Raw genomic sequence first — 41,780 nt, 5'->3', positions numbered from 1 at the left:
GCCGCAATCTCGAGCACGGCCGTCACGATGCGCTCGCTTGGGCCGCCGGTGCCGACGTGGTCCGTGAAGCGCTTGTCGATCTTGAGCTCGTCCACCGGCGTGCGCAGCAGGTAGGCCAAGCTTGAATACCCGGTGCCGAAGTCGTCCAGCGCCACCAGAGCGCCGCGTTCGCGCACCCGCTGCAGCCAGCTCAGGGTCGAGGGGCTGTCGGCCATCCAGACGGATTCGGTCACCTCGATGGTCAGGTGGGGCAGGGCCGCGCCGTGCTCGTCCAGCCATTCGCGCAAGGCGCTGTCACCAAACTGCGTGGCCGAGACGTTGACCGACAACCGAAAATCATCGCCCCAACGCGCCGCGGCCTCCAACGCGGCGCGGGCCGTTTCGCGCAGCACCCAGGCGCCGATGCGGCGGATCTGGCCGCTGGATTCGGCCACACCGATGAACTCGGCCGGGGACACGAGGCCCCGCTCCGGGTGGCGCCAGCGCAGCAGCACCTCGGCCCCCCGCACCTGGCGCTGCGGCAGGGTGACCATGGGCTGGTAGTGCAGTTCGAACTGGCCCTGGGTCAGCGCCTGCTCCAGGCCTGCCTTGATTTCCGCCAGGCGCCGGGTGCGGCTCTCCATCTGCGGCGAGTAAAACCGCATCCGGTCGCGGCCGCCGTTCTTGGCCGCGTACATGGCCGTGTCGGCCATGCGCAGCAGCTCTTCGGGCGTTTCGCCGTCGGAGGGGTGGGCGGCGATGCCGACACTGCCGCTCAGCCGCAGGGTCTGGTCGCCCACATGGAAAGGCTGGCGCAGCGACTGCAGCACGGTGTCGGCGATTCGCTCGACCACCAGGGGCGACTCCGCCCCGTCGATCAGCATCACGAACTCGTCGCCGCCAAAGCGCGCGATGGTGTCGTTCGGCCGCAGGGTCCGGCGGATGCGCGACGCCGTCTCGACGAGGACGGCGTCGCCCATCTCGTGCCCATGCACATCGTTGACCTCTTTGAAGCCGTCCAGGTCGCAGAACATGACGTAGACCGGATGGCCGTCGCGTTGCGCCCGCAGCAGCGCCTGCTCCAGCCGGTCCCGGTACAGGCGGCGGTTGGGCAGCCCGGTCAGGGCGTCGTAGTTGGCCTGGCGAAAGATGGTCTGCTCGCGCAGCTTGGCTTCTTCGATGTTCTCGAGCAAGACCACCACCAGATCGCCCGATCCCAGCGCGGATCGGGCCAGCGACAGGTGTTGCCGCGTCCAGCGCTGGGCGCCTTCGCGGGTGTGCAGGCGTTGCTCCAGCGGCGGCGGCGAGCGCCCGCTGAGCAGCGAGCGCCATTGCACCTGCATGGCGCCCCGGTCGTCGACGTCCACCCAGTCGATCCAGCGGGTGCCGCGCAGCTCGGCATCGGTGGCGCCCAGCCGCAGGGTCAGCGCGCCGTTGCATTCGATGACCACGCCGCTGCCGTCGCACACGGCGATGCCGACGCTGGGGTTGTCCCAAACGGCCTGCAGCCGCGCGTGGGCGCTGCGCTCGCGTTGCTCGAGCTGGACCATCTCCGTCACATCCAGCAGCGACGCGGCAATCAGTGTGGTTTGGCCGTCGCTGGCGGTGATGCGGCTGGCGCGCTCCTGCAGGTGGCGCCAGCCGCCATCGCGCGTTTGCACGCGGTAGCGCTGCGTCCATTGCGGGACCGTGTCGTCGCGCCATCGGTCGATGACACGGGCGCGTTCGTCGCTGGCGATGGCGTCGATCCACGCCCCGAGCTTGGGCGGCGTCGGGGTGGCGTCGGCCGGGCCGAACCAGTCCTGATAGCGGTGGGAGGCGTAGATCAACCGCTCGTTGCGGGGATCGAACAGCAGGACCGCCTCGTGCAGTGCCTCGGTCAGGGCGCTGAGCCGGGTCTGGAGTTCCAGTCGGGCTTTCTCGGCGCTTTGCAGCTCCGTCAGGTCGGTGACGGAGAGGACGTAGCCGGTGCGTGCGTCGTGGGTTTGCCACGGCACCAACTGCACCAGATAGCGCGCCTGGGCCAGCTCGATCTGGCCCTGCCAGGGGCCGGGCGCCCCCTTGGCCACATGCTCCACCAGTTCCCCCGGCCAGGGAAAGTGCCGGTCGTCGAAGGTCCAGGGCAGGCCAGTTGCGCCTCGCGCAGCACGAGCATGTCCTGCGCCGGCCGGTTGTAGCGCAGCAAGCGCCGCTCGTGGTCCAGCACGGCGAGGGCGGTGCCGGCGCTTTCCTGCACGGCGTGCAGCAGGTCGTTGAGCTGTTGCTGCTCGCGCAGCGAGCGGTCCAGCTCTTCGTTGAGGGTGCGCAGCTCCTCGTTGGAGGCTTCCAGCTCTTCGTTGGAGGCTTCCAGCTCCTCGGAGGTGACGCTCAACGCCTCGTTGACCTGCTGCAACTTGCTCTGGCTGTGCTCCAGCGCCTCGATCAGGCTTTGCAGGCGTTCCTCGTGCAGTCCATGCGGCTCGTCGGGCGCGGGCGGCGGCTGCCCAGACCCGTCCGTGTTCGCGCTGGGCGGACGGCCGAAACTGAAGATCAGATACGTGTCCTGCCCCTGGTCGAGCCGGGCGGCTTCGAGCACGTAGGCGGGCCGCTCCGCGATGGGCGGCAAGGGCACGCGCACGGCGGCCTCTTGCGTGATCAGCAGGCGGTGCTGCGCCAACTGCACATCGCGCCGCCACGCGGCCGGCACCAGGTTGGGCAGGGTCAATTCCGCCGTCGGGCCGGCCGGCCAATGCATCAGGCCTTCCATGGGGCCGACCACGTGCAGGGGGTGGCCCTCGCGGTCGACCAGCACGGTAGGCGCGGCATAGCGGCCGATCAGGTAGCTCAGCAGGCGTTCGCGCAGGTCGTTTTCCAGCCGGTCCACTGGGCGCAACTGCGGCGGCGTCGCGGGGTGCAGGGGGGCGACCATGCCGCGCCTGGGGTGGCGCCGCCCCAGCCCCGGCAGCGGCTGGCGGGCGCTGGCATCGCTGCGCTTGCGCCACAGGTGCTCCTGGACGGAGACAGCCTGGAACCAGGGGTGGACGCGGCTGGACAGGTCTTCGGAGCGCCCCAGCATCAGCAAGCCATCGGGCACCAGGGCGTAGTGCAAACGGCTCAGAACCTCGTCCTTGGCTTGGCCCTTGAAGTAGATCAGCACATTGCGGCAGGCGACCAAGTCCATGCGCATGAACGGCAGATCCTGTAAGACGTCGTGGTGGGCGAACATGCAGCGCCGGCGCAAGTCCTGCTGTACCCGCAGCGTGTGCCCGATGCGGGTGAAGTACCGCTCGCGCCATGCCGGCGGCAGGCCATGGACGCTGTCCTCGTCGAACACCCCGTTGCGCGCCTGTTCCAGGGCCGGGTCGCTGACGTCCGAGCCCAGCACCACCCAGTCCATGCTGCAGCCCAGCTCGGCAAGGACATCGTCGGTCAGCATGGCCAGACCATAGACTTCCTCGCCGGTCGAGCACCCCACCGACCACAGGCGCAGGGTCGTCGCGCCCGCGGAGTAGCGGGCCCGGATGTATTCCCGCCACGCCAGGCGCAGCGAATTGAACGCCGACGGGTTGCGCAGCCATTCGGTCACGCCGATGGTCAGCGATTGCAGCAACGCTTGCACGAGCTGGGGGTCGTTCTGCGCGTCCTGGGCGAGTTGCGCCAGGCTGGACGCGCCATGCTGGCGCATCACGCGCTCGAAAAGGCGGCGCAGCGTGGCTTCCTGGTATTGGCCCAGATCCAGGCCGGAACGGCTGCCCAGGCGCTCGACCAGTGCGTGAAAGGCCGCCCGTTCGCCCGCCATGTCGGCCTTGCCGTGCATGGGCACAGAGCCGTCGATCCAGTCGCCCAGTCGTCGTCCCAGCGCCACGGCGCTGGCGACGTGGTCTGCCAGCCCCCGGTCGATCAGGGCTTGCGGCATGCTGGCAAACGGGGCCTTGCTGGGCTGTTCGGTCCAGACCGCGCCACCGGCCTCGCGCACGACGCGCGCGCCCGCCGCCCCGTCCTGACCCGTGCCGGACAGAACGATGGCCAGCGCATGCCGTCCGAGTGCCCGTGCGGCGGAGCTGAATAGGCGGTCCAGCGAGGGCACGGACGCCGGGCCGGACTTAGCGGCATAGAGCCGCAGCACGCGGCCGTCGATTTCGACGTGGTGTCCGGGCGGGGTGACATATAGCCGGCCGCCGCGCAAGGGCATGCCGTCTGCGATGGGCTGCACGGGGATGCGCGTGACTGCCTGCAGCAGCCGTACCAGGGCCGACGGTTCGTTGCCGGCGAGGTGCTGGGCCACGATGGCCGCCATGCGCGGGTCGTGCGGCATCGCGGCCACCAGCTCGCGCAGCGGCTCCAATCCTCCGGCGGAAGCGCCGATCAGGGCGACGAGGCGCGGCGACGCTGCATTCAATTGGTGACCCCTTCGACCGGACCATTGTAGGAGGAATGCGTACACTGCGCCCATGAAAATCTTGGGGATCGAATCGTCGTGTGACGAAACCGGTGTCGCCCTGGTCGAGGCGGCGCCGCAGGGCGTGCCGCGCCTGTTGGGGGCCGCGCTGCACAGCCAGGTGGCCATGCACCGGGACTACGGCGGGGTCGTGCCGGAGCTGGCCAGTCGCGACCACATTCGCCGCGTGCTGCCGCTGACCGAGGCCGCGTTGGCCCAGACCGCGGTGGCGCTGCACGCCATCGATGCCGTCGCCTACACCCGTGGCCCGGGCCTGGCTGGTGCGCTGCTGGTGGGGGCGGGTGTGGCTTGCGCCTTGGCGGCCGCGTTGGGCGTGCCCGCGGTCGGTGTGCACCATTTGGAAGGGCATCTGCTGTCGCCCTTTCTGAGTGCCGATCCACCGGCCTTTCCCTTCGTCGCCTTGCTCGTGTCGGGCGGGCACACGCAGCTGATGCGCGTGGACGGCGTGGGGCGCTACCACCTGCTGGGCGAGACCATCGACGACGCCGCCGGGGAGGCGTTCGACAAATCGGCCAAGGTGCTGGGGCTGGGCTACCCGGGCGGCCCGGCCTTGTCGCGCCTCGCCGAGCAGGGCGACCCCGCCTCCTTTGCGCTGCCCCGGCCGCTGCTGCACAGCGGCGATCTGGATTTTTCGTTCGCCGGGCTCAAGACGGCGGTGCTGACCCAGGCGCGCAAGCTGGGCCCGGCGCTCGAGGCGCGCAAGGCGGACCTGGCTGCGGCGACCGAGGCGGCCATCGTGGATGTGCTGGTGCACAAGGCGCGTGCGGCGCTGAAGGCCACGGGCTTGAACCGTCTGGTCGTTGCCGGCGGGGTGGGCGCCAACCGCCGTCTGCGCGCCCAACTGGGCGAAGCGGCCACGCGCCACGGCTGGCGGCTGCATTACCCCGAGGTTGCCTTGTGCACCGACAACGGGGCCATGATCGCGCTGGCCGCCGCGATGCGCTGGCAAGTGGGTGCGTGGTCGGCCGCGGATCGGGCGTGGGCTTTCGACGTCCTGCCTCGCTGGCCGCTGGAGGCCGTGGCCCTCGCCCCCGACGCGGTTGCCGAGTAGCCGCCCCGGGGGCAGCTCGCTCGCGGCAGGCGCCGTCCGACGGGCGGCGCGACCCGACGATGACCGCTGTCGGCAATGCTTCGTAATTATGAATTACGACCGGGTTTTCCCGCTAGAATCCGTCCCGCAGCGGAGAGCGATGCGCGGGGGCAAGCCCGCGCCGCGATCCGGCGAATACGGCACAAAGAAAGGAATCGAACGTATGACGCAGGCATGGGACGCGGGACGGCGGCAATGGTTGGTGCGCGCCGGCGCACTGGGGTTGGCGGGGTGGATGGGGGCAGTGTCTGCCCAGTCCGCGGCGGGGCGCGGGGACGGGGCCATCCGGCTGGCGCTGATCGAAACGCTGTCCGGCCCGTTCGGCAACACCGGCGAGGCGGTGTTTCGCAACCTGGTCTGGGCGGCCGAGCGCGTCAACGCCCGGGGCGGCATCGAAGTCGCCCCCGGGGTGCGCCGGCCGCTGCAGATCGTGCGCTACGACAGCAAGGGGCAGCCGCAGGAGGCGCTGTCCGCGCTGCAAGCCGCGCTCGACGATGGCATCACCCTGATTGCCCAGGGCAACTCGTCCGCGGTGGCGGCGGCCTTGATCGAGGCCATCAACCGCCACAACGAGCGCGAGCCGCAGCGGCAGGTGCTGTTCCTCAACTACTCGGCGGTGGACCCCATTCTGACCAACGAGCGCTGCAGCTACTGGCACTTCCGCTTCGACGCGCACGCGGACATGCGCATGGCGGCGCTGATGAGCGTGCTCAAGGCCGACAGCGAGGTGCGCAGCGTCTACCTGATCGGGCAGGACTACAGCTTTGGCCAGGCGGTGCTGCGCGAGGCTCGGCGCCAACTCGCCCTGCAGCGCCCCGATGTGCGCATCGCGGGGGAGGAGCTGCACCCGATGGCGCGCATCAAGGATTTTTTGCCCTATGTCACCAAGATCAAGGCCAGCGGTGCCCAGGCGGTCATCACGGGCAACTGGGGCAATGACCTGACGCTGCTGGTGCGCGCCGCGCGCGAGGTGGGCTTCGAAGGCAAGTTCTACACCTTCTACGGCAATGCGCTGGGGGCACCCGCCGCCATCGGCGACGCGGGCATCGGCAAGGTGATTGCGGTGGCGGACTGGTTCCCCAACGCGCCGGGCGCGGAGTCGCGCCGCTTCTACGAGGCTTTTCGCCAGCGCTTCCCCAACCCCGCGGACGACTATTTGCACATGCGCATGCAGCTCATGGTCGAGGCGCTGGCCCAGGCCATCGAATCCGCTGCTCGCACGGGGGGCGCAGCGGGCGGTGCGGCTACACTGCCGGGGGCGGCGCGCATCGCGCGGGCGCTGGAGCAGGCGGACGTCGCCTTGGCCGGGCAGCGCCTGCGCATGCGGGCGGCCGACCACCAGGCCCAGCAGCCGTTGATGGTCGCCGTCATGGACCGGCAGGGCGCCCCCGGCGTGCCGTTCGACGTCGAGGGGTCGGGGTATGGTTTTCGGGTGCTGCAGCGGCTGGACGCCGCCGCGGCCGAGCAACCCCACACCTGCCGGATGACCCGTCCCTGAAGCCGGGCCGCGCGCGGCCCGAAGGAGTTTGTTCGCCATGCGTTCCGTCGTCGCCGCGCTCGAAGAATCCCGCATCCGGGAAGTGGCCAACGCCGGCTTGGGCCGCCCCGTTGTGCTGCGCTTCTGGTTTGGCGAGAGCGACGAGGTCACGCCCGAGGTCGTGCGCGCCGCGGCCATCGCGTCGTTGCAGGCGGGCGAGACCTTTTATGCCCACAACCTGGGGTTGCCGGAACTGCGCGAAGCGATTGCCGCCTATATGGCGCACACCCATCCGGCCCAGTCGCGTCAGGCCGCCGATTGGTTTGGCCGGATCGCGGTCACGTCCGGCGGCGTCAACGGGCTGATGCTGGCGGCCCAGGCGCTGGTCGATGCGGGTGACGAGGTGGTCGTCGTCGAGCCGGCCTGGCCCAATCTGGTCGCCCAGCCGCGCATTCTGGGGGCGCGGGTGCGCACCGTGTCGCTGGCGCCGGACGCGTACGGCCACTGGCGGCTGGACCTGTCCGCGCTGCTGGGCGCCATCACCCCGGCGACCCGGCTGCTGGTCGTCAACTCGCCCAACAACCCCACGGGCTGGACGCTCGATGCCCGCGAGCAGGCGGCGATTCTGGCCCACTGTCGCGGCACCGGGACATGGATCGTGGCCGACGAGGTGTACGAGCGTTTGTACTACCCCGATGGCGAAGGCGCCGGCGACGCCGCCTGTGCGCCGAGCTTTCTCGATCTGGCCCAACCCGAGGATCGGCTGATCGTCGCGCACAGCTTCTCCAAGAGCTTTTTGATGACGGGCTGGCGCCTGGGCTGGCTGGTGCTGCCGCCCTCGTTGACCCACGCGCTGGGCAAGCTGGTCGAGTACAACACGAGCTGCGCGCCGGTGTTCGTCCAGCGGGGGGCGCTGGCGGCCTTGCAACAGGCGCACGAGCGGGTGCCGCCGCTGGTGGCGCGCTTTCGGCAGGGGCGAGACACCCTGCTGGCGGCGTTGACGGCGCTGCCCGGTGTGCAGGTGGCGCCGCCCCCGGGGGGCATGTATGTGTTTTTCCGCTTGGCCGGGCAGGGGGACGATGATCTGGCCTTGGCCAAGCAACTTGTGCGGGAGGCGGGCCTGGGTCTGGCGCCGGGCAGCGCCTTCGGCGACGCCGGCCGGGGGTGGCTGCGCTGGTGCTTTGCCAGCCGCGACCCGGCGCGCTTGCAGCAGGGCGTCGACCGCCTGCGGGAGTGGTTGCGGCTATAATGCGCGGCTGCCCTGCGTCATGCAGGGTGCATCACGCCCGCTGCGGCAACGCGTCGTTCCATGGTTGGATTGGCGCTCACCTGCGGCAGGACGCATGTTCATCCGAGGTATCCATGATTGCTTCCGACGTCAAAGCCAAAGTCATCGCCGACAACGCCCGCGGCCCCAACGACACGGGCAGCCCCGAGGTCCAGGTCGCGCTGCTGACGGCCCGCATCAACGAGCTGACCCCCCACTTCAAGACCCACGCCAAGGACCACCACGGCCGCCGCGGCCTGCTCAAGCTGGTGAGCCGCCGCCGCAAGCTGCTCGACTACCTGAAGGCCAAGGACGCCGACCGCTACGTCGCGCTGATCCAGAAGCTGGGCCTGCGCAAGTAATCGGCGATCGACCACGCCACCGGGTGTATGCCCGCCATGCACGCCAAGCGCCCGGGGCCGGCCGTCGGTCCAGGGCGCTTTTTGTCGCATCATGACCATTTTTTCCGCCTGACGGCCGATCCGGCCTGAGGGCATTGCGGCCTCAGCGGCCCAGAGCGAAGCTGTGTCATTCCACTGCCGTCCCGTCTTCGGGGGCCGCCATGGAATGGCATCGTGTTCTGACGCTGGCGGCCTTCCACTCCAGGAGTTGCATCCATGAGCCTGTTTCAGAAACACACCAAGACCTTCCAGTGGGGCCGTCACACGGTCACGATGGAAACCGGCGAGATCGCCCGCCAGGCCACCGGCGCGGTGCTGCTCGACATGGACGGCACCGTCGTGCTGGCCACCGTCGTTGCCCGCCCCGAGGCCAAGCCCGGCCAGGACTTCTTCCCGCTGACAGTCGATTACGTCGAAAAGGCGTATGCCGCCGGCAAGATTCCGGGCAGCTTTTTCAAGCGCGAGGGCCGTCCGAGCGAGTACGAGACGCTGACCAGCCGCCTGATCGACCGCCCGATCCGGCCGCTGTTTCCGGACGGCTTTTTCAACGAGGTGCAGATCGTCGTCCACACACTGTCGCTCAACCCGGACGTCGATGCCGACATCCCGGCGATGATCGCCTCCAGCGCCGCGCTGGCCATCAGCGGCATCCCGTTCAACGGCCCGATCGGCGCCGCGCGCGTCGGCTACATCAACGGCGAGTACGTGCTCAACCCCAGCCCGGCGGACAAGGCCAATTCGCGCCTGGATCTGGTCGTGGCGGGCACCGAGTCGGCGGTGCTGATGGTGGAGTCCGAGGCCGACCAACTCACCGAAGAAGTGATGCTGGGCGCGGTCGTCTTCGGCCACGAGCAGGGCAACATCGCGATTGCCGCCATCAACGACCTGGTGCGTGCGGCCGGCAAGCCGGCCTGGAGCTGGCAGCCGCCGGCGCGCGACGAGGCGCTGATCGCCAAGGTCACCGAGCTGGGCGAAGAGCGGCTGCGTGCGGCCTACCAGATCCGCAACAAGCAGGCGCGCACCCAGGCCTGCCGCGAGGCCTACGCCACCGTCAAGGCGGGCCTTGCCGAGCAGGGCATGGCGTTTGACGAGGTCAAGGTCGACGGCCTGCTGTTCGAGATCGAGGCGCGCATCGTGCGCCAGCAGATCCTGAACGGCGAGCCGCGCATTGACGGCCGCGACACGCGCACCGTGCGCCCGATCGAGATCCGCACCGGCGTGTTGCCGCGTACGCATGGCTCGGCGCTGTTCACGCGCGGCGAGACGCAGGCGCTGGTGATCGCCACCCTGGGTACCGAGCGCGACGCGCAGATCATCGACGCGCTGTCGGGCGAGTACCAGGACCGCTTCATGCTGCACTACAACATGCCACCGTTCGCCACCGGCGAGACGGGGCGCGTCGGTGCGCCGAAGCGGCGCGAGATCGGCCACGGCCGCCTGGCTAAGCGGGCGTTGGTGGCCTGCCTGCCGAGCAAGGACGAGTTCCCCTACACCATCCGCGTCGTCTCCGAGGTGACCGAGTCCAACGGCTCCTCCTCGATGGCCACCGTCTGCGGCGGGTGCCTGGCGCTGATGGACGCCGGCGTGCCGATGAAGGCGCACGTGGCCGGCATCGCCATGGGTCTGATCAAGGAGGGCAACAAGTTCGCGGTGCTGACCGACATTCTGGGTGACGAGGACCACCTGGGCGACATGGACTTCAAGGTCGCCGGCACCACGCAGGGCGTCACGGCACTGCAGATGGACATCAAGATCCAGGGCATCACCAAGGAGATCATGCAGGTGGCGCTGGCGCAGGCCAAGGAGGCGCGCCTGCACATCCTGGACAAGATGCAAGGCGCCATCGCCGGCGCGCGCGCGGACATTTCGGCCTACGCGCCGCGCCTGTACACCATGAAGATCAACCCGGAGAAGATCCGCGACGTGATCGGCAAGGGCGGCGCCACCATCCGCGCGCTGACCGAAGAGACCGGCACGACGATCGACATCGCCGAGGACGGCACCATCACCATCGCCTCCACCGACGCCGATCGCGCGGCCGAGGCGCGCCGCCGCATCGAGGAGATCACCGCCGAGGTGGAGGTCGGTCAGATCTACGAAGGCCCGGTGACCAAGATCCTGGACTTCGGCGCCCTGGTCAACATTCTGCCCGGCAAGGACGGGCTGTTGCACATCAGCCAGATCGCGCACCAGCGTGTCGAGAAGGTGTCGGACTTCTTGCAGGAAGGACAGATCGTCAAGGTCAAGGTGCTGGAGACCGACGACAAGGGCCGCATCAAGCTGTCGATGAAGGCCTTGCTGGACCGTGGCGAGTCAGCCGCCCAGCAGCAGCAACAGCAACAGCAACAGCAGTGAGCCGGGTTTGACCGGCAGGAGGTGTCCCGTGGCCCCGCTGATGCACGCGATCGAGATCTCCGCCTACGGCGCGCCGGACGTGCTGCGCCTGGTGCAGCGTCCGCGTCCGGAGGCAGGTGAGGGCGAGGTGCGCATCCGCGTCAGCGCCTCGGGTGTCAACCGGCCCGATGTGCTGCAGCGCCGCGGCCAGTACGCCCCGCCGCCCGGCGCGCCCGATCTGCCGGGGCTGGAGGTGGCGGGTACCATCGACAGCGGTGACGTCGAGGCGATGGAGACCGCGGGTTTGCGCATCGGCGACCGCGTCTGCGCGCTGGTTGCTGGTGGAGGCTACGCCGAGTATTGCGTCGCCCCGATCGGCCAGTGCCTGCCCATTCCGCGCGGCTGGAGCGATGTCGAGGCCGCGGGCATTCCGGAAACCTTCTTCACCGTCTGGAGCAACGTCTTCGACCGCGGCCGCCTGCAGGCCGGGGAGGTCCTGCTGGTGCAGGGGGGCTCCAGCGGCATCGGCGTGACGGCCATCCAGATGGCGCGCGCCATGGGCGCTCGCGTTCTGGTGACGGTCGGCTCGGCCGAAAAGGCCGAGGCGTGTGTGCGCCTGGGCGCCGACCAAGCCATCCTCTACCGCAGCCAGGACTTCGTGGCCGAGGTGGCGCGCCTGACGGGCGGGCGGGGCGTCGATGTGATCCTCGACATGGTCGCGGGCCCCTATGTTGCGCGGGAGATCGACTGCCTGGCCGAGGACGGCCGGCTGGTCATCATCGCGGTGCAGGGCGGCACCGAGGCAGCGTTCGACGCGGGCAAGGTGCTGCGCCGGCGCCTGACCATCACCGGCTCCACCCTGCGCCCGCGGTCGGTCGCGTTCAAGGCCGCCATCGCGCGCGAACTGCGCCAGCACGTCTGGCCGCTCATCGAACGCGGGGCCATCCGTCCGGTGGTGCACCGCGTCTTTCCGGCCGGGCAGGCGGCGCACGCCCATGCCCTCATGGAGAGCAACCAGCACATCGGCAAGATCGTGCTCGACTGGTCGGGTGCCGCGGCTTGACGCCGCGCAGGAGGATTGGAGTGCGTAAACTGATCGCAGGCAACTGGAAAATGCACGGCAACCTGGCCGACAACGATGCGCTGCTGCGCGCGTTGCGCGACGGGTTGGCGGCCGATGCGCGCGCCGATGTGGCCGTGTGCGTGCCGGCACCGTATCTGGCGCAGGCGCAGGCGCTGTGTGCCGGCGGCCCCGTGACCTGGGGGGCACAGGACGTCTCGGTGCACGAGGCCGGCCCTTACACCGGCGAGGTGAGCGCGACGATGCTGCGCGACTTCGGCTGCCGTTGGGTCATCGTTGGCCATTCCGAGCGACGCCAGTACCACGGCGAAACGGACGAGACCGTGGCGCGCAAGGCGCAGCGCGCGCTGGCCTGCGGTATCACCCCCATCGTGTGCGTCGGCGAGACCGAGGCCCAGCGCGCGCAGGGCGACACCGAACTGGTTGTCAAGCGCCAACTCGCCGCGGTCATCCATGCGGTGGGTCATTGCGTCACCGAAATCGTGGTCGCCTACGAGCCGGTGTGGGCCATCGGCACGGGGCGCACCGCCACGCCCGAGCAGGCCCAGGCGGTCCACGCCGTGCTGCGCGCACAACTGCGCGCGGCGGCCTCCAGTGAGCGGCGGGTGCGCATCCTCTACGGCGGCAGCATGAACGCGGGCAACGCCGCCGCGCTGCTGGCCCAGCCCGACATCGACGGGGGACTCATCGGCAGCGCCTCACTCAAGGCCCGTGAGTTCCTCCACATCATCGCGGCAGCGCCCTGAGTGGGGCGCGCCGATCGGATCGCTTGTCGACTTTCAGGAGTGCTCATGAACGTGCTGTTCACGTTGTTGATGGTGGTGCAAGTGCTGTCCGCGCTGGCCATGATCGGGCTGGTGCTGGTGCAGCACGGCAAAGGCGCCGACGCCGGCGCAGCGTTTGGGGGTGGGGCATCGGCCAGCCTGTTCGGTGCGTCGGGTGGCGCCAATTTCCTGTCGCGCAGCACGGCCGTGCTGGCGACGGTCTTCCTCGCCGCGACGTTGGCGCTGGCCTTCATGGGCTACCAGCGCCCCAAGGCCGCCGGCTCCGGCAGCGTGCTCGAAAGCGTTCCGGCGGTCCCGCTGGCACCGACCGCGCCGGCCGCCCCCGCCGCTTCGGGCGCCGCCCCGGCGCAGTCGCCGGCAGTCGGCGCCGCGCAGATTCCGGGACAGTGAGGCCGCGGCCGCGGGCTGCCGCGCCCGCGTGCCCCGGAAAGGGGAACTTTTCCGGGTACAATCCTCGACATCGTCGATGCACGATTCGCAGCTGGGGCGGTGCAGCCAAATCCAGCGTTCGACGATGCCCCATTGCCGACGTGGTGAAATTGGTAGACACGCTATCTTGAGGGGGTAGTGGCGAAAGCTGTGCGAGTTCGAGTCTCGCCGTCGGCACCAGTCCAGATATCGATAAAGCGCCCGCAGGGCGCTTTTTTCCGGAGGCGCCCGTGAGCCTTGAGCAGTACCTTCCCGTATTTCTGTTCATTCTGGTGGGCTTGGGTGTTGGGGTACTCCCGCAGGTATTTGGCTACCTGCTGGGCCCCAATCGTCCGGATCCCGAGAAAAACTCCCCCTACGAATGCGGCTTCGAGGCCTTCGAGGACGCGCGCATGAAGTTCGATGTGCGCTACTACCTCGTGGCCATCCTGTTCATCCTGTTCGATCTGGAAATCGCCTTTTTGATTCCCTGGGCGGTGGCGTTTGCCGACATCGGCGCAACGGGCTTCTGGGCGGGTGTGATGTTCCTGATGATCCTCGTGGTGGGTTTCGTCTACGAGTGGAAGAAGGGTGCGCTCGACTGGGAGTGAGTGGGCGCGAGAGGCGGCACAGCGGGCGAAACGGCAGGCAATACCTGGGAGCGGCAGATGATCGAAGGTGTGTTCAAGGAAGGCTTTTTCACCACCAGCTACGACGCCGTGGTGAATTGGGCCAAAACCGGATCGCTGTGGCCGATGACCTTCGGGCTGGCGTGCTGCGCGGTGGAGATGATGCACGCCGCGACGGCCCGCTACGACATCGCCCGCTTCGGCGCCGAGGTGTTTCGCGCCAGCCCCCGGCAGTCCGACCTGATGATCGTCGCCGGCACGCTGTGCAACAAGATGGCACCTGCGCTGCGCAAGGTGTACGACCAGATGGCCGAGCCGCGCTGGGTGCTGTCCATGGGATCGTGTGCCAACGGCGGCGGCTATTACCACTACAGCTACTCGGTGGTGCGCGGCTGCGACCGCATCGTGCCCGTCGATGTGTATGTGCCCGGCTGCCCGCCGACGGCCGAGGCGCTGCTGTACGGGATCATCCAGTTGCAGCACAAGATCCGCCGCACCAACACCATCGCCCGCGTCTGACGGGGCGACCCCGCGCGGAGCCTGAGGAGGAGTATCGATGACCTCGACGATGCAAGCCGGCGCCTGGGCGGCGCTCGCTTCCCAATCCGTCCGTCCGGCGGACGAGGCGGTGCGCGATGCCGTGGCCGCCGCCCTCGGCGAGCGGGCCCAGAGCGTGACCCTGTCCCGCGGCGAAGTGACCGTGGTGGTGCCGGCGTCGCAGTACCTCGAGGTCATGCAGACCCTGCGCGATGCCCCGGGTTGCCGCTTCGAGCAACTGCTCGACCTGTGCGGCGTGGATTATTCGACCTACCGCGACGGCGCGTGGGAAGGGTCGCGCTTTGCCGTCGTGTCCCACTTGCTGTCGGTCAGCCTGAACCAGCGCGTGCGGGTGCGCACCTTCTGCCCCGACGACGACTTTCCGGTCATTGACTCCGTGACGTCGGTCTGGCCCTCGGCCAACTGGTATGAGCGCGAGGCTTTCGATCTGTTCGGCATCGTGTTCGAGGGCCACGCGGATCTGCGTCGCATCCTCACCGACTATGGCTTTATCGGCCACCCGTTCCGCAAGGACTTCCCCCTGTCCGGCCACGTCGAGATGCGTTATGACCCCGAGCGGCGGCGCGTCATTTACGAGCCGGTCACCATCGAGCCGCGCGAGATCACCCCGCGCATCATCCGCGAAGACGCGTACGGGGGGCTGCACTGACGGGCCGCGCGCCCCGAGGGTAGATCCGTCATGGCTGACATCAAGAACTACACCCTGAACTTCGGTCCGCAGCATCCGGCCGCGCACGGCGTGCTGCGTCTGGTGCTGGAGCTCGACGGCGAGGTCGTGCAGCGTGCCGACCCCCACATCGGTCTGCTACATCGCGCCACCGAGAAGCTTGCCGAGCACAAGACGTTCATCCAGTCGCTGCCTTACATGGATCGGCTGGACTACGTCTCGATGATGTGCAACGAGCACGCCTACTGCCTGGCGATCGAAAAGCTGCTGGGCATCGAGGTGCCGATCCGCGCGCAGTACATCCGCGTGATGTTCTCGGAGATCACCCGGCTGCTCAACCACCTGATGTGGCTGGGCTCGCACGGAAACGACTGCGGCAGCTCCACCATCCTGCTGTATTGCTTTCGCGAGCGCGAGGACCTGTTCGACATGTACGAGGCGGTGTCTGGCGCGCGCATGCATGCGGCCTATTTCCGTCCGGGCGGGGTCTACCGCGACCTGCCGGACACGATGCCGCAGTACAAGGTCAGCAAGATCCGCAACGCGCGGGCGCTGGAGGAGCTCAACCAGAACCGCCAGGGCTCGCTGCTGGACTTCATCGACGACTTCACACAGCGCTTCCCCAAGTATCTCGAGGAGTACCACACGCTCCTGACCGACAACCGCATCTGGAAGCAGCGCACCGTCGGCATCGGCGTGGTCCCGCCCGAAAAGGCGCTGGCCATGGGCATGACCGGCCCCATGTTGCGCGGCTCCGGCATCGCCTGGGACCTGCGCAAAAAGCAGCCCTACGAGGTGTACGACCGGCTCGATTTCGACATCCCGGTCGGCAAGACGGGCGACACCTACGACCGCTACCTCGTGCGCATGGAGGAGATGCGTCAGTCCAACCGCATCATCAAGCAGTGCGTGGACTGGCTGCGCACCAACCCGGGGCCGGTCATCACCGACAACACCAAGGTCGCACCGCCCAAGCGCGAGGCGATGAAGACCAACATGGAAGAGCTGATCCACCACTTCAAGCTCTTCACCGAAGGCTTCCACGTCCCCGAGGGCGAGGCCTACGCGGCGGTCGAGCACCCCAAGGGCGAGTTCGGCATTTACCTGGTCAGCGACGGGGCCAACAAGCCCTACCGCCTGAAGATCCGCGCGCCGGGGTTTGCCCATCTGTCCTGCCTCGACGAAATGGCGCGCGGTCACATGCTGGCCGACGCCGTCGCCATCATCGGCACCCTGGACATCGTTTTTGGAGAGATCGACCGATGAGCACCGAATCCCGCACCGTCGAGCCGATGGTGCTGTCCGAGGCGACACTGGCCCGGTTCGCGCGCGAGGTCGCCAAATACCCGGCTGATCAGCGCCAGTCGGCGGTGATGGCGTGTCTGGCCATCGTGCAACAGGAGCAGGGCTGGGTCAGCCCGGCGGCCGAGCGGGCCGTGGCCAACTACCTGGGCATGGCGCCGATCGCCGTGCACGAGGTCACGACCTTCTACAACATGTACAACCAGCAGCCGGTCGGGCGCTTCAAGCTCAACGTCTGCACCAATCTGCCGTGCCAGTTGCGCGACGGCGCCAAGGCGCTGCAGTATCTGGCCGAGAAGCTGGGCATCCGCCCGGGCGAGACCACCGCCGACGGCACCTTCACCCTGCAGCCCTGTGAGTGTCTGGGGGCCTGTGCCGATGCGCCGGTGATGTTGGTCAATGACCGGCACATGTGCAGCTTCATGACGACCGAGCGGCTCGACCAACTGGTCGATGGCCTGCGCGCCACGGCTGCGGAGGGCCAGGCATGAACGTCCACCAACTCCTGCAGCAGTTTCAGGCGACCGGGGTGCAGACCTGCTTCCACGGCCGCCACATCCAGCCGCAGATCTACGCGGGTTTGGACGGTACCAACTGGCGCCTGAAGGATTACGAGGCGCGCGGCGGCTACCAGGCGCTGCGCCGCATCCTGGGCAAGGACGGTGGCGAGGGCCTCACGCCCGATCAGGTGATCGCTGAGGTCAAGGCCAGCGCCCTGCGCGGGCGGGGTGGCGCGGGCTTCCCTACCGGCCTGAAGTGGAGCTTCATGCCGCGCCAGTTTCCGGGCCAAAAGTACCTCGTATGCAATTCGGACGAGGGCGAACCCGGCACCTGCAAGGACCGCGACATCCTTATGTACAACCCGCACATCGTCATCGAGGGGATGGCGATCGCTGCGTATGCCATGGGCATCTCGGTCGGCTACAACTACATCCACGGCGAGATCTTCCAGGTCTACGAGCGCTTCGAAGCCGCACTGGAAGAGGCCCGTGCCGCCGGCTACCTGGGCGACAACATCCTCGGCAGCGGTTTTGGCTTCCAGCTCCACGCCCACCACGGATTCGGCGCCTACATCTGCGGGGAAGAAACCGCGCTGCTCGAGTCGCTGGAGGGCAAGAAAGGTCAGCCGCGCTTCAAGCCGCCGTTTCCGGCCAGCTTTGGCCTGTACGGCAAGCCGACCACCATTAACAACACCGAGACGTTCGCCGCGGTGCCCTGGATCATTCGCCACGGCGGTCAGGCTTATTTGGAGGTTGGCAAGCCCAACAATGGCGGCACCAAGATTTTTTCGGTCAGCGGGGACGTCGAGCGGCCCGGAAACTACGAAATCCCCCTGGGTACACCGTTTGCCAAGCTGCTGGAGCTGGCGGGCGGCGTACGCGCGGGGCGTCAGCTCAAGGCGGTGATTCCCGGTGGGTCCTCGGCGCCGGTGCTGCCCGCTTCGATCATGATGGACTGCACGATGGACTACGACTCCATCGCCAAAGCGGGCTCCATGCTGGGGTCGGGCGCCGTCATCGTGATGGACGACACGCGCTGCATGGTCAAGTCGCTGCAGCGGCTGAGCTACTTCTACATGCACGAGTCCTGCGGCCAGTGCACGCCCTGCCGTGAGGGTACGGGCTGGCTGTGGCGGGTGGTCGATCGCATCGAGAACGGCCAGGGTCGCCCCAGCGATCTCGACCTGCTCGACAACGTGGCCGAAAACATCATGGGCCGCACGATCTGTGCGCTGGGCGACGCGGCGGCGATGCCGGTGCGCGGGATGATCAAACACTTCCGCCACGAGTTCGTCCACCACGTCGAACACAAGACCTGCATGGTCCCGGCCTACGTCTGAAGTGAGCGCCTCCATGGTTGAAATCGAACTCGACGGCAAGAAGGTGGAGGTCCCGCCCGGCAGCATGGTCATGCATGCGGCCGAAAAAGCGGGCGTCTACGTGCCGCACTTCTGCTACCACAAGAAGCTGTCCATCGCGGCCAACTGCCGCATGTGCCTGGTTGATGTGGAGAAGGCGCCCAAGCCCATGCCGGCCTGCGCCACACCCGTGACCATGGGCATGGTCGTGCGTACGAAGAGCGACAAGGCCATCAAGGCGCAAAAGGCGGTGATGGAGTTTTTGCTTATCAACCACCCGCTGGACTGCCCGATCTGTGACCAGGGCGGCGAGTGCCAGTTACAAGACCTGGCGGTGGGCTACGGCGGCACGCGCTCGCGTTACGAGGAAGAAAAGCGCATCGTCTTCCACAAGAACGTCGGGCCGCTGATCTCGATGGAGGAGATGAGCCGCTGCATCCACTGTACCCGTTGTGTGCGCTTCGGGCAGGAGATCGCCGGGGTCATGGAACTCGGCATGAGCCACCGCGGCGAGCACTCCGAGATCGAGACCTTCCTCGGCCAGACGGTGGACTCCGAGCTGTCCGGCAACATGATCGACCTGTGCCCGGTCGGTGCGCTGACCAGCAAGCCGTTCCGCTACGCCGCACGCACCTGGGAGCTGGCGCGGCGCAAGAGCATCAGCCCGCACGACTCCACCGGCGCCAATCTGGTCGTGCAGGTCAAGGGCGACCGCGTGCTGCGTGTCGTGCCGCTGGAAAACGAAGCCGTCAACGAGTGCTGGATCGCTGACCGCGACCGCTTCAGCTACGAGGCGCTCAACGGGCCGGACCGTGTGACGCAGCCCATGATCAAACAGGGCGGCGAGTGGCGCACGGTGGACTGGTCGACCGCGCTGGAATACGTGGCCAACGGTCTCAAAGGCGTGCGTGAGCGGCACGGCGCAGGCGCAATCGGCCTGCTGGCCAGCCCCCATGCAACCGTCGAAGAACTGGCCCTGGGGCGTGCCCTGATGGCGGGGTTGGGCAGCCCCAATCTGGACCATCGGCTGCGCGCGGCCACGTTCGACCACGCGGCGCCGGCGGGGCAGGCCCGCTGGCTGGGTCTGCCGATTGCCGAACTGTCCACGTTGGAGCGGGTGTTCGTCGTCGGCTCCAATCTGCGCAAGGACCATCCGCTGTTTGCGCAGCGCATTCGGCAGGCGGCCCGCAAGGGGGCCCAGGTGTCCGCGCTGGCGGCGGAGGCCGTCGATTGGGCGATGCCCTTGCACCGCGTGCTGACTGCACCGGCTGCCGACTGGGTCGCAGCCTTGGCCGGCGTCGCCGCCGCGGTGGCCGAGGCCAAGGGCGTCGCCGTCCCCGCGGGGGTGGAAGGTGTCGCCGTCGACGACGCCGCGCGGGCCGTCGCGCAGTCGCTGCTCGGCGGCGAGCGCAAGGCCGTGCTGTTGGGCAATGCCGCGGCACACCATGCCCGCGCGGCATCGCTGCTGGCTCTGGCGCAGTGGATTGCGCAACAGACCGGTGCCCGCTGGGGCTACCTGACCGAGGCGGCCAATACCGTGGGGGCTCAACTCGTCGGCGTGTTGCCGGGCGAGGGTGGGCTGGACGCGCAGCGCATGTTGGGTGGTGCGCTCAAGGCCGCCGTGCTACTGGGCGTGGAGCCGGGCGCCGATACCGCGGGGGACGGTGCCGCGCTGGCCGCGGCCGAGTTGGTCGTGACGCTCAGCCCGTTCAAAACCAACCTTGCCATCAGCGATGTGCTGTTGCCGGTGGCGCCGTTCACCGAAACCTCCGGCTCGTTCGTCAATGCCGAGGGCCGGCTGCAAAGCTTCCAGGCTGTGGTCAAGCCGTTGGGCGAAACCCGGCCCGGTTGGAAGGTGCTGCGTGTGCTGGGCAACCTGCTGGGGCTGTCTGGCTTCGAGCAGACCTCCTCGCAGGAGGTGCTGGCGCAGGCGCTGCCCGGCGTGGCCCACGGCGAGTTTGTGCCGGCCGAGCGGCTGAACAACCGTGTCACGGTCGAGGCCATCGACCGGACGCCGGCCGCGGGCGAGCCCTGTGTGGCCGCCATTTACCAGTTGGATGCGCTGGTGCGGCGCGCGCCCGCGCTGCAGGCGACGGCGGACGGCCGTGCGGCCCGGGTCGCTGCTGAAGGAGTGTGCACATGATCGACGCGATCTACCAAGGAGGGCTACACCTCAGCATGGCGGCGTGGTGGACGCAAGCCGGCTGGCCGGTGATCTGGATCCTGCTCAAGATCGTCGTGCTGCTGGCCCCGCTGATGCTGCTGGTGGCCTACCTGACGTGGTGGGAGCGGCGGCTGCTTGGCTTCATGCAGGTGCGCCTTGGGCCCAACCGCGTCGGGCCGTTTGGCTTGTTGCAACCCATCGCCGACGCCCTCAAGCTGTTGACCAAGGAATTGATCCGCCCCACGGCGGCCAACAACGGTCTGTTCCGCCTGGGGCCGATCATGGCCATCATGCCGGCGCTGGCCGCGTGGGTGGCCATTCCGTTCGGGCCGGACGTGGTGCTGGCCAACGTCAATGCCGGCCTGCTGGTGATTCTGGCCATCACGTCTATCGAGGTCTACGGCGTCATCATCGCCGGTTGGGCGTCCAACTCCAAGTACGCTTTCCTCGGCGCGCTGCGCGCCTCGGCGCAGATGGTGAGCTACGAGATCGCGATCGGCTTTTGCTTCCTCGTCGTGGTGATGACCGCCGGCAGCCTGAATCTGGCGGAGATCGTGGCCTCGCAGTCGCGCGGCGTGGCGGCCGACATGGGGCTCAACTTCCTGTCGTGGAACTGGCTGCCGCTGCTGCCGATTTTCATGGTCTATCTGATCTCGGCGGTGGCCGAGACCAACCGCCACCCGTTCGACGTCGTCGAGGGCGAGGCCGAGATCGTGGCCGGCCACATGGTCGAATACTCGGGCATGGGCTTCGCGATCTTCTTCCTGGCCGAGTACGCCAGCATGTGGTTGGTGTCGATTCTGGCAGTGCTGATGTTCCTGGGTGGTTGGCTGCCGCCCATCGACAGCGCCGTGTTCAACGCCATCCCGGGCTGGGTTTGGCTGGGCCTGAAGACCACCGTCGTGGTGTCCATGTTCATCTGGATCCGGGCCACGTTCCCGCGCTTCCGCTACGACCAGATCATGCGTCTGGGCTGGAAGATCTTCATCCCGGTGACGCTAATCTGGCTGCTGCTGGTGGGCGCCGTGATGCAGACGTCGTGGAATCCCTGGAAGTGAAGGAGGGTCGTTCCATGTCCGCCACCGCCGTCGCTCCGTTCTCGCTCAAAGATTTCTTCAAGAGCTTTTTGCTCGTCGAGCTGCTCAAGGGCATGGCCCTGACCGGCCGCTATGCGCTGCGCCGCAAGGTTACGGTGCAGTTCCCCGAGGAAAAGACCCCGCTGTCGCCGCGCTTTCGTGGGCTGCACGCGCAGCGCCGTTATGAGAACGGCGAAGAGCGCTGCATCGCGTGCAAGCTGTGCGAAGCGGTCTGCCCCGCAATGGCCATCACCATCGAATCGGCCCAGCGCGAGGACGGTACCCGCCGCACGACGCGCTACGACATCGACCTGACCAAGTGCATCTTCTGCGGCTTTTGCGAGGAGGCCTGCCCGGTCGATGCGATCGTCGAGACGCACATCTTCGAATACCACGGCGAGAAGCGCGGCGACCTGTACTTCACGAAGGACATGCTGCTGGCCGTCGGTGATCGCTACGAGAAGGAGATCGCGGCGGCCAAGGCGGCCGACGCGAAGTACCGCTGATCACCGCCACCGCACGAGCACATCATGGACTTCGTCTCCGGTTTCTTCTATTTCTTTTCGGCGGTGCTGTTGTTTGCCGGGTTTCGCGTCATCACGGCGCGCAACCCGGTGCATGCGGTGCTGTATCTGATGTTGGCCTTCTCGCAGGCGGCGGCGCTGTGGCTGCTGCTCAAGGCGGAGTTCCTGGGTATCGCGCTGGTGCTTGTGTACCTCGGCGCGGTGATGGTGCTGTTCCTCTTCGTCGTGATGATGCTCGACATCAACGTCGATACCTTGCGCGTGGGGTTCTGGAAGCACCTGCCGCTGGCGCTGGTCCTGGGGGCACTGGTTAGCGTCGAGCTGATCGCGGTGCTGTGGGCCGGCTTCCCGACCGCCACGGCCAGCCCGTCGGTCACCGGGGCCATGCATGCGGCGGATCACCGCAACACCTACGAACTTGGGCGCCTGCTCTACAGCGAGTATCTGTATCCGATTCAGGCGGCGGCCGTCATCCTGCTGGTAGCGATGATCGCCGCCATCGCCCTGACCCTGCGCGGGCGCAAAGACACCAAGACCGTCGATCCGGGGGTGCAGGTGCGCGTGAAGGCCGCCGACCGCCTGCAGGTGCTCAACGTGCCCGCGACGCGCACGGCCGCGCGCGAGGCCGCCAAGGAGGAGCAAGCATGAACGCACTCGGATCCCTCGGGGTCGGGCACTTTCTGTCGGTGGGCGCGATTCTGTTCGCGCTGTCGGTGGTGGGCATCTTCCTCAATCGCAAGAACCTGATCGTGCTGCTGATGGCCATCGAGCTGATGCTGCTGGCCGTCAACATCAACTTCGTCGCCTTCGCCCATTACTTGGGCGATCTGCACGGGCAGGTCTTCGTGTTCTTCATCCTGACCGTGGCAGCGGCAGAGTCGGCCATTGGCCTGGCGATCCTGGTGCTGCTGTTCCGCAACAAGTCGTCGATCGACGTCGAGACGCTCAACACCCTCAAGGGTTGAGGCGCATCCCGGATACCACGCGACCCTCACCATGACGACACTCTCTGCAAGCATGCTGCTGGCCGTGCCGCTGGCCCCGCTGATCGGGGCGGCCGCCGCCGGCATTCTGGGCACGAAGTTTGGCGGCAACTGGATCGGCCGGCGCTGGTCGCACAGCTTGACCATTCTGGGTGTGCTGGTTTCGTTCATCCTCTCGGCGATTACGCTCAAGCGCGTCGCGCTGGACGGCGCCTACTTCGAGCAGACGATCTACGAGTGGATGGTCATCGGCGGCCTGAAGATGGAGATCGGCTTTCTGGTCGACGGCCTGACCGCGATGATGATGTGCGTGGTGACTTTCGTGTCGCTGATGGTGCACATCTACACCATCGGCTACATGGAGGACGACCCGGGCTACAACCGCTTCTTCGCCTATATCTCGCTGTTCACCTTCTCGATGCTCATGCTGGTCATGAGCAACAACCTGCTGCAGTTGTTCTTCGGCTGGGAGGCCGTGGGCCTGGTGTCGTACCTGCTGATCGGCTTCTGGTTCAACAAGCCGACGGCGATCTTCGCCAACATGAAGGCCTTCCTCGTCAACCGGGTCGGCGACTTCGGCTTCATCCTCGGCATCGGGCTGCTGGCGGCCTACACCGGCACGCTGAACTACAACGAGGTCTTCGACCAGGCCGACAAGCTCGCCACCATCGAGTTCCCGTGGTATGTCTTCGGGCAGGAGGCGATGCTGGTGACGGTGATCGGCATCTGCCTGTTCATCGGCGCGATGGGCAAGAGCGCGCAGTTCCCGCTGCACGTCTGGCTGCCGGACTCGATGGAAGGCCCGACGCCGATCTCGGCGCTGATCCACGCCGCAACGATGGTGACCGCCGGCATCTTCATGGTCGCGCGCATGTCGCCGATCTACGAGCTGTCGGATGCGGCGCTGAACTTCATCCTGGTGATTGGCGCCATCACCGCGCTGTTCATGGGGTTCCTCGGCATCATCCAGAACGACATCAAGCGCGTGGTGGCGTACTCGACGCTGTCGCAGCTCGGCTACATGACGGTGGCGCTGGGCGCCTCGGCCTACTCGGTGGCGGTGTTCCACTTGATGACGCACGCGTTCTTCAAGGCGCTGCTGTTCCTGGCCGCCGGCTCGGTCATCATCGGCATGCACCACAACCAGGACATCCGCTGGATGGGGGGCGTGCGCAAGTACATGCCGATCACCTGGATCACCTTTCTGCTCGGCACGCTGGCGCTGATCGGCACACCTCTGTTTTCGGGGTTTTACTCGAAGGATGCGATCATCGAGGTGGTGCGCTTCAGTCAACTGCCGGCCTCGGGCTTCGCGTATTTCGCGGTGCTGGCCGGGGTGTTCGTGACGGCGTTCTATTCGTTCCGCCTGTATTTCCTGGTGTTCCACGGCGCGGAGCGCTATGACCAGAACCCGGACGCGCACCACGGCCACCATGGCGATTCCGACGACCACGGCGACGGCAAGCCGCACGAGTCGCCGTGGGTGGTCACCGCACCGCTGCTGCTGCTGGCGGTGCCGTCGGTGGTGATCGGCTTCCTGACCATCCAGCCGATGCTGTTTGGCGAGTTCCTGGCCGCCTCGATCGAGGTGCACGCCGACAAGCACCCGGCGATGGCCCGCTTTGCCGAAATCTTCCACGGCCCGCTGGCGATGGCGCTGCACGCCTTCAGCACGCCGCCGTTCTACCTGGCGCTGGCCGGGGCGGTGTCGGCCTGGTACCTCTACATGCTGCGCCCCGATTGGCCCGGTCGCATCGCGCAGGCACTGCGGCCGCTGGTGGTGGTGCTGGAAAACAAGTACTACATGGACTGGATCAACGAGAACGTGATCGCGCGCGCGGCGCGCGGCATCGGGGTCGGATTGTGGAAGGGGGGCGATCGCGGCGTGATCGAGGCCGGGATCGTCAATCTGAGCTGGAAGGTCGTCGGGGCGGTCGCGGGACTGGTGCGCCGTGTGCAGACCGGCTACCTGTACCACTACGCCTTCGTGATGATTCTTGGCGTCCTGGCCTTCATGACCTATTTCGTCTGGCTCGCCAAATAAGGAGAACGACAGCATGGGTTTGTTGAGCCTTGCGATTTGGACGCCGATCTTTTTTGGCGTCGTGCTGCTCGCGATCGGTCGCGATGAGCACGCCAACGCGGTGCGCTGGCTGGCGCTCGTCGGCGCGCTGTTGGGGCTGGCCGTGACCGTGCCGCTCTACACGGGCTTCGAGGTTGGCTCCGCCGCGATGCAGTTCGTCGAGAAGGCGCCGTGGATCGAACGCTTCAACGTTCACTACCACCTGGGGGTGGACGGGATTTCGCTCTGGCTGATCCTGCTGACGGCGTTCATCACCGTCGTCGTCGTGATCGCGGGCTGGGAGGTGATCACCGAGCGCGTTCACCAATACATGGGGGCGTTCCTGATCCTGTCCGGCCTGATGATCGGGGTGTTTGCGTCGCTGGATGCGATGCTGTTCTACATCTTCTTCGAGGCGACACTGATCCCGATGTACATCGTCATCGGCATCTGGGGCGGGCCGAACAAGATTTACGCGGCGTTCAAGTTCTTTCTCTACACGCTGCTGGGCTCGTTGCTGATGCTGGTGGCTTTGGTGTATCTGTACAACGCCTCGGGCGGCAGTTTCGATCTGGCGACTTGGCACAAGTTGCCGCTGGCCGGTGGTGTGCAGACGGCGCTGTTCTTCGCTTTCCTGGCGGCGTTTGCGGTCAAGGTGCCGATGTGGCCGGTGCACACCTGGCTGCCGGACGTGCACGTCGAGGCGCCCACTGGCGGCTCGGCCGTGCTGGCGGCGATCATGCTCAAGCTCGGGGCGTACGGTTTTCTGCGCTTTTCGCTGCCGATCACGCCGGACGCCGCCCACCAGTGGGCGGGTCTGATGATCGCGCTGTCTCTGGTGGCGGTAATTTACGTCGGCTTGGTGGCGATGGTGCAGCAGGATATGAAGAAGCTCGTGGCCTATTCGTCGGTGGCGCACATGGGCTTCGTGACGCTGGGCTTTTTCGTCTTCAACGATCTGGGGCTGTCCGGCGCCATCGTGCAGATGATCGCGCACGGCTTTGTGTCGGCGGCGATGTTCCTGTGCATCGGCGTGCTGTACGACCGGGTGCATTCGCGCGAGATCAAGGACTATGGTGGCGTGCTCAACACCATGCCCGCGTTTGGCGCCTTCGCCCTGCTGTTCGTGATGGCCAACGCCGGCCTGCCGGGCACGGCCGGCTTCGTTGGCGAGTGGATGGTCATCTTGGCGGCGGTCCAGGCCAATTTCTGGGTCGGGCTGTTGGCGGCGACGTCGCTCATTTTCGGGGCCGCGTACTCCTTGTGGATGTTCAAGCGGGTCTACATGGGCGCGCCCGTGCATGAGCACGTCAAGGCCCTCAAGGACATCAACGCGCGCGAGTTTCTGATGCTGGCCCTGCTGGCGATCATGGTGCTGTACTTCGGTATCCACCCCAAGCCCTTCACCGACGCGATGGATCCGGCGGTGCAGCAGCTTCTCCAGCACGTGGCCGTGTCCAAGTTGGGCTGACCGTGCTGGCCAACCATTCGAGAAAGCGTTCGTCACATGATTGATGCTGTCAGCTGGGCTACGGCCACCCCCGAGCTGCTGTTGCTCGGGATGGCGTGTGTGATCGCCCTTTTCGATCTGTTCATCGATACCCCGTTGCGCGATGCGACGTTCCGTCTCACGCAGCTCACGCTGGCCGTGGTCGCGGTGCTGGAGGGCTATCTGGCCCTGAGCGGGCAGACCCTCACGGGCTTTGGCGGGATGATCGTCAGCGACCCCATGGCCGCGTGGCTGAAGTGTTTTGCCACCGTGGCGCTGATGGTGACGCTGGTTTATGCGCGGCCCTACGCGGCGGCGCGCGACATGCTGCGCGGTGGCGAGCTGTTCACGCTGTCCATGTTTGCGCTGCTGGGCATGTTCATCATGATCAGCGGCCACCACTTCCTGGTGATCTATCTGGGCCTGGAGCTGTTGACACTGTCCAGTTATGCGTTGGTGGCGTTGCGGCGCGACGATGTGCGGGCCACCGAAGCGGCGATGAAGTACTTCGTGCTCGGCGCGCTGGCCAGCGGCTTTTTGCTCTACGGGCTGTCGCTGGTGTATGGCGCCACGGGCAGCCTGGGCATTGCCGATGTGGCGCGTGTCGTCGAGGCGGGGGTGGCCCAGCCGCAGGTGCTCATGCTGGGTGTGGTGTTCGTGGTGGCGGGGCTGGCGTTCAAGCTGGGCGTGGTGCCTTTCCACATGTGGGTGCCGGACATCTACCACGGTGCGCCCACGTCCATCACGCTGTTGATCGGCGGCGCGCCGAAGCTGGCCGCGTTTGCGATCCTGGTGCGGCTGCTGGCCGAGGGCCTGCCCGCGGTGGCGGTCGATTGGCAGCAGATGCTGGCCTTCCTGGCCGTGGCGTCGCTGCTGGTGGGTAACCTGGCGGCGGTGGCGCAGCGCAATTTCAAGCGGATGTTGGCGTTTTCCACCATCGCGCAGATGGGCTTCATGCTGCTGGCACTGGTGGGCGGCGTGGTCGGCGAGGACCGCACCGGCATGGGCGGGGCGTTCGGCGCCGCCATGTTCTATGTCGTGACCTACGTGCTGACGACGCTGGCGACCTTTGGCGTGATGCTGCTGCTGGCGCGCGAAGGCTTCGAGTCGGAGGAGATTGCCGACTTCGCCGGCCTCAACCAGCGCAGCCCGTTGTATGCCGGGGTGCTGGCGGCGTGCATGTTCTCGTTGGCGGGGGTGCCACCGCTGGTTGGCTTCTACGCCAAGCTGGCCGTGCTGCAGGCGCTGCTGGCGGCCGGGGGCGGGCTATACGTCGGACTGGCGGTGTTCGCCGTGCTGGCGTCGCTGGTCGGCGCGTTCTACTACCTGCGCGTCGTCAAGGTGATGTATTTCGATGCGCCGGCGCAGACCGCACCGATCCAGGCGCCGCTGCAGGTGCGCGCGGTGTTGTCCGTCAACGGGGCGTTGGTCCTGATTCTGGGCTTGCTGCCCGGGGGACTGATGACGCTGTGTATCCAGGCCGTGCGCGCGGTCTTCTGAGGCGCGTTAGAGTCCGCGCATGAGCCTGGATTTGGCCGTTGGCCTGGTGATCGCCCTGGCGCTCGTGGGTGCCAATTTGCCCTTCGTCAACGAGCGCTGGATGGCCCTGTGGCCCGCCCGTGGCGGCGTCAAGCCGCTCTGGGGGCGGGTGGGCGAGCTGACGGTGCTGTATTTCGTCGTCGGGGCCGCGGCCCTGGGGCTGGAGCAGAACCTCGGGCAGATCTACCCGCAGGGTTGGGAGTTCTACGCCGTGACGGCATCGATGTTCTTGACCTTGGCTTTCCCAGGGTTCGTGTTCCGCTATCTGATGCGCCGCTGAGGGCTCTGGAGGGTCGCCGTGTCCGATGCCGCGCTCGTGCCCGAGCGACATCCCGCGCACCTGGTCGAAGTCTGCCGCGAGACCTCGACCGTGTGGCAGGGTCATTTTCTGTCGCTGTGCCGCGACCGTGTCCTATTGCCCGATGGCCGCGAGGCCGGGCGCGAGTATCTGCGGCATCCGGGCGCGGTGCTGGTCGTGCCGATGTTGGCGGACGGGCGGCTGGTGCTAGAGCGGCAGTACCGCTATCCGGTGCGGCGCGCGATGATCGAGTTCCCCGCCGGCAAGCGGGATGCGGGGGAGCCGTCCTTTGTTTCTGCCGAGCGCGAGTTGCGCGAGGAAACGGGCTACCAAGCCGGTGAGTGGGCGCGCGCGGGCGTGCTGCATCCCGCCATCGGGTATTCGGACGAGGTGATCGAGATCTGGTTTGCGCGCGCGCTGTGCGAGGGCGAGCGCCGGCTCGACGAAGGGGAATTTTTGGACGTGTTGGCGGTCAGCCCCGCGGCGCTGCTGCAAGCGGTGTGGCGCGGCGAAGTCACCGACGGCAAGACAATGGCCGCGCTGTTGTGGTGGCAGAACGTGACAACGGGTGCCTGCCCGCTGGAGTGGCGGTCGGCCGAGTCCTGGCGCGGTGCGCAAGAGGTGGAGCTGGGGCGTCGATGAAGGTGCTCGATCTGGCCTGTGCCCATGGCCACCGCTTCGAGGGCTGGTTTGCCTCGGAAGAGGATTTTCGCGATCAGTCGGCGCGCGGCCTGCTCGAATGCCCGGTGTGTGGCGATCAGGCGATTAAAAAGCAACTGAGTGTGCCGTATGTGCAGACCCGACGCACCGAGTCGCCCGAGGGGCTGCGGCCCACGGTCACGCAAGTCGCGTCAGCGGAAGGATCGGCGCCCCTGTCGCCCGAGCAGCAGGCCCGCGTCTTGCGCGCGCTGCGCGCTTGGGTGCAGGACAGCGAGGACGTGGGCGAGCGTTTCGCCGTCGAGGCGCGGGCCATCCACCGCGGCGAGGCCGAGGCGCGCAGCATCCGCGGTGTCGCGACGCCGGACGAGGCCGCGGCTTTGCTGGAGGAGGGCGTCCCCGTGCTGCCGCTGCCGGATTTGCCGCTGCTCAAGGGGCCGCTGCAGTAGCACGGCCCCGGCAGGGGCCAGCGCGGCGCGTCAGGGGTAGAGCCCGCGCAGATCGCGCGCACGCAGAATGCGCTCGCACGCCACGATGAAGGTGGCGGTGCGCAGGCTTACGCCCTTGTCCTCGGCCACTTGCCACACGGCGTCCAGGGCACCCTTCATGATGCGGATCAGGCGCTCGTTGATCTCGTCCTCGCTCCAGAAGTAGCTGGAGAAGTCCTGCACCCACTCGAAATAGCTGACCGTCACGCCCCCGGCGTTGGCGACCACGTCCGGCACAACAAGCACACGCCGGTCGCGCAGGATGTCGTCGGCATCGGGGGTGGTCGGGCCGTTGGCGCCCTCGATGATGAGGCGGGCCGTGATGCGGTGGGCGTTGGCGGCGGTGATTTGCTGCTCCAGGGCCGCCGGGATCAGGATGTCGCAGGGCACGTCCCAGAACCGGTCGCGCTCCAGGGCCTCGGCCGCTTCGTAGCCGGCGACACTGCCCGTGCGTTTGACATGGGCGAGCAATGCCGGGACGTCCAGGCCCGTTTCGCGGTACACACAGCCGGCATGATCCTGCACGGCGACCACGCGGGCGCCGGCCTCGGCAAACAGCTTGGCTGCGATGCCGCCCACGTTGCCGAAGCCCTGGACCGCGACCCGTGCACCGGCCACATCCAGCCCGATGCGCCGCGCCGACTCCGCCCCGACCGTGAAGACGCCGCGGCCGGTCGCCTCGTGGCGGCCGAGCGAGCCGCCCAGGCTGATCGGCTTGCCCGTGACGACGCCCGTGGCGGTCTCCCCGACGTTCATCGAGTAGGTGTCCATCATCCAGGCCATGACGCGTTCGTTGGTGTTCACGTCCGGCGCAGGGATGTCCTTGGTTGGGCCGATGATGAGGCCGATCTCGCTGGTGTAGCGGCGGGTCAGTCGCTCCAGCTCGCCCATGGACATCTGCTTGGGATCGACGCGCACTCCCCCTTTGGCGCCGCCAAAGGGCACGTTGACGGCGGCGTTCTTGATCGACATCCAAGCCGCGAGCGCCATCACCTCGGAGAGCGTGACGTCCTGGTGAAAGCGCACGCCCCCTTTGCCCGGTCCCCGCGAGGTATTGTGCTGCACCCGATAGCCCTCGAAGTGCGCAATGGAGCCGTCGTCCATTTGGATCGGCACGTCCACGACCAGGATGCGCTTGGGGCGTTTGAGCGTTTCCACCCAGCGCGCGAGGTTGCCCAGGTGCGGGGCAACGCGATCCACCTGTTGCAAAAAAATGCCCCAGGGGCCCAGGTGGTGTGGATCCAGGTAGGACGGCAGGGCGTGCCGGGGGGCGGTGGTGTTGGGATACAAGCTCATGTCATTTGGTGCAAAAGTTGAGCATGGCGCGCAGCATAGGCGTGCCCGCTGGGCTTGTCCAAAGCCGGTTTCCCATGCGGCCATGCAATTCATGCATGAGCGCGCCGCGGCACAATGGGGCCCCCAACGGAGACGACATTGACCCTCCCCGCGTTCGATCCCCGCCAGGTCCCCGTCGTCGCCCGGGACGACGGGCTGCCGCGTGTGCCCGTGGAGCGACTGGGCGCGCAGGACCTGCGTGGCTGGTTCGCCCGGCCGCCGGTGTGGACGCCCGAGATTCGCGCCGAGCCGCGCTGGGTCGATGGGCCGCCCAAGCCCGCGGCGGTGTTGGTGCCCCTGGTCTGGCGTGCGCAGCCGACGGTGCTGCTGACGCAGCGCACCGCGCACCTGCCCACGCACGCCGGACAGGTGGCCTTCCCCGGGGGCAAGCTGGACGCCGGCGATGCGGGCGACCCGGTGCGCTGCGCCTTGCGCGAGGCGGCAGAGGAGGTCGGGATGGCCCCGGAGTGGGTGGAACCGCTCGGCACCCTGCCGGTGTATGCGACCGGCTCGGGCTTCGAGATCACGCCGGTGGTCGGTCTGGTACGCCCGAGCGGGCCTTGGCGCCCGAATCCACAGGAGGTGGCCGAGGCCTTCGAGGTGCCACTGGATTTTCTGATGGACCCTCGCCACCATCGCCACCACGAGGTCGATTGGGGCGGAGTGACGCGGCGCTGGCTGTCCATGTCCTACGACGATCCGCGGGGCCAGCGCTTCATCTGGGGCGCGACCGCGGGCATGCTGCGCAACCTATATCGGTTTCTAATGGCCGCAGCGACCGCTATGATCCGCGCATGACATTTTTCGCGGTCCTGATCGCCCTCGTGCTCGACCAGGCGCGGCGCCCCGGGCCACAGGCGCCGTGGCTGGGCGCCGCCGGGGCCTGGGCGGCGTGGGTGCAGCGCCAATTCGACGCCGGGCATGCAGTGCATGGCTGGCTGGTCTGGACGGTGGCGCTGGGGGTGCCGGTGCTGGTGACCGCCCTCGTCCATGCTCTGCTGGCGCAGGCCAGCGGCTTGCTGGCGTTCGTGTGGACAGTGGCTGTGCTGTATGTCACCATCGGCTTTCGTCAGTTCAGCCACCACTTCACGGCGATTCGCGCGGCGCTGGAGTCGGGCGATGAGGCGCGCGCGCGGGCCCTGTTTGCGCAGTGGCAGGGCGGCGATGTCGTCGAGTGGCCGCGCGAGGAGTTGCTGCGGCGCGTCATCGCTTATGCCATCCTGTCGTCGCACCGACATGTGTTCGGGGTGTTCGTCTGGTTCGTGGTGCTGGCGGCATTTGGCCTGGGGCCGGCGGGGGCGGTGCTGTACCGCTTGGCCGCGTGGCTGGCGCAGGCCTGGGGCGGCACGCGGCGTCCGGATGCCCCGGTGAGCGCGCCGGTGGCCCGGTTAGCCCAGCGGGCGTGGTGCTGGATCGACGCCGGGCCGGCGCGGGTGACCGTCCTGGGGTTTGCCGTCGTGGGCCACTTCGAGGATGCGCTGGAGCGTTGGCGGCAGCAGCGCCGGCCTTGGCAGGAGCCCAGCGACGACCTGCTGCTGTCGGTGGCCGAGGGCGCCATCCAGGTGCGCCTGTCCCGCGGCGTCGTGGGGGAGGAGCCCCTGACCGCCGATTTGCCCGAGCCGCAGCTTGCCCACCTGGCCAGTGTGGTGGGGCTGGTGTGGCGCAGTGTCGTGCTGTGGTTGCTGCTGCTGGCGCTCGCGCTGCTGGCGCGCATCTTCTGAGGCGCCGCGTATCGGGTCCGGGGCCCAGCGTCAGGGCGTGCACGCCGCGGTCAATTCCTCGTACAGGTCGTGGTACAGCCGCCAGCGGTGCGGGGCGATCGGTCCGCGCGGGGCGATGGCCGCCTGAATGGCGCAGCCGGGTTCGCGCCGGTGGGTGCAGTTGTGAAAGCGGCACTGCCCGACGTAGGGGGCCAGGTCGGGCATCCATCGTGCCAGGGCCTCGGGGGCGATGTGGTGCAGCCCAAACTCGTGGAACCCCGGCGAGTCGATGATGGCGCCGCCGTCCCCGTCGTCCAGCCAGTACCAGCTCGTTCGGGTGGTCGTGTGTCGGCCGGTCCCCAGCGCGCGCGAAATGGCCTGCGTGTCGGCCTGCGCATGGGGCACCAGCCGGTTCACCAGGGTGCTCTTGCCCACGCCGGAGGCCCCCATCACGAGGGTCACGCGTCCACGCAGCCGCTCGGTCAACGCGGTCAAGTCCGCGTCGGCACTTGCGTCGTCCCCTTGCAGTTGCAGCGGCAGCACGGCTTCGCCCATGGCTCGGTAGGGGGCTAGACGCGCCCATGCCTCGGTGAAGGCGGGCTGCACATCGCGTTTGTTCAAGGCGATCAGCGCCTCGATCCCGGCCTGCCGGGCCGCGATCAGTGCGCGCGCGAGCTGGGGTTCGGCAAACGTCGGCTCTGCCGCCAGCAGCACCAGCACCTGATCCAGGTTGGCGGCGAACACCTTGGTGCGCAGCGCGTCCTGGCGGAACAGCACGTTGCGACGCGGCAGCACGGTATCGACGACGCCCTCGTCACCGGAGGGCGTCCAGCGCACCCGGTCGCCGACCACGGCCTCTTGGCGTTTCCCGCGCGGGTGGCAGCGCGTGCGGGTGCGGTCGTCCGCTTCGACCAGCAGGTGCCGGCCATAGGTGGCAACGACCAGGCCGTCATGTGCGCCGGGTGGGGCGGCGGCGGCGTCGCGGCGCCGGTTCATGCGCGCTCCCCGGGCAGATCCAGGCGCGCCAGCCGATCCGCCGCCGGGGGGTGGGAATAAAAGAAGCGCACGAACCAGGGGTCCGGCGTCAACGTGCTGGCGTTGTCGCGGTAGAGCGTGAGCAGGGCGCCCGCCAGCGCGCGCGCCCCCGTCTGCTGCACGGCGTAGCGGTCGGCCTGGTATTCGTCGCGCCGGGATAGGGCACTGAACAGCGGTGCCACGAACACCCCAGCCAGGGGTAACACCATCCCGAACAGCAACAGGGCTAGGGCGGCGTTGCTGCCGGTCAGGCTGGGCGTCACCCCCAGACCGAAGTAAAACCACAACTGTTGCGACAGCAAGCCCAGCAGCGCCAGCGCGGCTCCGCTGCCCAGACCCATCCACACCAGGCGCTTGAGCACATGCCGGTGGTGGGCGTGCCCCAGCTCATGCGCGAGCACGGCATCGATCTGGGCCGCTTCCAGGCGTTGCAGCAGGGTGTCGAACAGCACCACGCGCTTGGCGGGGCCAAACCCGGTGAAGTAGGCGTTGGCGTGCGCGCTGCGCCGGCTGCCGTCCATCACATACACTCCCGCGGCGCGAAAGCCGCAGCGGGCCAGCAAGGACTTGACGCGCTCGCGCAGGTGGGTGTCGGCCAGCGGCTCGAAGCGGTTGAACAGGGGCGCGATGGCGCGGGGATAGAGCAGCAGCAGCGTGGCGTTGAACGCCATCCACGCCAGCCAGGCCCACAGCCACCAGGTGCGGCCCGCGGCGTCGTAGAGCCACAAGACCAGCGCGGCCAGCGGCAGGCCCAGGGCCGCCGCCACGGCAGCGCCCTTGAGCCCATCGGCCACCCACAGACCCAGCGTCATCTGGTTGAACCCGTGGGCAGCTTCCAGCCGGAAGGTGCGCCACCACGCCAGCGGCAGTTCCAGCAGTGCGCCGATCGCGAAGAAGGCCGCCACGAGCGCGACCTGTTGCGGCAGCCCATCCCCCAGCCACTGCAGCAGCGCCTGATTGAGCCGGTCCAGCCCGCCGAGCAGGGTCCAGCCGACCAGGATGGCTGCGCTCCAGACCGCCTCGGTCAGCGCCAGCCGTGTCTTGTCGATCGAGTAGGCAGCGGCCTTGGCGTGCTGCTCGGCGCTGACGTGGGGGGCAAACGCCGCGGGCACCCGGTTGCGGTGGCGCGCGACGTGCCGGATTTGGCGGGCGTACAGCCAGCCCCGCAGCAGCAGGCTGGCCACCAGCAGGGCCACGAAAGTCCAGGTCCAGAGCAGGTGCGCGGGCGGGGCAGTGTCCATGCGCGCAGTCTAGCCAATGTCGTGCCCGTGTGTCGGCGACAATAGGGGCCATGACGAGCCCCAACACCCTGCCCGAACCGCTGTCCGCCGAGGCCCTGACCTTGCCCAAGAGCGACCAGAATCTGGTCTGGATCGACTGCGAAATGTCCGGCCTGGACCCCGAGGCCGAGCGTCTGCTGGAGGTGGCGGTGGTGGTCACCGGACCGCACCTGCATCCGCGCATCGAGGGGCCGGTGCTGGTCATCCACCAAAGCGACGCCGTGCTCGACGCCATGGACGCTTGGAACAAAGGCACGCACGGGCGCAGCGGCCTGATTGACAAGGTCAGGGCCAGCCGCGTGACCGAGGCCGAGGCCGAGCAGCAGTTGCTCGATTTCATTAGGCGCTACGTCCCCAAGGGTGCATCGCCCATGTGCGGCAACAGCGTCGGCCAAGACCGCCGTTTTCTGGTCCGCTACATGCCGCGCCTGGAGGCCTATTTCCACTACCGCAACCTGGACGTGAGCACCCTCAAGGAACTGGCGCGGCGCTGGCGGCCGGAGGTCTACGGCGCGTTCAAGAAGCAGCAGCGCCACACGGCTCTGGCCGACGTGCACGAATCCATCGACGAGCTGGCGCATTACCGAGAACACTTCCTGCGCCTGTCGGCCTGATCGGGCGGGCCGGGCGGCCCGGTGTATGCTTGCGGAATTTTGACTATTCCGTGACACGTCATAATGTCCGCCATCCTGTCCCCCGTTACCCGGTCGGGCCGTGAGCAGCTCGAGCAGTCGCTGCGGCTGGCCGCGGCCGTCGCCGGTCTGGTTGCGGCCGGTTTGTACGCCGCCGTCTCGGTCAAAACCGCGGCGGGGCTGTCCACCCAGGCCCTGTGGTTTTTGATCATCGCCGCAGCCATCGGCGCCAATAACGTGGCCAACAACATGGGGCCGCCGGTCGGCTCCGGCGCCATTGGCCTCGGGGGAGCGATCCTCGTGGCGGCCCTGTTCGAGGCGCTGGGCGCCATCGTGGCGGGGGCCGACGTTATCGGCACCATCAAGGGCGGCATCATCGACATGCGCTCCTTCGCCGAACCCCAGCGCTTCACTTGGCTGATGCTGGCCGCCTTGCTGGCGGGGGCGCTGTGGCTGAATCTGGCCACGGTGCTCGGGGCGCCGGTGTCGACCACGCATTCCATCATCGGGGCGGTGGCCGGCGCGGGGATCGCTGCCGGCGGCTGGACGGTCATCAACTGGGGCACCATCGGCGCCATCGTGGCGAGCTGGGTCATCTCCCCCCCCTGTTCGGTGGGGCCGTTGCGGCGGCCGTCCTGTACTTCATCAAGCGCTCGATCACCTACCAGGCCGACATGGCGACTGCGGCCGGTCGCCGCGTGCCGCTGCTGATCGCAGCCATGGCGTGGGCTTTTGCGACCTACATGCTGCTCAAGGGTCTCAACAACGTCATGAAGATCGTGTTCTGGCCGGCGGTGTTGGCCGGTTTCGCCGCCGCGCTGACCTATGCGGTCATCCGCGGGTCCATCGCGCGCCGTGCGGCCGCGCTGCCGGGGACCAAGTCCGCGGTCAACGAGCTGTTGACTTGGCCGCTGGTGTTTGCCGCCGCGTTGCTGAGCTTTGCGCACGGCGCCAACGATGTGGCCAATGCGATCGGGCCGTTGGCGGCCATCTACGAGGCGGTCCTGCATGGGGCCGTGGTGGCCAAGGCGGCGACGCCGCTGTGGATCCTGGTACTGGGAGCGCTGGGTTTGTCGCTCGGGCTGGCGCTGTACGGCGGCAAGCCGATAATGACCGTGGGCAAGGAGATCACCGAGCTGGACCGCATGCGCGCCTACGCCATCGCGATGGCGGCAACGCTGACGGTGATCGTTGCGTCGCAGCTTGGTATGCCCGTGTCCACCACCCATGTCTCGATCGGGGCGGTGTTCGGGGTGGGCTTTCTGCGGGAGTTGCTCAAGGTCAACTACGCCAAGATGGAAGCCGTTGTCCGCGCCGCCCACCAGGGCGAGGACCGCGAGGCGGTCGAGGCGTATCTGAGCCGTTTCGAGGCCGCGCCCGTGGACGAGAAAAAGCGCATGTTGACGGAGATGAAACGCCGTGCCAAGGACCTGGAGCGCCGCGGCGAGCTGGCGCCGGACTGGTTCAGCAAGAAGGAGCGCAAAGCCTTCAAAAAGGCGTACAAGCAGGAGATCGTCAAGCGCTCGGTGGTGCTGCGCATCGTCGCGGCGTGGATCGTCACGGTGCCGGCGACGGCGGTGCTGGCGGCGGTGTTGTTCCGGGTGGTGGAGCTGCTGCTGACGCGCTGACACCGAATCTGTGTCATAATGCGTGCATCCGGCGTCACTCGGCGCCGGTTTTTTGTTGCATCTGCTGCTTGCCGGTCCCGTGGAAGGATTGATTCGTTGGTAGTCGATGTGATGACAACCTGACGGATCCTAACCATGAACCCCTCGACCCCTGCAGCCATCGGCTGCGACGGCGGCTTTGCCGCGCTCGGCCTGGCCGAACCCTTGCTGCGTGCCGTGGCCGACCTCGGCTTTGTTCAGCCCACCCCCGTACAACAGGCGGCCATCCCGCCGGCCCTGGCCCGCGATGCGGACGGTGCCGACCTGATGGTGTCCAGCCAGACCGGCAGCGGCAAGACAGCCGCTTATTTGCTCCCCGTGCTCGACGCCCTGTGCCGACAGGCCGTGGCCGAGCCAGCGCGCGAGTCCGCCCGCCGCGGCCGCGGGCCGGGGCGCGGTCGTTTCGAGCCTGCGGCGCCGCAGGCGCTGGTGCTGTGCCCCACGCGTGAGCTGGCCCAACAGGTGGCACAAGACGCCGTGGACCTGCTGCGCCACACGCGCGGCCTGCGTGTGGCGACCGTGATGGGCGGCATGCCCTACGCGGTGCAACTGCAGCGCCTGGCCGGAGCGGCCGTGGTGGTGGCCACCCCGGGGCGCCTGCTGGATCTGCACCGCGGCGGCCATCTGCGGCTGGATGCGGTGCAGCACGTCGTCCTCGACGAGGCCGACCGCATGCTGGACCTGGGCTTTGCCGAGGACCTGGCCGAGATCCACCGCCTGACCGAAGGTCGCCGCCAGACGCTGATGTTCAGCGCCACCTTCGCGCCGCGCATCCAGGCGCTGGCCGCGCGCATCATGCGCGAGCCGCAGCGCGTCGCGCTGGAGACGGCGCAGGACCGCCACACCCACATCGAGCAGCGCTTGTACTGGTGCGACGGCCCTTCGCACAAGCGCCGCGTGCTGGACCACTGGCTGCGCGACGAGGCGATCGAGCAGGCCATCGTGTTTGCCAGCACACAAATCGAGTGCGATGAGCTGGCGCAAGACCTGCAGCAGGCGGGATTTGCCGCCGTGGCCCTACACGGTGCCCTCAGCCAGGGGCTGCGCAACCGCCGGCTGCAGGCGCTGCGGCAGGGGCAGGTGCAGATCCTGGTGGCCACCGATGTGGCCGCGCGCGGCATCGACGTGCCCACCATCACCCATGTCTTCAACTACGGCTTGCCGATGAAAGCCGAGGACTATGTGCACCGCATCGGACGCACCGGTCGGGCCGGGCGCCGTGGTCTGGCCGTCACGATGGCCGAGCCGCGCGACCGCCGTCGCATCGGTGCCATCGAGGCCTTCAGCCGCCAGCCGATACCAGCCTTGACGATCCCGGGCCTGGAGCCGCAGCGGCCCATGGACACCCCGCGCCACACGCGCCGTCCCGATGGCCACCGCGGCTGGGGTGGGCGCCCCGGTGCGCCGCGCGGGCGGCGGCCGGAATCGGCTCCGCGCCGCGCGCCGCGCTGAGCCGCTGCCGCGCGGTTTTGCGGCCTGTCTGGGGGTCGGCGCCGTCGGGTGTGCGAACGTTGCTGGCATCACCACCCGGCAGAGGATACACCATGGCGAGCCGAAGTCCCGAATGGCTGGACCGCATGTATAACAATCGGGCGCTGGTGCCCGAGCACGCGATGCACTTTGCGCGCTGGGCCGAGGCGTCCGAGGACGCCCGGGAGGCTCACCCCTGCGTGCTGGATGTCCCCTACGGCAGCGGCCCGCAGGAGACGCTGGACATCTTCCCGGCGCGCGCGGCGGGCTCTCCCGTGGTGGTTTTCATCCACGGGGGCTATTGGCGCTCGCTCGACAAATCCGAGCATTCGTTTCTGGCCGTGCCCTTTCGCAACCAGGGCGCATGCGTCGTGGTGCCCAACTACGCCCTGTGCCCCGCGGTGACGATCCCGGACATCGTGATGCAGATGGTGCGGGCCGTGGACTGGGTGCACGCCCATGCGGCCGAGCACAGGGGCGACCCCGCGCGGGTGTATCTGGTGGGCCACTCGGCCGGTGGCCATCTGGCCACGCAGCTGATGCTGTGTGAGTGGCCGCGCGTGCGCCGCGGTCTGCCGGCGGATCTGGTCAAGGGCGCGTTGTCCATCTCCGGGCTGTACGACCTGGAGCCCGTGAGTCGGGTGCCGTTTTTGCAGGCGTCGCTGCGCCTGACCCCCGAGCAGGTTCAGCGGGTCAGCCCGGCCCGGCTGCCCGCGCCCGCCACCGGCACGCTCTACACTGTGGTCGGCGGGGACGAGAGTGCGGAGTTCCTGCGCCAAAACGGCGTGATGCGCAAGGCCTGGGGCGCGCGCCGCGTGCCGGTGGTCGAGCGCATCGCGGGTCGCAACCACTTCAGCGTGCTGGAGGACCTGAGCCTGCCCGGCACCCGGCTGCATGCGCTGGCAATGCAGCTGGTCTTTGGCATTCCCACCGGCGGTTGAGGGGCGGGGCGAGTGGGGGTGCAGCGCGCGCCCGGCCGCTACATCAGCAAGTGCTCACCGGCGTTTTCACCGCCTAGGATCACGTAGTTCACCTTGCGCAGATCGGCCAGGTTGCGCCCGCCGGCGTAGCTGATGGAGCTTTGCAGGTCTTCCTGCATCTCACGCAGGGTGTCGGCGAGTTTGCCCTTGATCGGCTCCAGGATGCGCTTGCCTTCGACGTGCTTGTACTCGCCCTTGTTGAAGTCGCTGGCCGAGCCGTAGTACTCTTTGTAGAGCTTGCCGTCCACCTCCACCGTCTGGCCGGGGGATTCCTCGTGGCCGGCGAAGAGCGAGCCGATCATCACCATCGCGGCGCCAAAACGCACGCTCTTGGCGATGTCGCCATGGTGGCGAATGCCCCCGTCGGCGATGATGGGCTTGGTCGCCACCCGCGCGCACCACTTGAGCGCCGAGAGCTGCCAGCCGCCGGTGCCAAAGCCCGTCTTGAGCCGTGTGATGCACACCTTGCCCGGCCCGATGCCCACCTTGGTGGCGTCCGCGCCCCAGTTTTCCAGGTCGATCACGGCCTCGGGCGTGCCCACGTTGCCGGCAATCACGAAGGTCTGCGGCAGTTTGTGCTTGATGTGCTCGATCATCTTGCGCACGCTGTCCGCGTGGCCATGGGCGATGTCGATGGTGATGTAGTCGGCCCCCACGCCCTCGGCGGCGAGCCGGTCGATCAATGCGTAGTCGCCCGCCTTGACGCCGGAGCTGATGGACACGAACAGGCCCTGCTCGCGCATGCGCTTGGCAAAGGCCGCGCTGTCCAGGTCGAAGCGGTGCATGACGTAAAAATAGCCGTTGGCGGCCAGGTACTCGCTGATGCGCTCGTCCAGCACCGTCTTCATGTTGGCGGGCACCACCGGCAGCTTGAAGCGTCGGCCGCCAAACTCCACCGAGGTGTCGCATTCGCTGCGGCTTTCCACCCGGCATTTGCGCGGCAGCAGCAGGACGTTGTCGTAATCGAAGATTTCCATGGTCAAGGCTCCGGGGTGGCAGTGGGGGCGGGCGGCGCGCTGTGGCAGTGCACGGCCCAATGGCTGCGAGCGCTTGATTTGGAGCCGGCCGGGTCCGAAGCCGCCAGCACGGGGCGGTGGACACAAAAACCGGGCTCCAACGTTTGGGCCCGGTGCTTGATTCTATGCCAGTTGGCTGGGGCACAATAGCCCGCATGGGGCGATGCCGCCCCCCTGGAGCGCGTGCGGATGAATCCCTCCACCCTGATCGGCATGGTCGCCAGCGTCGTCCTGCTGGGCGTCCTGATCCTGTTTGCGGCCGACGATCCCTGGCTGTTTATCGACTGGCCGAGCATCGGCATCGTCCTGGTGGGCACCATGGCCGCCACCTTCCTGAGCTACCCGATGGGCGAGGTGCTGCGGGTTTTCAAGCTCATTGGCACCGTCATGCGCAACGAGCGCCTGTACACCGAGCGCGACATCGAGGAGCTGGTGGACGTCTCGCGCCTGTGGATGCGCGACGACCCGGTGATGGTCGAGAAGGCGCTGCCGCGCATCTCCAATCCTTTCCTGCGCACGGGGGTGCAGCTGGTCATCGACCGCATCCCGGAAGAGGACATCCTGGACCTGCTGCAGTGGCGGATTTCGCGCATGAAAGCCAAGGAGGCGGCCGAGGCGCAGCTCTTTCGCGTCATGGCCAGCTACGCGCCCGCCTTCGGCATGATCGGCACCCTGGTCGGCCTGATCAACCTGATGGACGTGATCGCCAGCGGGGACCTGGTCGTGATCGGCAAACACCTGGCCGTGGCCCTGATGACGACGTTCTACGGCATTTTGCTGGCCAACCTGGTGTTCAAACCCGTGGCCGTCAAGCTGGAGCGCCGCACCGAGCAGCGCATCGTGCTCATGAATATGGTGCTGCAGGGCATTTCGATGATGTGCGCGCGCCGCAGCCCGTCGCTGATGCGCGAGACGCTCAACTCCTTCGTCGCGCACCGCGAGGATGAAATCCGCGACACCGCCTCCGGCCCGATGGCGCCCGGCGGCGGGGCCGGGGCCCCGCGTGCGCCCGGCCGGCCCGAAGGGCGCACGCCGTGAACGAGCGCCAATTGCACGAAGCCCTGGGCCGCGCCCTGGAGGCGGCGCGCAACGGGACGGCGGGGGCGGCGGG

The 41,780-nt window shown here is 67.8% G+C and carries 39 protein-coding genes and 1 tRNA gene; 34 read left to right on the top strand and 6 right to left on the bottom strand.

What is annotated here, in order from left to right:
• Window positions 1–1,976, bottom strand: a 1,976-nt coding sequence (locus tag V7026_RS02825; protein WP_334153737.1) for a putative bifunctional diguanylate cyclase/phosphodiesterase, incomplete at its 3' end; no start/stop codon positions are given.
• Complete coding sequence (locus V7026_RS02820; RefSeq protein ID WP_334153725.1) at window positions 1,919–4,357, bottom strand: CheR family methyltransferase; 2,439 nt, start codon at window positions 4,355–4,357, stop codon at window positions 1,919–1,921. The genes V7026_RS02825 and V7026_RS02820, both read right to left, overlap by 58 nt.
• Window positions 4,358–4,409: 52 nt before the next feature.
• Between V7026_RS02820 and tsaD the strand changes: the two genes are divergently transcribed.
• The 26 genes from tsaD to V7026_RS02690 all read left to right on the top strand — a co-directional run bounded on the left by tsaD (window position 4,410) and on the right by V7026_RS02690 (window position 29,515).
• Window positions 4,410–5,468, top strand: coding sequence for a tRNA (adenosine(37)-N6)-threonylcarbamoyltransferase complex transferase subunit TsaD (gene tsaD, locus V7026_RS02815; protein WP_334153723.1), 1,059 nt, complete (start codon window positions 4,410–4,412; stop codon window positions 5,466–5,468).
• 202 nt (window positions 5,469–5,670) lie between these two features.
• On the top strand, window positions 5,671–7,005 hold the full coding sequence (locus V7026_RS02810) for a branched-chain amino acid ABC transporter substrate-binding protein (protein WP_443082307.1): 1,335 nt from the start codon (window positions 5,671–5,673) through the stop codon (window positions 7,003–7,005).
• Between the two features lie 37 nt (window positions 7,006–7,042).
• Window positions 7,043–8,233 (top strand): pyridoxal phosphate-dependent aminotransferase, encoded by a 1,191-nt coding sequence (locus tag V7026_RS02805; RefSeq protein ID WP_334153721.1) that lies wholly within the window; start codon window positions 7,043–7,045, stop codon window positions 8,231–8,233.
• A gap of 113 nt (window positions 8,234–8,346) precedes the next feature.
• The gene (gene rpsO, locus V7026_RS02800) at window positions 8,347–8,613 is read left to right on the top strand and encodes a 30S ribosomal protein S15 (protein WP_068609165.1); all 267 of its coding nucleotides are present in this window, start codon (window positions 8,347–8,349) and stop codon (window positions 8,611–8,613) included.
• Window positions 8,614–8,868: 255 nt separating this feature from the next.
• Window positions 8,869–11,007 carry a polyribonucleotide nucleotidyltransferase gene (gene pnp / locus V7026_RS02795; RefSeq protein WP_334153718.1) on the top strand — a complete coding sequence of 713 codons (2,139 nt, stop codon included), beginning with the start codon at window positions 8,869–8,871 and terminating at the stop codon, window positions 11,005–11,007.
• 40 nt (window positions 11,008–11,047) lie between these two features.
• Window positions 11,048–12,049, top strand: a complete 1,002-nt coding sequence (locus V7026_RS02790; RefSeq protein ID WP_334153733.1) for an NAD(P)H-quinone oxidoreductase — start codon at window positions 11,048–11,050, stop codon at window positions 12,047–12,049.
• A 14-nt stretch (window positions 12,050–12,063) separates the two neighbouring features.
• Window positions 12,064–12,813, top strand: a complete 750-nt coding sequence (tpiA, locus tag V7026_RS02785; RefSeq protein WP_334153731.1) for a triose-phosphate isomerase — start codon at window positions 12,064–12,066, stop codon at window positions 12,811–12,813.
• Between the two features lie 45 nt (window positions 12,814–12,858).
• A complete protein-coding gene (secG, locus tag V7026_RS02780) occupies window positions 12,859–13,242 on the top strand; it encodes a preprotein translocase subunit SecG (RefSeq protein ID WP_334153717.1) in 384 nt (127 codons plus the stop codon).
• Between the two features lie 134 nt (window positions 13,243–13,376).
• Window positions 13,377–13,461, top strand: a tRNA-Leu gene (locus tag V7026_RS02775).
• 50 nt (window positions 13,462–13,511) lie between these two features.
• Window positions 13,512–13,871, top strand: coding sequence for an NADH-quinone oxidoreductase subunit A (locus V7026_RS02770; protein WP_334153716.1), 360 nt, complete (start codon window positions 13,512–13,514; stop codon window positions 13,869–13,871).
• A gap of 57 nt (window positions 13,872–13,928) precedes the next feature.
• On the top strand, window positions 13,929–14,408 hold the full coding sequence (locus tag V7026_RS02765; RefSeq protein ID WP_068609170.1) for a NuoB/complex I 20 kDa subunit family protein: 480 nt from the start codon (window positions 13,929–13,931) through the stop codon (window positions 14,406–14,408).
• A 49-nt stretch (window positions 14,409–14,457) separates the two neighbouring features.
• The gene (locus tag V7026_RS02760) at window positions 14,458–15,096 is read left to right on the top strand and encodes an NADH-quinone oxidoreductase subunit C (protein WP_334153729.1); all 639 of its coding nucleotides are present in this window, start codon (window positions 14,458–14,460) and stop codon (window positions 15,094–15,096) included.
• Between the two features lie 30 nt (window positions 15,097–15,126).
• A complete protein-coding gene (locus tag V7026_RS02755; RefSeq protein ID WP_334153714.1) occupies window positions 15,127–16,380 on the top strand; it encodes an NADH-quinone oxidoreductase subunit D in 1,254 nt (417 codons plus the stop codon).
• Entirely contained in the window at window positions 16,377–16,907 is a 531-nt protein-coding gene (gene nuoE, locus V7026_RS02750) for an NADH-quinone oxidoreductase subunit NuoE (protein ID WP_334153713.1), read from the top strand. Before V7026_RS02755 ends, nuoE begins: the two co-directional genes overlap by 4 nt.
• Entirely contained in the window at window positions 16,904–18,256 is a 1,353-nt protein-coding gene (gene nuoF / locus V7026_RS02745; protein ID WP_334153712.1) for an NADH-quinone oxidoreductase subunit NuoF, read from the top strand. Before nuoE ends, nuoF begins: the two co-directional genes overlap by 4 nt.
• Window positions 18,257–18,269: 13 nt before the next feature.
• Entirely contained in the window at window positions 18,270–20,417 is a 2,148-nt protein-coding gene (gene nuoG, locus V7026_RS02740) for an NADH-quinone oxidoreductase subunit NuoG (RefSeq protein WP_334153710.1), read from the top strand.
• Window positions 20,414–21,496, top strand: a complete 1,083-nt coding sequence (gene nuoH, locus V7026_RS02735; protein WP_334153709.1) for an NADH-quinone oxidoreductase subunit NuoH — start codon at window positions 20,414–20,416, stop codon at window positions 21,494–21,496. The genes nuoG and nuoH overlap by 4 nt, the downstream gene beginning before the upstream one ends.
• A gap of 14 nt (window positions 21,497–21,510) precedes the next feature.
• On the top strand, window positions 21,511–22,020 hold the full coding sequence (gene nuoI, locus V7026_RS02730) for an NADH-quinone oxidoreductase subunit NuoI (RefSeq protein ID WP_334153708.1): 510 nt from the start codon (window positions 21,511–21,513) through the stop codon (window positions 22,018–22,020).
• A gap of 24 nt (window positions 22,021–22,044) precedes the next feature.
• The gene (locus V7026_RS02725; protein ID WP_334153707.1) at window positions 22,045–22,686 is read left to right on the top strand and encodes an NADH-quinone oxidoreductase subunit J; all 642 of its coding nucleotides are present in this window, start codon (window positions 22,045–22,047) and stop codon (window positions 22,684–22,686) included.
• Window positions 22,683–23,003 (top strand): NADH-quinone oxidoreductase subunit NuoK, encoded by a 321-nt coding sequence (nuoK, locus tag V7026_RS02720; RefSeq protein WP_334153706.1) that lies wholly within the window; start codon window positions 22,683–22,685, stop codon window positions 23,001–23,003. The genes V7026_RS02725 and nuoK overlap by 4 nt, the downstream gene beginning before the upstream one ends.
• A gap of 31 nt (window positions 23,004–23,034) precedes the next feature.
• Window positions 23,035–25,065 (top strand): NADH-quinone oxidoreductase subunit L, encoded by a 2,031-nt coding sequence (gene nuoL / locus V7026_RS02715; RefSeq protein WP_334153705.1) that lies wholly within the window; start codon window positions 23,035–23,037, stop codon window positions 25,063–25,065.
• 13 nt (window positions 25,066–25,078) lie between these two features.
• Window positions 25,079–26,554: an NADH-quinone oxidoreductase subunit M gene (locus V7026_RS02710; protein ID WP_334153704.1), complete on the top strand. Its 1,476-nt coding sequence runs from the start codon at window positions 25,079–25,081 to the stop codon at window positions 26,552–26,554.
• A 36-nt stretch (window positions 26,555–26,590) separates the two neighbouring features.
• Window positions 26,591–28,072 (top strand): NADH-quinone oxidoreductase subunit NuoN, encoded by a 1,482-nt coding sequence (nuoN, locus tag V7026_RS02705; RefSeq protein WP_334153703.1) that lies wholly within the window; start codon window positions 26,591–26,593, stop codon window positions 28,070–28,072.
• Window positions 28,073–28,091: 19 nt separating this feature from the next.
• Complete coding sequence (locus V7026_RS02700) at window positions 28,092–28,391, top strand: DUF2818 family protein (protein ID WP_334153702.1); 300 nt, start codon at window positions 28,092–28,094, stop codon at window positions 28,389–28,391.
• Window positions 28,392–28,409: 18 nt separating this feature from the next.
• Window positions 28,410–29,051, top strand: a complete 642-nt coding sequence (locus tag V7026_RS02695; RefSeq protein ID WP_334153701.1) for an NUDIX hydrolase — start codon at window positions 28,410–28,412, stop codon at window positions 29,049–29,051.
• Complete coding sequence (locus tag V7026_RS02690; protein WP_334153700.1) at window positions 29,048–29,515, top strand: DUF1178 family protein; 468 nt, start codon at window positions 29,048–29,050, stop codon at window positions 29,513–29,515. The genes V7026_RS02695 and V7026_RS02690 overlap by 4 nt, the downstream gene beginning before the upstream one ends.
• Before the next feature lie 30 nt (window positions 29,516–29,545).
• On the opposite strand, the gene V7026_RS02685 is transcribed toward V7026_RS02690, so the two are convergent.
• Window positions 29,546–30,850: a Glu/Leu/Phe/Val family dehydrogenase gene (locus tag V7026_RS02685; protein ID WP_334153699.1), complete on the bottom strand. Its 1,305-nt coding sequence runs from the start codon at window positions 30,848–30,850 to the stop codon at window positions 29,546–29,548.
• A gap of 138 nt (window positions 30,851–30,988) precedes the next feature.
• On the opposite strand from V7026_RS02685, the gene V7026_RS02680 reads away from it, so the two are divergent.
• Window positions 30,989–31,687, top strand: a complete 699-nt coding sequence (locus tag V7026_RS02680; RefSeq protein ID WP_334153698.1) for a CoA pyrophosphatase — start codon at window positions 30,989–30,991, stop codon at window positions 31,685–31,687.
• On the top strand, window positions 31,684–32,610 hold the full coding sequence (locus V7026_RS02675) for a cobalamin biosynthesis protein (protein ID WP_334153697.1): 927 nt from the start codon (window positions 31,684–31,686) through the stop codon (window positions 32,608–32,610). Before V7026_RS02680 ends, V7026_RS02675 begins: the two co-directional genes overlap by 4 nt.
• A gap of 30 nt (window positions 32,611–32,640) precedes the next feature.
• On the opposite strand, the gene rsgA is transcribed toward V7026_RS02675, so the two are convergent.
• The gene (gene rsgA / locus V7026_RS02670) at window positions 32,641–33,585 is read right to left on the bottom strand and encodes a ribosome small subunit-dependent GTPase A (RefSeq protein WP_334153696.1); all 945 of its coding nucleotides are present in this window, start codon (window positions 33,583–33,585) and stop codon (window positions 32,641–32,643) included.
• On the bottom strand, window positions 33,582–34,865 hold the full coding sequence (locus V7026_RS02665) for a M48 family metallopeptidase (RefSeq protein ID WP_334153695.1): 1,284 nt from the start codon (window positions 34,863–34,865) through the stop codon (window positions 33,582–33,584). The genes rsgA and V7026_RS02665 overlap by 4 nt, the downstream gene beginning before the upstream one ends.
• 50 nt (window positions 34,866–34,915) lie before the next feature.
• Here V7026_RS02665 and orn point away from each other — a divergent pair, with 50 nt between their 5' ends.
• The 5 genes from orn to V7026_RS02640 all read left to right on the top strand — a co-directional run bounded on the left by orn (window position 34,916) and on the right by V7026_RS02640 (window position 39,614).
• Window positions 34,916–35,518, top strand: coding sequence for an oligoribonuclease (gene orn, locus V7026_RS02660; RefSeq protein ID WP_334153694.1), 603 nt, complete (start codon window positions 34,916–34,918; stop codon window positions 35,516–35,518).
• A 63-nt stretch (window positions 35,519–35,581) separates the two neighbouring features.
• Window positions 35,582–36,247 (top strand): inorganic phosphate transporter, encoded by a 666-nt coding sequence (locus tag V7026_RS02655; protein ID WP_334153693.1) that lies wholly within the window; start codon window positions 35,582–35,584, stop codon window positions 36,245–36,247.
• Window positions 36,211–37,164, top strand: coding sequence for an inorganic phosphate transporter (locus tag V7026_RS02650; protein WP_443082306.1), 954 nt, complete (start codon window positions 36,211–36,213; stop codon window positions 37,162–37,164). The genes V7026_RS02655 and V7026_RS02650 overlap by 37 nt, the downstream gene beginning before the upstream one ends.
• 135 nt (window positions 37,165–37,299) lie before the next feature.
• Window positions 37,300–38,655, top strand: coding sequence for a DEAD/DEAH box helicase (locus tag V7026_RS02645; RefSeq protein ID WP_334153692.1), 1,356 nt, complete (start codon window positions 37,300–37,302; stop codon window positions 38,653–38,655).
• Window positions 38,656–38,747: 92 nt separating this feature from the next.
• Complete coding sequence (locus V7026_RS02640; RefSeq protein WP_334153691.1) at window positions 38,748–39,614, top strand: alpha/beta hydrolase; 867 nt, start codon at window positions 38,748–38,750, stop codon at window positions 39,612–39,614.
• A gap of 38 nt (window positions 39,615–39,652) precedes the next feature.
• Here V7026_RS02640 and V7026_RS02635 read toward each other — a convergent pair whose 3' ends face one another.
• Window positions 39,653–40,630 (bottom strand): GMP reductase, encoded by a 978-nt coding sequence (locus V7026_RS02635; protein WP_334153690.1) that lies wholly within the window; start codon window positions 40,628–40,630, stop codon window positions 39,653–39,655.
• A 228-nt stretch (window positions 40,631–40,858) separates the two neighbouring features.
• On the opposite strand from V7026_RS02635, the gene V7026_RS02630 reads away from it, so the two are divergent.
• On the top strand, window positions 40,859–41,707 hold the full coding sequence (locus V7026_RS02630; RefSeq protein WP_334153689.1) for a motility protein A: 849 nt from the start codon (window positions 40,859–40,861) through the stop codon (window positions 41,705–41,707).
• Window positions 41,708–41,780 lie beyond the last annotated feature (73 nt).

This window comes from Tepidimonas sp. (genome assembly GCF_036825565.1).
Lineage (GTDB): Bacteria > Pseudomonadota > Gammaproteobacteria > Burkholderiales > Burkholderiaceae_C > Tepidimonas.
This window is presented reverse-complemented; position numbering and strand designations above follow the sequence as displayed.

Bases quoted from the DNA above. Each gene is read 5' to 3' on its own strand.
- V7026_RS02685 (WP_334153699.1), bottom strand. From the start codon at position 30,850: ATGAGCTTGTATCCCAACACCACCGCCCCCCGGCACGCCCTGCCGTCC.
- V7026_RS02790 (WP_334153733.1), top strand. From the start codon at position 11,048: ATGCACGCGATCGAGATCTCCGCCTACGGCGCGCCGGACGTGCTGCGC.
- V7026_RS02755 (WP_334153714.1), top strand. From the start codon at position 15,127: ATGGCTGACATCAAGAACTACACCCTGAACTTCGGTCCGCAGCATCCG.
- V7026_RS02630 (WP_334153689.1), top strand. From the start codon at position 40,859: ATGAATCCCTCCACCCTGATCGGCATGGTCGCCAGCGTCGTCCTGCTG.
- nuoG (WP_334153710.1), top strand. From the start codon at position 18,270: ATGGTTGAAATCGAACTCGACGGCAAGAAGGTGGAGGTCCCGCCCGGC.
- V7026_RS02675 (WP_334153697.1), top strand. From the start codon at position 31,684: ATGACATTTTTCGCGGTCCTGATCGCCCTCGTGCTCGACCAGGCGCGG.
- V7026_RS02765 (WP_068609170.1), top strand. From the start codon at position 13,929: ATGATCGAAGGTGTGTTCAAGGAAGGCTTTTTCACCACCAGCTACGAC.
- orn (WP_334153694.1), top strand. From the start codon at position 34,916: ATGACGAGCCCCAACACCCTGCCCGAACCGCTGTCCGCCGAGGCCCTG.
- V7026_RS02645 (WP_334153692.1), top strand. From the start codon at position 37,300: ATGAACCCCTCGACCCCTGCAGCCATCGGCTGCGACGGCGGCTTTGCC.
- nuoL (WP_334153705.1), top strand. From the start codon at position 23,035: ATGACGACACTCTCTGCAAGCATGCTGCTGGCCGTGCCGCTGGCCCCG.
- V7026_RS02655 (WP_334153693.1), top strand. From the start codon at position 35,582: ATGTCCGCCATCCTGTCCCCCGTTACCCGGTCGGGCCGTGAGCAGCTC.
- V7026_RS02725 (WP_334153707.1), top strand. From the start codon at position 22,045: ATGGACTTCGTCTCCGGTTTCTTCTATTTCTTTTCGGCGGTGCTGTTG.
- rpsO (WP_068609165.1), top strand. From the start codon at position 8,347: ATGATTGCTTCCGACGTCAAAGCCAAAGTCATCGCCGACAACGCCCGC.
- V7026_RS02640 (WP_334153691.1), top strand. From the start codon at position 38,748: ATGGCGAGCCGAAGTCCCGAATGGCTGGACCGCATGTATAACAATCGG.
- V7026_RS02810 (WP_443082307.1), top strand. From the start codon at position 5,671: ATGACGCAGGCATGGGACGCGGGACGGCGGCAATGGTTGGTGCGCGCC.
- nuoE (WP_334153713.1), top strand. From the start codon at position 16,377: ATGAGCACCGAATCCCGCACCGTCGAGCCGATGGTGCTGTCCGAGGCG.
- tsaD (WP_334153723.1), top strand. From the start codon at position 4,410: ATGAAAATCTTGGGGATCGAATCGTCGTGTGACGAAACCGGTGTCGCC.
- V7026_RS02650 (WP_443082306.1), top strand. From the start codon at position 36,211: ATGGCGACTGCGGCCGGTCGCCGCGTGCCGCTGCTGATCGCAGCCATG.
- V7026_RS02805 (WP_334153721.1), top strand. From the start codon at position 7,043: ATGCGTTCCGTCGTCGCCGCGCTCGAAGAATCCCGCATCCGGGAAGTG.
- V7026_RS02760 (WP_334153729.1), top strand. From the start codon at position 14,458: ATGCAAGCCGGCGCCTGGGCGGCGCTCGCTTCCCAATCCGTCCGTCCG.
- V7026_RS02700 (WP_334153702.1), top strand. From the start codon at position 28,092: ATGAGCCTGGATTTGGCCGTTGGCCTGGTGATCGCCCTGGCGCTCGTG.
- rsgA (WP_334153696.1), bottom strand. From the start codon at position 33,585: ATGAACCGGCGCCGCGACGCCGCCGCCGCCCCACCCGGCGCACATGAC.
- V7026_RS02635 (WP_334153690.1), bottom strand. From the start codon at position 40,630: ATGGAAATCTTCGATTACGACAACGTCCTGCTGCTGCCGCGCAAATGC.
- V7026_RS02665 (WP_334153695.1), bottom strand. From the start codon at position 34,865: ATGGACACTGCCCCGCCCGCGCACCTGCTCTGGACCTGGACTTTCGTG.
- secG (WP_334153717.1), top strand. From the start codon at position 12,859: ATGAACGTGCTGTTCACGTTGTTGATGGTGGTGCAAGTGCTGTCCGCG.
- nuoH (WP_334153709.1), top strand. From the start codon at position 20,414: ATGATCGACGCGATCTACCAAGGAGGGCTACACCTCAGCATGGCGGCG.
- nuoN (WP_334153703.1), top strand. From the start codon at position 26,591: ATGATTGATGCTGTCAGCTGGGCTACGGCCACCCCCGAGCTGCTGTTG.
- nuoI (WP_334153708.1), top strand. From the start codon at position 21,511: ATGTCCGCCACCGCCGTCGCTCCGTTCTCGCTCAAAGATTTCTTCAAG.
- pnp (WP_334153718.1), top strand. From the start codon at position 8,869: ATGAGCCTGTTTCAGAAACACACCAAGACCTTCCAGTGGGGCCGTCAC.
- V7026_RS02690 (WP_334153700.1), top strand. From the start codon at position 29,048: ATGAAGGTGCTCGATCTGGCCTGTGCCCATGGCCACCGCTTCGAGGGC.
- V7026_RS02710 (WP_334153704.1), top strand. From the start codon at position 25,079: ATGGGTTTGTTGAGCCTTGCGATTTGGACGCCGATCTTTTTTGGCGTC.
- nuoK (WP_334153706.1), top strand. From the start codon at position 22,683: ATGAACGCACTCGGATCCCTCGGGGTCGGGCACTTTCTGTCGGTGGGC.
- nuoF (WP_334153712.1), top strand. From the start codon at position 16,904: ATGAACGTCCACCAACTCCTGCAGCAGTTTCAGGCGACCGGGGTGCAG.